The organism is Streptomyces chartreusis (assembly GCF_008704715.1).
Lineage (GTDB): Bacteria > Actinomycetota > Actinomycetes > Streptomycetales > Streptomycetaceae > Streptomyces > Streptomyces chartreusis.
In genome coordinates, this window is sequence record NZ_CP023689.1 from 7,201,195 (window position 1) to 7,257,730 (window position 56,536).

At 71.7% G+C, this 56,536-nt stretch carries 54 protein-coding genes and 1 riboswitch (2 of these 55 running past the window's edge); of the genes, 32 read left to right on the forward strand and 22 right to left on the reverse strand.

The genetic code is table 11. The features are described from left to right. Both CP983_RS31665 and CP983_RS31670 read left to right on the forward strand, forming a co-directional pair. Positions 1–298, forward strand: the final stretch of a protein-coding gene (locus tag CP983_RS31665; RefSeq protein ID WP_150503381.1) for a C40 family peptidase. Its footprint begins 716 nt before the window's first position; the window shows 298 of its 1,014 coding nt (coding positions 717–1,014); its start codon lies off the left edge, out of view; the stop codon is at positions 296–298. A gap of 32 nt (positions 299–330) precedes the next feature. Beyond that, positions 331–1,521 carry a hypothetical protein gene (locus tag CP983_RS31670; RefSeq protein WP_107907012.1) on the forward strand — a complete coding sequence of 397 codons (1,191 nt, stop codon included), beginning with the start codon at positions 331–333 and terminating at the stop codon, positions 1,519–1,521. Between the two features lie 16 nt (positions 1,522–1,537). On the opposite strand, the gene CP983_RS31675 is transcribed toward CP983_RS31670, so the two are convergent. Next, on the reverse strand, positions 1,538–2,773 hold the full coding sequence (locus CP983_RS31675) for a glycosyltransferase 87 family protein (protein WP_107907013.1): 1,236 nt from the start codon (positions 2,771–2,773) through the stop codon (positions 1,538–1,540). A gap of 120 nt (positions 2,774–2,893) precedes the next feature. Between CP983_RS31675 and CP983_RS31680 the strand changes: the two genes are divergently transcribed. Beyond that, a complete protein-coding gene (locus CP983_RS31680; protein WP_150503383.1) occupies positions 2,894–4,036 on the forward strand; it encodes a glycosyltransferase family 4 protein in 1,143 nt (380 codons plus the stop codon). Positions 4,037–4,127: 91 nt separating this feature from the next. Here the strand turns inward: CP983_RS31680 and CP983_RS31685 are convergent, their stop codons facing one another. Next, entirely contained in the window at positions 4,128–5,924 is a 1,797-nt protein-coding gene (locus CP983_RS31685) for an AMP-dependent synthetase/ligase (RefSeq protein ID WP_150503385.1), read from the reverse strand. Between the two features lie 296 nt (positions 5,925–6,220). On the opposite strand from CP983_RS31685, the gene CP983_RS31690 reads away from it, so the two are divergent. The 6 genes from CP983_RS31690 (at position 6,221) to CP983_RS31715 (ending at position 11,381) form a co-directional block, all read left to right on the forward strand. Beyond that, entirely contained in the window at positions 6,221–7,018 is a 798-nt protein-coding gene (locus CP983_RS31690; RefSeq protein ID WP_150503387.1) for a metallophosphoesterase family protein, read from the forward strand. Between the two features lie 144 nt (positions 7,019–7,162). Then, the gene (locus tag CP983_RS31695) at positions 7,163–7,603 is read left to right on the forward strand and encodes an SRPBCC family protein (protein ID WP_030954567.1); all 441 of its coding nucleotides are present in this window, start codon (positions 7,163–7,165) and stop codon (positions 7,601–7,603) included. Between the two features lie 73 nt (positions 7,604–7,676). Further along, positions 7,677–8,852 (forward strand): ArsA family ATPase, encoded by a 1,176-nt coding sequence (locus CP983_RS31700; RefSeq protein WP_150503389.1) that lies wholly within the window; start codon positions 7,677–7,679, stop codon positions 8,850–8,852. Positions 8,853–8,909: 57 nt separating this feature from the next. Continuing rightward, complete coding sequence (locus tag CP983_RS31705; protein WP_107907017.1) at positions 8,910–9,416, forward strand: DUF5304 domain-containing protein; 507 nt, start codon at positions 8,910–8,912, stop codon at positions 9,414–9,416. A 112-nt stretch (positions 9,417–9,528) separates the two neighbouring features. Beyond that, positions 9,529–10,482 (forward strand): ROK family glucokinase, encoded by a 954-nt coding sequence (locus CP983_RS31710; protein ID WP_107907018.1) that lies wholly within the window; start codon positions 9,529–9,531, stop codon positions 10,480–10,482. 137 nt (positions 10,483–10,619) lie between these two features. After that, the gene (locus tag CP983_RS31715; RefSeq protein ID WP_150503391.1) at positions 10,620–11,381 is read left to right on the forward strand and encodes an endonuclease/exonuclease/phosphatase family protein; all 762 of its coding nucleotides are present in this window, start codon (positions 10,620–10,622) and stop codon (positions 11,379–11,381) included. A 1-nt stretch (position 11,382) separates the two neighbouring features. Here the strand turns inward: CP983_RS31715 and CP983_RS31720 are convergent, their stop codons facing one another. Both CP983_RS31720 and CP983_RS31725 read right to left on the reverse strand, forming a co-directional pair. Next, positions 11,383–12,018 (reverse strand): hypothetical protein, encoded by a 636-nt coding sequence (locus tag CP983_RS31720; protein WP_150503393.1) that lies wholly within the window; start codon positions 12,016–12,018, stop codon positions 11,383–11,385. Further along, a complete protein-coding gene (locus CP983_RS31725; protein WP_150503395.1) occupies positions 12,011–12,790 on the reverse strand; it encodes an alpha/beta hydrolase in 780 nt (259 codons plus the stop codon). The genes CP983_RS31720 and CP983_RS31725 overlap by 8 nt, the downstream gene beginning before the upstream one ends. Positions 12,791–12,997: 207 nt before the next feature. Here CP983_RS31725 and CP983_RS31730 point away from each other — a divergent pair, with 207 nt between their 5' ends. From CP983_RS31730 to CP983_RS31750, 5 genes are all read left to right on the forward strand, one after another. Continuing rightward, positions 12,998–13,714 carry a lysophospholipid acyltransferase family protein gene (locus tag CP983_RS31730; RefSeq protein ID WP_229914979.1) on the forward strand — a complete coding sequence of 239 codons (717 nt, stop codon included), beginning with the start codon at positions 12,998–13,000 and terminating at the stop codon, positions 13,712–13,714. A 96-nt stretch (positions 13,715–13,810) separates the two neighbouring features. Next, a complete protein-coding gene (gene macS / locus CP983_RS31735; protein ID WP_150503399.1) occupies positions 13,811–15,040 on the forward strand; it encodes a MacS family sensor histidine kinase in 1,230 nt (409 codons plus the stop codon). After that, positions 15,037–15,726: a response regulator gene (locus CP983_RS31740; protein WP_150503401.1), complete on the forward strand. Its 690-nt coding sequence runs from the start codon at positions 15,037–15,039 to the stop codon at positions 15,724–15,726. Before macS ends, CP983_RS31740 begins: the two co-directional genes overlap by 4 nt. A gap of 138 nt (positions 15,727–15,864) precedes the next feature. After that, positions 15,865–16,893 carry a 6-phosphofructokinase gene (locus tag CP983_RS31745; RefSeq protein WP_030956786.1) on the forward strand — a complete coding sequence of 343 codons (1,029 nt, stop codon included), beginning with the start codon at positions 15,865–15,867 and terminating at the stop codon, positions 16,891–16,893. A 98-nt stretch (positions 16,894–16,991) separates the two neighbouring features. Next, positions 16,992–17,987 (forward strand): 2-hydroxyacid dehydrogenase, encoded by a 996-nt coding sequence (locus tag CP983_RS31750; protein ID WP_107907022.1) that lies wholly within the window; start codon positions 16,992–16,994, stop codon positions 17,985–17,987. Here CP983_RS31750 and CP983_RS31755 read toward each other — a convergent pair. After that, the gene (locus tag CP983_RS31755; RefSeq protein WP_150503403.1) at positions 17,939–19,828 is read right to left on the reverse strand and encodes an anthranilate synthase family protein; all 1,890 of its coding nucleotides are present in this window, start codon (positions 19,826–19,828) and stop codon (positions 17,939–17,941) included. The two genes, CP983_RS31750 and CP983_RS31755, sit on opposite strands and share 49 nt — an antisense overlap. A 105-nt stretch (positions 19,829–19,933) precedes the next feature. Next, positions 19,934–19,990 (reverse strand): trp operon leader peptide, encoded by a 57-nt coding sequence (locus CP983_RS45265; RefSeq protein ID WP_071528813.1) that lies wholly within the window; start codon positions 19,988–19,990, stop codon positions 19,934–19,936. 95 nt (positions 19,991–20,085) lie between these two features. Between CP983_RS45265 and CP983_RS31765 the strand changes: the two genes are divergently transcribed. Both CP983_RS31765 and CP983_RS31770 read left to right on the forward strand, forming a co-directional pair. Next, on the forward strand, positions 20,086–21,438 hold the full coding sequence (locus CP983_RS31765; RefSeq protein ID WP_030945110.1) for a class II 3-deoxy-7-phosphoheptulonate synthase: 1,353 nt from the start codon (positions 20,086–20,088) through the stop codon (positions 21,436–21,438). Positions 21,439–21,581: 143 nt separating this feature from the next. After that, positions 21,582–21,815 carry a (2Fe-2S)-binding protein gene (locus CP983_RS31770; RefSeq protein WP_163017032.1) on the forward strand — a complete coding sequence of 78 codons (234 nt, stop codon included), beginning with the start codon at positions 21,582–21,584 and terminating at the stop codon, positions 21,813–21,815. On the opposite strand, the gene bfr is transcribed toward CP983_RS31770, so the two are convergent. Then, positions 21,812–22,288: a bacterioferritin gene (bfr, locus tag CP983_RS31775; protein WP_030945116.1), complete on the reverse strand. Its 477-nt coding sequence runs from the start codon at positions 22,286–22,288 to the stop codon at positions 21,812–21,814. The two genes, CP983_RS31770 and bfr, sit on opposite strands and share 4 nt — an antisense overlap. Positions 22,289–22,463: 175 nt before the next feature. Between bfr and CP983_RS31780 the strand changes: the two genes are divergently transcribed. Then, complete coding sequence (locus CP983_RS31780) at positions 22,464–23,096, forward strand: sulfite oxidase-like oxidoreductase (protein WP_150503405.1); 633 nt, start codon at positions 22,464–22,466, stop codon at positions 23,094–23,096. Between the two features lie 22 nt (positions 23,097–23,118). Here CP983_RS31780 and CP983_RS31785 read toward each other — a convergent pair whose 3' ends face one another. From CP983_RS31785 to thiO, 6 genes are all read right to left on the reverse strand, one after another. Then, the gene (locus CP983_RS31785; RefSeq protein WP_030945122.1) at positions 23,119–23,604 is read right to left on the reverse strand and encodes a DUF4396 domain-containing protein; all 486 of its coding nucleotides are present in this window, start codon (positions 23,602–23,604) and stop codon (positions 23,119–23,121) included. A 76-nt stretch (positions 23,605–23,680) separates the two neighbouring features. Beyond that, positions 23,681–24,574 (reverse strand): deoxyribonuclease IV, encoded by an 894-nt coding sequence (locus tag CP983_RS31790; protein WP_150503407.1) that lies wholly within the window; start codon positions 24,572–24,574, stop codon positions 23,681–23,683. A 34-nt stretch (positions 24,575–24,608) separates the two neighbouring features. Then, complete coding sequence (pknB, locus tag CP983_RS31795) at positions 24,609–26,546, reverse strand: Stk1 family PASTA domain-containing Ser/Thr kinase (protein WP_167537794.1); 1,938 nt, start codon at positions 26,544–26,546, stop codon at positions 24,609–24,611. A 118-nt stretch (positions 26,547–26,664) separates the two neighbouring features. Next, positions 26,665–27,459, reverse strand: coding sequence for a thiazole synthase (locus CP983_RS31800; RefSeq protein WP_030945128.1), 795 nt, complete (start codon positions 27,457–27,459; stop codon positions 26,665–26,667). A gap of 3 nt (positions 27,460–27,462) precedes the next feature. Beyond that, positions 27,463–27,675 (reverse strand): sulfur carrier protein ThiS, encoded by a 213-nt coding sequence (thiS, locus tag CP983_RS31805; RefSeq protein ID WP_107907029.1) that lies wholly within the window; start codon positions 27,673–27,675, stop codon positions 27,463–27,465. Beyond that, positions 27,672–28,838 (reverse strand): glycine oxidase ThiO, encoded by a 1,167-nt coding sequence (gene thiO / locus CP983_RS31810; protein WP_150503409.1) that lies wholly within the window; start codon positions 28,836–28,838, stop codon positions 27,672–27,674. The genes thiS and thiO overlap by 4 nt, the downstream gene beginning before the upstream one ends. Beyond that, a riboswitch (TPP riboswitch) is annotated at positions 28,836–28,947 on the reverse strand. Its footprint overlaps the gene before it by 3 nt. A 52-nt stretch (positions 28,948–28,999) precedes the next feature. Between thiO and CP983_RS31815 the strand changes: the two genes are divergently transcribed. The 6 genes from CP983_RS31815 (at position 29,000) to CP983_RS31840 (ending at position 34,149) form a co-directional block, all read left to right on the forward strand. Further along, positions 29,000–29,350: an avidin-fold protein gene (locus tag CP983_RS31815; protein WP_107907030.1), complete on the forward strand. Its 351-nt coding sequence runs from the start codon at positions 29,000–29,002 to the stop codon at positions 29,348–29,350. A 32-nt stretch (positions 29,351–29,382) separates the two neighbouring features. After that, on the forward strand, positions 29,383–30,600 hold the full coding sequence (locus CP983_RS31820) for an NAD(P)/FAD-dependent oxidoreductase (RefSeq protein ID WP_189749015.1): 1,218 nt from the start codon (positions 29,383–29,385) through the stop codon (positions 30,598–30,600). A gap of 75 nt (positions 30,601–30,675) precedes the next feature. Then, positions 30,676–31,041 (forward strand): Rv2175c family DNA-binding protein, encoded by a 366-nt coding sequence (locus CP983_RS31825; protein ID WP_107907031.1) that lies wholly within the window; start codon positions 30,676–30,678, stop codon positions 31,039–31,041. Positions 31,042–31,373: 332 nt separating this feature from the next. Then, positions 31,374–32,036, forward strand: a complete 663-nt coding sequence (gene thiE / locus CP983_RS31830; protein ID WP_150503411.1) for a thiamine phosphate synthase — start codon at positions 31,374–31,376, stop codon at positions 32,034–32,036. A 184-nt stretch (positions 32,037–32,220) separates the two neighbouring features. After that, positions 32,221–33,144, forward strand: a complete 924-nt coding sequence (gene metF / locus CP983_RS31835) for a methylenetetrahydrofolate reductase [NAD(P)H] (protein ID WP_125526113.1) — start codon at positions 32,221–32,223, stop codon at positions 33,142–33,144. Between the two features lie 57 nt (positions 33,145–33,201). Continuing rightward, positions 33,202–34,149, forward strand: a complete 948-nt coding sequence (locus tag CP983_RS31840; RefSeq protein ID WP_150503413.1) for an SCO2102 family sporulation regulator — start codon at positions 33,202–33,204, stop codon at positions 34,147–34,149. Between the two features lie 19 nt (positions 34,150–34,168). Here the strand turns inward: CP983_RS31840 and CP983_RS31845 are convergent, their stop codons facing one another. The 5 genes from CP983_RS31845 to CP983_RS31865 form a co-directional block, all read right to left on the reverse strand. Continuing rightward, positions 34,169–35,689 (reverse strand): phytoene desaturase family protein, encoded by a 1,521-nt coding sequence (locus CP983_RS31845; RefSeq protein WP_150503415.1) that lies wholly within the window; start codon positions 35,687–35,689, stop codon positions 34,169–34,171. 54 nt (positions 35,690–35,743) lie between these two features. Beyond that, a complete protein-coding gene (locus tag CP983_RS31850) occupies positions 35,744–36,358 on the reverse strand; it encodes a DUF4126 domain-containing protein (protein WP_150503416.1) in 615 nt (204 codons plus the stop codon). Positions 36,359–36,756: 398 nt separating this feature from the next. Further along, positions 36,757–37,386, reverse strand: a complete 630-nt coding sequence (locus CP983_RS31855) for a TetR/AcrR family transcriptional regulator (protein ID WP_093745706.1) — start codon at positions 37,384–37,386, stop codon at positions 36,757–36,759. A 23-nt stretch (positions 37,387–37,409) separates the two neighbouring features. After that, positions 37,410–39,494: a YhgE/Pip family protein gene (locus tag CP983_RS31860; protein ID WP_150503418.1), complete on the reverse strand. Its 2,085-nt coding sequence runs from the start codon at positions 39,492–39,494 to the stop codon at positions 37,410–37,412. Continuing rightward, on the reverse strand, positions 39,466–40,344 hold the full coding sequence (locus tag CP983_RS31865; RefSeq protein ID WP_150503420.1) for an ATP-binding cassette domain-containing protein: 879 nt from the start codon (positions 40,342–40,344) through the stop codon (positions 39,466–39,468). Before CP983_RS31865 ends, CP983_RS31860 begins: the two co-directional genes overlap by 29 nt. A gap of 166 nt (positions 40,345–40,510) precedes the next feature. Here CP983_RS31865 and CP983_RS31870 point away from each other — a divergent pair, with 166 nt between their 5' ends. The 3 genes from CP983_RS31870 (at position 40,511) to CP983_RS31880 (ending at position 42,906) form a co-directional block, all read left to right on the forward strand. Beyond that, positions 40,511–41,089, forward strand: a complete 579-nt coding sequence (locus CP983_RS31870) for an SAV_6107 family HEPN domain-containing protein (protein ID WP_150503422.1) — start codon at positions 40,511–40,513, stop codon at positions 41,087–41,089. 305 nt (positions 41,090–41,394) lie between these two features. Next, entirely contained in the window at positions 41,395–42,222 is an 828-nt protein-coding gene (locus CP983_RS31875) for a class I SAM-dependent methyltransferase (RefSeq protein WP_167537795.1), read from the forward strand. A 291-nt stretch (positions 42,223–42,513) separates the two neighbouring features. Continuing rightward, a complete protein-coding gene (locus CP983_RS31880) occupies positions 42,514–42,906 on the forward strand; it encodes a DUF3040 domain-containing protein (protein WP_030956416.1) in 393 nt (130 codons plus the stop codon). Between the two features lie 159 nt (positions 42,907–43,065). On the opposite strand, the gene CP983_RS31885 is transcribed toward CP983_RS31880, so the two are convergent. The 4 genes from CP983_RS31885 to CP983_RS31900 form a co-directional block, all read right to left on the reverse strand. Further along, positions 43,066–45,450, reverse strand: coding sequence for a transglutaminase TgpA family protein (locus tag CP983_RS31885; protein ID WP_150503424.1), 2,385 nt, complete (start codon positions 45,448–45,450; stop codon positions 43,066–43,068). Then, entirely contained in the window at positions 45,447–46,820 is a 1,374-nt protein-coding gene (locus CP983_RS31890; protein WP_107907040.1) for a DUF58 domain-containing protein, read from the reverse strand. Before CP983_RS31890 ends, CP983_RS31885 begins: the two co-directional genes overlap by 4 nt. Next, positions 46,817–47,860 carry an AAA family ATPase gene (locus CP983_RS31895; protein ID WP_150503426.1) on the reverse strand — a complete coding sequence of 348 codons (1,044 nt, stop codon included), beginning with the start codon at positions 47,858–47,860 and terminating at the stop codon, positions 46,817–46,819. The genes CP983_RS31890 and CP983_RS31895 overlap by 4 nt, the downstream gene beginning before the upstream one ends. A gap of 316 nt (positions 47,861–48,176) precedes the next feature. Then, positions 48,177–48,725, reverse strand: coding sequence for a beta-class carbonic anhydrase (locus tag CP983_RS31900; protein WP_125529055.1), 549 nt, complete (start codon positions 48,723–48,725; stop codon positions 48,177–48,179). Between the two features lie 430 nt (positions 48,726–49,155). Here CP983_RS31900 and rsmH point away from each other — a divergent pair, with 430 nt between their 5' ends. From rsmH to mraY, 6 genes are all read left to right on the forward strand, one after another. Further along, a complete protein-coding gene (gene rsmH / locus CP983_RS31905; RefSeq protein WP_093745701.1) occupies positions 49,156–50,112 on the forward strand; it encodes a 16S rRNA (cytosine(1402)-N(4))-methyltransferase RsmH in 957 nt (318 codons plus the stop codon). A 78-nt stretch (positions 50,113–50,190) separates the two neighbouring features. After that, positions 50,191–50,787 carry a cell division protein FtsL gene (gene ftsL, locus CP983_RS31910; protein WP_150503428.1) on the forward strand — a complete coding sequence of 199 codons (597 nt, stop codon included), beginning with the start codon at positions 50,191–50,193 and terminating at the stop codon, positions 50,785–50,787. 5 nt (positions 50,788–50,792) lie between these two features. Continuing rightward, positions 50,793–52,754 (forward strand): peptidoglycan D,D-transpeptidase FtsI family protein, encoded by a 1,962-nt coding sequence (locus CP983_RS31915; RefSeq protein WP_373309871.1) that lies wholly within the window; start codon positions 50,793–50,795, stop codon positions 52,752–52,754. Between the two features lie 172 nt (positions 52,755–52,926). After that, a complete protein-coding gene (locus tag CP983_RS31920) occupies positions 52,927–54,456 on the forward strand; it encodes a UDP-N-acetylmuramoyl-L-alanyl-D-glutamate--2,6-diaminopimelate ligase (protein WP_107907043.1) in 1,530 nt (509 codons plus the stop codon). A gap of 4 nt (positions 54,457–54,460) precedes the next feature. Beyond that, complete coding sequence (locus CP983_RS31925; RefSeq protein WP_150503432.1) at positions 54,461–55,882, forward strand: UDP-N-acetylmuramoyl-tripeptide--D-alanyl-D-alanine ligase; 1,422 nt, start codon at positions 54,461–54,463, stop codon at positions 55,880–55,882. Next, positions 55,879–56,536 carry the 5' portion of a phospho-N-acetylmuramoyl-pentapeptide-transferase gene (mraY, locus tag CP983_RS31930; RefSeq protein WP_030956450.1) on the forward strand. Its footprint extends 416 nt past the window's final position, so the window shows 658 of its 1,074 coding nt (coding positions 1–658); the start codon lies at positions 55,879–55,881; its stop codon lies off the right edge, out of view. Before CP983_RS31925 ends, mraY begins: the two co-directional genes overlap by 4 nt.

Genomic DNA, 56,536 nt, shown 5'->3' on the forward strand with positions numbered 1-56,536 from the left:
GCCGTACATCTGGGGCGCCAACGGACCCTCCGGCTTCGACTGCTCGGGCCTGATCCAGTGGTCCTACGCCCAGGCCGGCGTCTCCCTGCCGCGCACCTCGCAGGGCCAGCGGTACGCCGGCCGGCAGGTCCCGCTCTCCGAGGCCCGGCCCGGCGACGTCGTCACCTACCGCTCCGACGCCAGCCATGTCGGGATGTACATGGGCAACGGCCAGGTGGTCCACGCGCCCTACCCCGGCGCGCCCGTGCGCTACGACCCGGTGGGCATGATCCCCGGGGCGACGGTCACCAGGGTCTGACCCCGGCGCCCCCGCCGCCGTACGATCGGGAAGTGGCTGGTCGAAGGCGGGCGTCGGGAACGCGAGTCGTCGTCGCCGTCTGCCTGCTGCTGATCGGGCTGGTGGGCTGCGGCGGGCGGCCCGCCACCGACAGTGCCCGCGCCGAGGTGCAGAGCCTCCTGGACCGGCGGGCCACCGCCGTCCTCGACCGTGACGAGACCGCCTACCTGCGCACCGGCGCACGGGGCTGGTTCGGCAATCTGCGCGCGATGCCCCTCGCCGACTGGTCCTACCGCCTGACCGGGCTGCGCCGCACCGGCGACACCGCCGTCGCCGACGCCGAGCTCCGCTATCGCGTCCGGGGCTACGACCGCGCTCCCGTCCGGGCCGGCCGCACCCTGCGCCTCGCCCTGAGCGGGGGCCACTGGTACGTCCGGTCGGACAAGCCCGCCAAGGGCTCCGCCGAGCAGCTGTGGGACCAGGGCGAGGTCGCGGCCGTACGCGGTCAGGACAGCCTGGTCCTGGGCGTCGGGCAGTCCGAGACTCAGCTGCGGTCCTACGCGCGGCTGGCCGACCACGCGGTGCCGGCGGTCGCCCAGGCGTGGGGCACGGAGTGGGCCCGGCACGTCGTCGTCCTCGTCCCGGGGTCGCTGTCCGACATGGCGGGGCTGCTCGGGGCGCCGGAGTCCTCCTACCGCGGGATCGCCGCGGTCACCACCGGCGAGACCGGTGCCCCGGCCGGCGCCCCCGCCGACCGGATCATCCTGAACCCCGACGCGTACGGCGTCCTCGGCGACACCGGCAAGCAGGTCGTCCTCACCCACGAGACCACGCACGTGGCCACCCGCACCCACACCACCCCCTCCACTCCGCTGTGGCTCTCCGAGGGCTACGCGGACTGGATCGGCTACCTCGGCAGCGGCCGTTCCCCGTCCCAGGCGGCCCCCGAGCTGCGGCGCGCGGTGGCCGAGGGCCGGGTGCCCGGGAGCCTCCCGCTGGACGCGGACTTCGGGTTCGCCGGTGACGCGACCGAGCTGGCCCAGGCGTACGAGGGCGGCTGGATGGCCTGCCGGATGATCGCGGACCGCTGGGGCGAGGTCAGACTCGCCGAGTTCTACCGTGCCGTGGGCGGCCACGAGCGGCGGGCCGGCGCGGTCGAGGGCGCGATGAAGGACGTGCTCGGGACCTCGCTGGAGGACTTCACGGCCCAGTGGGGCGAGTATCTGCGGGCGCAGCTGGGCTGAGGCGGCGGGCCGGGGCTCAGGAGGGCAGAGACGTTTCCCTGGGGCGGGTGGGCTGCGCCGGTACGGCGACGGAGGCGGGGCGGATCACCGTCGAGCGCCAGAGCACGCGGGCCGCGAGGACGGTGGCGAGCACCAGCAGGCCGTTGCGCAGGAACAGGAGCGTGACGCCGAGGCCGTCGCTGGCGACCACGTGCGAGAACCAGACCGGGAACTCCAGGACCGTGGCCAGGCACGCCGCGAGGACCAGCGCGACCGGGAGCCGCATCCGGCTCTCCCGGAAGCACAGGCACACGGCCGCAAGGCCGACCAGCCACACCATGTACTGCGGGCTGATCACCCGGCTCGTCGTCGTGAACATCAGCACCGCCACGAAGGCCGCCTCGGCGACCGTGTGCGCCTCGAACCGCCGCGCCCGCAGCCGCCACAGCAGCAGCCAGGCGAAGGCAAGCCCGCTCAGCACCAGGGCCGCCGTGCTGACGACGTCGACGTACGGGCCGAGGAACTCCACCGAGCCGTAGTTCAGCAGCACCTCGCCGCTCCAGCCGTACTGCCGGGCCACATGGAAGACCAGCGCGCCCAGCGACTCCACCTCGGTGCCGCGGTCGCGCTGGAAGGTCAGGAAGGCGAACGCGCCCGGCATGGCGAGCGCGAACACCGCCGCCAGGGCGCCGGCGGTCACCGCGGCCCAGGCCCAGGCGGCGCGGCTGCGGGCCGCGAGGAGCAGCAGCACCGGCCACACCTTCAGCATCGCCCCGAAGGCCGTCAGGGCCCCCATCAGCCGCGGATGACGGGCGCCCGCGAGCAGTGCGGCCACGGCGACGGCGGTGACCATGACGTCGTAGCGCGCGTACACGGTCGGTCCGAGCAGCGGTACGCCCGCCACCCACACCGCGGCGCCGCGCAGGGTGCGGCCCCGGCGCAGGCCCCCGTTCAGCAGGAGCAGCAGGACGGCCAGGTCGGCGGTGAACGCCAGGACGAAGAACGCGGACGGGTAGTCCAGCCAGAAGACCAGCGCGGGGGAGAGTATGGCGAGGGCGCCGGCGGGCGGGTACTGCCAGGTGACGTCGTCCAGCGGGAAGGTGCCGGTGCGCAGCACGTCGTACCAGCCCTGGTAGATCACCGAGACGTCGCTGGTGACGTCGGGGCCGGGGAAGACGTACACCTTGAACACGAAGAGGAGCAGGACGACCCTGGTCAGGCCCCAGACGCCCAGAAGCCACGCCGAGGACCGCCGCGTGCCCGTCGTCTCCACGAAATCCCCTGCCGTTCGGTGCCCGCCTTGAATGGAACATGATGTCCCCTCCGGCTGTGTGCGGGCCACAGACGTGGCCGGGCCCGGCTGTGAACGGGCCCTTCGGTAAGGTCGGCGGCGATGCACAAGACCCTGATCGTGACGAACGATTTCCCGCCCCGCCCCGGCGGTATCCAGGCGTTCCTGCACAACATGGCGCTGCGGCTCGACCCGGAGCGACTCGTCGTCTACGCCTCGACCTGGAAGCGGGGCCACGAGGGCGCCGAGGCCACGGCCGCCTTCGACGCAGAGCAGCCCTTCACGGTCGTACGGGACCGTACGACGATGCTGCTGCCGACGCCCGGGGCGACCCGGCGGGCGGTCGGGCTGCTGCGCGAGCACGGCTGCACGTCGGTGTGGTTCGGGGCCGCGGCACCGCTCGGCCTGATGGCGCCGGCGCTGCGGAAGGCGGGGGCCGAGCGGCTGGTGGCCACGACCCACGGCCATGAGGCGGGGTGGGCCCAGCTGCCCGCGGCCCGGCAGCTGCTGGGGCGGATCGGGGAGGCGACGGACACGATCACCTACCTCGGCGAGTACACGCGCTCGCGGATCGCGACGGCGCTGACGCCCGAGGCGGCCTCGCGGATGGCGCAGCTGCCGCCGGGGGTCGACGAGAAGACCTTCCATCCCGGGTCGGGCGGCGACGAGGTGCGCGCGCGGCTCGGGCTGACGGACCGGCCCGTCGTGGTGTGCGTGTCCCGGCTGGTGCGGCGCAAGGGGCAGGACACCCTGATCCGGGCCCTGCCGCGGATCCTGGCCGCCGAGCCGGAGACCGTGCTGCTGATCGTCGGCGGCGGGCCGTACGAGAAGGACCTGCGCAGGCTGGCCCACGACACGGGCGTGGCCGGCTCGGTCCACTTCACCGGCCCGGTGCCCTGGGCCGAGCTGCCCGCGCACTACGGCGCCGGTGACGTCTTCGCGATGCCGTGCCGGACCCGGCGGGGCGGCCTGGACGTCGAGGGGCTCGGGATCGTCTACCTGGAGGCCTCCGCGACGGGGCTGCCGGTCGTGGCCGGGGACTCGGGCGGGGCGCCGGACGCCGTGCTCGACGGGGAGACGGGCTGGGTCGTGCGGGGCGGTTCCGCCGAGGACACCGCCGAGCGCGTCCTCGCCCTGCTCGGCGACGCCGAGCTGCGCCGCAGGATGGGGGAGCGGGGCCGGGAGTGGGTCGAGGAGAAGTGGCGCTGGGACCTGCTGGCGGAGAAGCTCAAAGCTCTGCTGTGACAGGGGTCTTCGGCAGCCGGCCGGACGCCGCACGCACGAAGGCGCGGGCCCTCGCCGAGGACCCGCGCCGTGAACTCGTGTGCCGGGGGGACTACTTCTGGTAGATCGCCTCGATCTCGTCCGAGTAGTCCTTCGCGACGACGTTGCGCTTCAGCTTCAGCGACGGCGTCAGATGGCCCGAGTCCTCCGTGAACTGGGCGGGCAGGATACGGAACTTGCGCACCGACTCCGCCTTCGACACCGCGGCGTTGCCGTCGTCGATCGCCGACTGGATCGCGGCCAGCAGGTCGGTGTCCTCGCGCAGGGACGCGGCGGTGGAGCCGGCGGGCTTGCCGTGATCGGCGCACCAGCGCTCCAGGAACTCCTCGTCGATGGTGACGAGCGCGCCCACGAACGGCCGGCCGTCGCCGACCACCATGCACTCCGCGACCAGGGCGTGCGCCCGGATGCGGTCCTCGATCACGGCCGGGGCGACGTTCTTGCCGCCCGCGGTGACGATGATCTCCTTCTTGCGGCCGGTGATGCGGAGGTAGCCGTCCTCGTCGAGGGTGCCGATGTCACCGGTGTGGAACCAGCCGTCGGCCAGCGCCTCCTCGGTCGCGCCCGGGTTGTTCCAGTACTCCTTGAACAGGTGCTCGCCGTGCAGCAGCACCTCCCCGTCGTCCGCGATGCGCACCACGGAACCCGGCAGCGGCTGACCGACCGTGCCGATCTTCTGCCGGTCCCAGGGGTTGAACGCGGTCGCGGCGCAGGACTCGGTCAGGCCGTAGCCCTCCAGGACGGTGAAGCCGATACCGCGGAAGAAGTGCCCGAGCCGCTCGCCCAGCGGGGCGCCGCCGGAGATGGCGTACTCGCCCTTGCCGCCGAGGACCGCGCGCAGCTTGCTGTAGACCAGCTTGTCGAAGACCTTGTGCTTGATCTTCAGACCGACGGGCGGGCCGGACGGGGTGTCCAGCGCCTGGCTGTAGGCGATCGCCGTGTCGGCGGCCTTGTCGAAGATCTTGCCCTTGCCGTCGGCCTGGGCCTTGGCGCGCGCCGAGTTGTAGACCTTCTCGAAGACGCGCGGCACGCCCAGGATCAGCGTCGGGCGGAACGAGGCCAGCTCGTCGGTGAGGTTCTTGATGTCCGGGACGGTGCCCAGCTTGATCGGCGCCATCATCGGCGCCACCTGCACCAGGCGCCCGAAGACGTGCGCCAGCGGCAGGAAGAGCAGGACCGAGCACTCGCCGGTGCGGAACAGCGGGCGCAGCCGCTCGACGATGTTGCCGCACTCCGCGAAGAAGCTGCGGTGGGTCAGCACACAGCCCTTGGGGCGGCCGGTGGTGCCGGAGGTGTACACGATCGTCGCCGGGTCGTCGGCCTTCGCCAGCGAGCTGCGCTCCTCGACCGTCGCGTCGCTGATGTCCTGGCCGAGCCGGCCCAGCTCCTCGACGCCGCCGCCCTCGATCTGCCACACGTTCTTCAGCGCGGGCAGCCGGTCGCGCACCGACTCGACGGCGGCGGTGTGGCCGTCCAGCTCCGTGATCATGGCGGTCGCGCCCGAGTCGCCGAGGATCCACTGCACCTGCTCCGGCGAGCTGGTCTCGTACACCGGCACGGTGACCGCGCCGGCCGACCAGATCGCGAAGTCGAGCAGCGTCCACTCGTAGCGGGTGCGGGACATCAGGCCCACCCGGTCGCCCGGCTGGACACCGGCGGCGATGAGCCCCTTCGCGGCCGCGCGCACCTCGGCGAGGAACGTGGTGGCCGAGACGTCCTGCCAGGCACCGCCCACCTTGCGGGCGATGACGGCCACGTCCGGGTGCTGCGCGGCGTTTCTGCGGACGATGTCGGTCAGATTCCCGTCCGCAGGGACCTCGTACAAAGCCGGAAGGCTGAACTCGCGCAAGACTGCTGCTCCTCATAGGGCGCCGGCGCCACGACGTTGTGTGATGCGACGGTGCGGTCCACGGCTCGGGCAAGTGCTCACGGATTCACAAGTTGAAATCCAGAGCACGACTGGACCGACCGGACGTTACCCGCCGGTATGGCTTCTTCGACAGGGGGTCCCGGCGAGATGTTCGCTGCGTCACACGGATTGGTGTTTCTGCGCGCACAGTAGTCGAGCGCTCTGACGACTGGCCAGTAACCGCCGGTTCGGCTGCCACTGTTCACGTATGCCGCACACGCCTACCCTTGATCGCCATGGCACCGACACCGACCCGAAACAGCAGGACCCGCGTTCATGTGGTCAGCGATGTGCACGGCAACGCCCGCGACCTGGCCCGGGCCGGCACGGGCGCGGACGCCCTGATCTGCCTGGGTGACCTGGTGCTGTTCCTGGACTACGCCGACCACTCGCGCGGCATCTTCCCCGACCTGTTCGGGGTGGAGAACGCCGACCGCATCGTGGAGCTGCGCACCGCCCGGCGCTTCGAGGAGGCACGGGAGTTCGGGGCGCGGCTGTGGGCCGGGATCGGCGCCGACCGGGGCGCGGCGATCGAGAAGGCGGTGCGCAAGCAGTACGCCGAGCTGTTCGCGGCGTTCCCCACCCCGACGTACGTCACCTACGGCAATGTCGACATGCCGCCCCTGTGGCCGGAGTACGCCGGGCCCGGTACGACGGTGCTGGACGGGCAGCGCGTCGAGATCGGCGGGTGGACCTTCGGCTTCGTGGGCGGCGGACTGCGCACCCCGATGCGCACGCCGTACGAGATCAGCGACGAGGAGTACGCGGCGAAGATCGAGGCCGTCGGCGAGGTGGACGTGCTGTGCACGCACATTCCGCCGGAGGTCCCGGAGCTCGTCTACGACACGGTGGCCCGCCGGTTCGAGCGCGGGAGCAAGGCGCTGCTGGCGGCGATCCGCCGCACCCGGCCCCGCTACTCCCTCTTCGGACACGTCCATCAGCCACTGGTGCCGCGGATGCGGATCGGGGCCACGGAGTGCGTGAACGTGGGGCACTTCGCGGCGTCCGGCACCCCATGGGCACTGGAATGGTGAGTGAATTCGGGTGCGGTGGACGCTTTCGCGACAATCGCGCAGGTGGGGGTGAAGTCGGCCGGTCGGGCGCGCGGTAGCCTTCACGCTGCGCACGCGTGCGCACCACGACTTCCTACCCGGCCCGCATCTGGAGGAGCCACGGCGATGGCGGAACACACCAGCTCGAGCATCACGATCGAGGCGGCACCGGCCGACGTGATGGGGGTGATCGCCGACTTCGCCCGCTACCCGGACTGGACCGGCGAGGTGAAGGAGGCGGAGGTCCTCAAGACCGACGCCGAGGGCCGGGCCGAGCAGGTCCGCCTCGTCATGGACGCCGGGGCGATCAAGGACGACCAGGTCCTCGGGTACACCTGGACCGGCGAGAACGAAGTGTCCTGGACGCTGGTGAAGTCCCAGATGCTGCGCTCCCTCGACGGCTCGTACATCCTCAAGCCGGCCGGCGCGGGCTCCACCGAGGTCACCTACCAGCTGACGGTCGACGTCAAGATCCCGATGCTGGGGATGATCAAGCGCAAGGCCGAGAAGGTCATCATCGACCGCGCGCTCGCGGGGCTGAAGAAGCGGGTCGAGTCGGGCAAGTAGGGGTTCGCCGCCGGGACACCGGCAGAGGCACGGCCCCGCGCCGCATGAGGCGTCTCGGTTACCGTTCACCCCCATGCGCACCATCCTGATCACAGGCCCCGGCGGCAGCGGCCGTACCACCGTCGCGGCCGCCACCGCGCTGGCGGCGGCGGCCGAAGGCACCCGAACCCTCGTCCTCAGCGCCGACCGCACCGACACCCTGGGTGCGGCCCTCGGCGTGGCCACGGGCGCGACCCCGACCCGGGTCGCCGAGACGCTCACCGCCTGGCGCCCCGACGCCGCCACCGGATTCCGGGACGACCTCGCCGCCTTCCAGGAACGCGCCACCACCGCCCTCGACCTCCTCGGCGCCTCCCGGCTCGACCCGGAGGAGGTCACCCCCCTCCCCGGCGCCGAGGAACTCGCGCTGCTGCGGGCGCTGCGGGACGCCGCCCTCGCCGAGGCCCACGACCTGCTCGTCGTCGACCTGCCCGCCACCCCGCACGCCCTCGCCCTGCTCTCCCTCCCCGAGGAACTGCGCCGCTACCTGCGCCGCCTCCTGCCGCCCGAGCGGCAGGCGGCCCGGGCACTGCGGCCCGTCCTCGGCCGGCTGGCCGGTGTGCCGATGCCCGCGGAGTGGCTGTACGAGACCACCGCCCGCTGGGACGTCGAGCTCGCCGCCGTCGAGGCCGTCCTCGCCGACCGCGACACCGCCGTACGTCTGGTCGCCGAGCCCGGCCCCGGCGGCGCCGACGCCGTGCGCGCCGCCGGCCTCGCCCTCGCCCTGCGCGGCCTGCGCCCCGACCTGCTGATCGCCAACCGGGTCCTGCCGGAGGCGGAGGCCGCCGCAGGCAGCTGGCTCGCCGGACCCGTCGCCCAGCAGCGCAAGGCCCTGGAGGAGTGGGAGGAGGCGTACGACGTCCACCGCGTCGCCCACCTCGGACACGACCCCCGCGGCGCCGAGGACCTCGCCGCGCTCACGGCGCCCGCCGTCAACGGCACGTCCTCCACCGTCGAGTGGCCCGTCACCGACCGGCTCGCCGACGACGGCGTCCTGGTCTGGCACATCCCGCTGCCGGGCGCCGCCCGCGAGGAGCTCGACCTCGTCCGGCGCGGCGACGAACTCGTCGTCACCGCCGGGCAGTTCCGGCGCATCGTGCCGCTGCCGTCCGCCCTGCGCCGGTGCTCCGTGGACGGGGCCGCGCTGCGCGACGGCGAGCTGCGGATCCGGTTCGCGCCGGATCCGGACCTCTGGCCGCGGTCCCGGTGAAGCAGGTACGCCCGTTCGGGTAACGTCGTAGGGACGAACCGTAGTCAGGAGTCCGTCATGAGCGAAGAGCTCCCCCCGTCCGACGCCGCCGAGCCCGAGGCCGTCGACGAGGCACGGGCGACCGACGCCGACGCCTGGGCGACGGCGTGTGCCGAGGACCTCGCGGAGGAGAAGGCCCGCCGCCGCGCCGAGCACGGTGTGCCGCCCGGCTCCGCCGCCGAGGAACTGCGCAAGCTCGTCGACGCCGTCGCGGACAAGCTCTCGACCATCCAGTCGCCGCTGCTCGGCGCGGTCGCAGGACCCGCCGCCCAGCAGGTGGTCAAGCAGGTCGTGGAGCAGGCCAAGGCCGCCGTCGAGCCCGTCATCGACCGCAACCCGGACGTCTTCGACCACCTGGCGGCCGCCGGCAACGAACTCCTCGCCGCCTACCGCTCCGCCGTCCAGAACCAGGAACAGCGCTGGACGAGCGGTCCGAAGGACGCCCAGGGGCTGGACGAACTCGACGACGACAAGCGCGACCCCGGCGAGGGCACCGGCCCCGGCCAGCGCATCGATCTGGACTGAGCGCGCGCGACTCCCTCTTCACGCCCGGTCCGCCGGGCGGACGCCGGGAACCCGGGGAGAGGGCCTCGGGTACGGTTGGCCGTAGCGGGGCTCGACCGAAACTGAGGGATTCATGGGACTCACCATCGGCGTCGACATCGGCGGTACCAAGATCGCGGCCGGTGTGGTCGACGAGGAAGGCAACATCCTCTCGACCCACAAGGTGCCCACCCCGGGCACGCCCGACGGGATCGTGGACGCCATTGCCTCCGCCGTCGAGGGAGCACGGGCCGGGCACGAGATCGTGGGCGTGGGCATCGGTGCGGCCGGTTACGTCAACCGCCAGCGCTCCGAGGTCTACTTCGCGCCGAACATCGACTGGCGCAACGAGCCGCTGAAGGAGAAGGTCGAGGCCCGCGTCGGCCTCCCGGTCGTCGTGGAGAACGACGCCAACGCGGCCGCATGGGGCGAGTACAAATTCGGCGCCGGCAAGGGCCACCGCAACGTCATCTGCATCACGCTGGGCACCGGCCTCGGCGGCGGCATCATCATCGGCAACAAGCTGCGCCGCGGCCACTACGGCGTCGCCGCCGAGTTCGGCCACATCCGGATGGTCCCGGACGGGCTGCTGTGCGGCTGCGGCTCGCAGGGCTGCTGGGAGCAGTACGCCTCCGGCCGCGCCCTGGTCAGGTACGCCAAGCAGCGCGCCAACGCCACCCCGGAGAACGCCGAGATCCTGCTCGCCCTGGGCGACGGCAGCCCCGACGGCATCGAGGGCAAGCACATCTCCGTGGCCGCCCGCCAGGGCGACCCGGTCGCCGTCGACTCCTACCGCGAGCTCGCCCGCTGGGCCGGCGCCGGCCTCGCCGACCTGGCCTCCCTGTTCGACCCGTCCGCCTTCATCGTCGGCGGTGGCCTCTCCGACGAGGGCGAACTGGTTCTGGACCCCATCCGCAAGTCCTACAAGCGCTGGCTGGTGGGCGGCAACTGGCGCCCGGTCGCCGACGTCATCGCCGCCCAACTCGGCAACGACGCGGGCCTCGTGGGCGCGGCGGACCTGGCCCGGGAGCCGGACCCGATCATGTAGGCAAGGGGCACATCGACGCCCTGAAGGGGCGCGGGGAACTGCGCGACCGGCCACGGACGACCGTCGGTCGCGCACGAAACCTCGCGCCCCGACCTCTTGGGCGCACCGACACCCGGTCCCGGCGTAGATTGACGGGCATGGCAACGTCCCCCTCGGCGCTCCCCACCTCCCGCACCGAACCCGACGGCTCCGCAGTCATCCGCGTCCTCAGCTACAACATCCGCTCCATGCGCGACGACACCGACGCCCTCGCCCGCGTCATCCGCGCCTGCGCCCCCGACCTGGTCCTGATCCAGGAAGCCCCCCGCTTCTTCCGCTGGCGCAAGAAGCTCGCCCGCCTGGCCCGCGCCTCGGACCTCGTCGTCCTCACCGGCGGCGCCACCGCCGCCGGCCCCGCGATCCTGTGCAACCTGAGGGCGACCGTGGAGCGGACGGAGGACATGCTCCTCCCGCTCACCCCCGGACTCCACCGGCGCGGCTTCGCCACCGCCGTGGTCCGCTTCGGTGGCGCCCGCCTCGGGGTGCTCAGCTGCCATCTCTCGCTGCAGAAGGACGAGCGCCTCGAACAGGGCGGCATGCTCCTGGACCGCCTCGCCGGCCTGGGCACGGAGCACGCGATCGCCGGCGGCGACCTCAACGACCGCCCCGCCGGCCGCACCTTCGGCCTGCTCGCCGACAGCCTTCAGGACTGCTGGGCCACCGCCCCCTGGGGCGGCGAGTACTCCTCGACCCCGGCCGATCCGCACCAGCGCATCGACGCGATCTTCGCCACGAAGGGCGTCGAGGTGCTCGGCTGCGGTGTCCCGACCGGCCGGCCGGGGGTGACGCAGACGGACCTGAGGGCGGCCACGGACCACCTTCCGGTCCTGGCCGCCCTCAGAGTCCCCGCAGCGCTGTAGGTCAGACGACGGCGCCCCGGCCGGGGTCGTCGTCGCCCTCGTCATCCGTCTTCATCCGCATCACCAGGGTGGCGAACCCGCCCAGGAACCCGCCGATGCCGAGGGTGGCCAGCCACCACGTCATCTCCCAGCCGAACAGCACGGCGAGCAGCAGCAGGAGCGGTCCGCCGACCACCGCGAGCCAGGCGAACTTCGCCGTCGCGTCGGCGGCGGGCAGCGGCGGCGGCTCCGGCGGCACGAAGTGACCCTCGTCGTCGGGTTCGAAGTCGTCCTCGGACGGCTCGGCCACGCTGTAGTCCCGCGGTCCGACACCGGGCGCGAAGGACACCGAGCTGCCCAGCGGCCCGGCCGGCTTCTCCTCGCCGGGCTCCTCGGCCGGCTGGGCCGCCGGGGCCGTCTCGCCCTTGTCGCCCTTGGGCTCCGGGGCCGAGACACCGCTCGTCTCGCCGTTCGCCTCGGTCTCCAGCAGCGCCAGGTCCTCGACCGACTTGAAGGGCTTCGAGCCCGGCGGGTCCTTCGGCTCCTCGCCGAACCCGGCGACGATCGCGGCCCAGGCGGCGTCCTCGTCGAACGGAACGTTCTGCTCCTCGGGATCGCTGTCCTCGCGCCTCTCGCGATCGGAGTCGTGCTCAGCCACGTGTGGTCGTCCCTTCCTTGCCGACGCCGGTCGCGAGCCGGTCGATGAATCCGAGGCTCTCCTCGAAGATCCGGTCCGCATCATGGTCCAACGTCGCCACGTGATAGCTCTGTTCCAGCACGATCTCCGTTACGTCCGTGGAGGACACCCGGCTCAGGATCCGGGCGGTGTCCACGGCGGGCACGGTGTGGTCCTGCCTGCTGCGCAGCACCAGCAGCGGCTGGGTGACCTGCGGCAACTCGCCGTCGACCAGCCGGAAGAAGTTCCGCAGGGAGTGCGCCGAGTGCAGCGGCACCCGGTCGTACCCGAGCTCGGTAGCGCCCTCCTTGGCGATGTCGCTGGCGATCCCCGGCACCGTGCGGACCAGGTGCCGGGAGACCGGAAGGGTGTACGCGAACAGGCCGTGCACCTTGTTCGCCGGGTTGACGACGACGACCCCCGCCACGTCGTCCCCGTGCTTCGCGGCGAGCCGCAGGGCCAGGGCGCCGCCCATGGAAAGGCCGGCCACGAAGACCCGCGCGCACCGGTCGCGCAGGGCGCGCAGCTCGCGGTCCACCTCGGCGTACCAGTCCTGCCAGCCGGTGAGCCGCATGTCCTCCCAGCGGGTGCCGTGCCCCGGCAGCAACGGCAGCGAGACGGTGAGCCCGCGCTCCGCGAGGTGCTCCGCCCAGGGGCGCAGCGACTGCGGGGAACCGGTGAAACCGTGGCAGAGGAGAACCCCGACCTCCCCGCCGTCTCGGCGGTACGGCTCGGCTCCAGGAAGGACCGGCACCTTACGGTCTCCTGTTCGTGAGAAGGACGACATGGACGACAGCAATGACATCAACCCACGCGGCGGAGCCGCGTGCCGACAGAGCCAGGTGTGCTTCACCGTACGCGACCGCACTGACACCGACCAGGGCCGTCGGGCTCATTGACGGCGCTCCGGGTTAAGGTCTGACCGACAGACACAGGAGGCACTCGGTTGTTGTACGGCACGATGAAGGTGGCCATCGGGGGACCGTTGAAGGTCGCTTTCCGGCCATGGGTGGAAGGGCTGGAGAACATTCCGGCCGAGGGTGCCGCGATCCTGGCGAGCAATCACCTGTCGTTCTCCGACTCGTTCTTCCTGCCCGCGGTCCTGGACCGCAAGGTGACCTTCATCGCGAAGGCCGAGTACTTCACCACCCCCGGCGTCAAGGGCCGATTGACGGCCGCCTTCTTCAAGGGCGTCGGCCAGCTGCCCGTGGACCGCTCCGGGGCGCGCGGCGCGGGTGAGGCCGCCATCAAGAGCGGCATAGAGGTCCTGGAGCGCGGCGAGCTGTTCGGCATCTACCCCGAGGGCACGCGCTCGCCCGACGGCCGGCTCTACCGGGGCAAGCCCGGCGGCCTCGCGCGCGTGGCGCTCGCCACCGGCGCGCCGGTCATCCCGGTCGCCATGATCGACACGGAGAAGATCCAGCCGCCGGGCAAGGTCATGCCCAAGCTCATGCGGCCCGGCATCCGGATCGGCAAGCCCCTCGACTTCAGCCGGTACCAGGGCATGGAGCACGACCGCTTCGTGCTCCGCGCGGTGACCGACGAGGTCATGTACGAGATCATGAAGCTCTCCGGCCAGGAGTACGTCGACATGTACGCGACCGCCGCCAAGCGGCAGATCGCGGACGCGGCGAAGGCCGAGAAGGAACAGGCGAAGAAGGCCCAGCAGGAGAAGTAGCGGGCCGTCACGAGAAGCGGGCGGACGAGGCGGAGCGGTCCGGGCCGGGACAGGGCAGTCTTGGCCGGGGCGTTCCGACAACAAGGGGGTGGGGGCATGGCCAAGCGCGAGCGGGTCATGCGGATGTCCGTCGAGCAGCCGCTGTGGCGCGCGCTCACCGGATACCGGGTACTGACGATGGTGTACGCCATCGGGCTGTTCGTGAGCGCCTACGACGAGGTCGCCCACCCCTGGGTGGCCATCTCCTACTTCGCCGTCCTGGCCGTGTGGACGCTGGCCACCCTGCCGAGGGTCGCGAACGCCGCGAGCTGCACCAAGCGCTTCCTCGCCGCCGACCTCACCATCGCCCTGACCGGCATCCTCCTCACGCGGATCGCCGAGACGCACGAGCGGATCGAGGCCGGCGCCCCGACCCTGCCGTCGATATGGACGGCGGGCGCCGTGCTGGCGTTCGCCATCAAGGGCGGCTGGCGCTGGGCCGCGTTCGCCTCCACGCTGGTCGCCGCCGCCAATCTGATCCACCGCTCCGGAGTACCGACCCGCGACACCGTCCACATGGTGCTGCTCGTCTGGATCGCCTCCATCGCCATCGGCTACGTCGTCGAGGTCGCCCGCGCCTCCGAGCGCACTCTCGCCCGCGCCCTGGAGATCGAGGCGGCGACCCGGGAGCGGGAGCGGCTCGCCCGGGACATCCACGACGGCGTGCTCCAGGTGCTCGCGATGGTGCAGCGGCGCGGCGCCGTCATCGGCGGCGAGGCGGCCGAGCTGGGCCGGCTGGCCGGCGAGCAGGAGGTGGCGCTGCGCACCCTGGTCTCCGGCGGCCTGGTGCCCGTGTCCCGGGTGTCGGAGGACGCCGCCGAGGGCGCCGTCGTACGGGCCGTGGACGAGCCCGACGACTCCGACGGTGCCGTCGACCTGCGGGTGCTGCTCGCCAGGTACGCCGGTGCGAAGGTCAGCCTCGCCGAGCCGGGGGCGCCGGTGCCGCTGGCGCCGGCCGCCGCTCGGGAACTGGCCGCGGCCGTCGGCGCCGCCCTGGACAACGTCCGCAGGCACGCCGGCGAGCAGGCACGCGCGTGGATCCTCGTCGAGGACGAGCCCGGCGAGGTGATCGTCACCGTCCGGGACGACGGACCCGGCATCCCCGAGGGCCGGCTCGCGCAGGCCGAGGGCGAGGGGCGGCTCGGCGTCGCCCTGTCGATCCGGGGGCGTCTGCGGGAGCTCGGCGGCAGCGCCGAACTGATCTCGGTGCCGGGCCAGGGCACCGAGGTGGAACTGAAGGTACCCAAGGCCACCAGCGCTTCACGGGGGAAGGCGGAGCAGCGATGACGGACACCGGCGAGCAGCGGGACCCGATCAGGGTCATGGTGGTCGACGACCATCCCATGTGGCGCGACGCGGTCGCCCGCGACCTGAGCGAGTCCGGCTTCGACGTGGTCGCCACGGCGGGCGACGGCGACCAGGCGGTACGCCGCGCCAAGGCCGCCGCCCCCGACGTCCTGGTCCTCGACCTCAACCTGCCGGCCAAGCCCGGCGTCCAGGTCTGCAAGGAACTCGTCGGCCACAACCCCGCCCTGCGCGTCCTCGTCCTGTCCGCGAGCGGTGAGCACGCCGATGTGCTGGAGGCGGTGAAGTCCGGCGCCACCGGCTATCTGCTGAAGTCGGCCTCGACCGAGGAACTCCTCGACGCGGTGCGCCGCACGGCGGTGGGCGACCCGGTGTTCACGCCGGGCCTGGCCGGTCTGGTCCTCGGCGAGTACCGCCGGCTCGCCTCCGAACCGGTGCCCGCCGCCCAGGACGCCGACCAGCCCGGTGCCCCGCAGCTCACCGACCGCGAGACCGAGGTGCTGCGGCTCGTCGCCAAGGGCCTGAGCTACAAGCAGATCGCCGAACGCCTCGTGATCTCCCACCGCACCGTGCAGAACCACGTCCAGAACACCCTCGGCAAGCTCCAGCTCCACAACCGTGTCGAGCTGGTGCGATACGCGATCGAGCGTGGCCTCGACGACGAGTGATCCGGCGGCGCCGGCTTGACGGCGCGTAAACCGGCCACCCGGCCATTCACCGGAATTGCCGTTCCGACCCATCCCGCTGTGACCTGGCTCACCATTAGCGTGGCCCTCACCAGGCAACCGCGGCGAAGGGACATTTCCATGCGGGTCGGAGTACTGACCGGAGGCGGCGACTGCCCCGGTCTCAACGCCGTCATCCGGGCCGTCGTCCGCAAGGGCGTGCAGGAGTACGGCTACGACTTCGTCGGCTTCCGGGACGGCTGGCGAGGTCCGCTCGAGAACGACACCGTCCGTCTCGACATCCCCGCCGTGCGCGGCATCCTGCCCCGCGGCGGCACCATCCTCGGCTCCTCGCGCACCAACCCCCTCAAGCAGGACGACGGCATCCGCCGTATCAAGGAGAACCTCGCCAAGCAGGAGGTCGAGGCGCTCATCGCCATCGGCGGCGAGGACACCCTCGGCGTCGCCACCCGACTCTCCGACGACTACGGCGTGCCCTGCGTCGGCGTGCCCAAGACCATCGACAACGACCTGTCCGCCACCGACTACACCTTCGGCTTCGACACCGCCGTCGGCATCGCGACGGAGGCCATCGACCGGCTGCACACCACCGCCGAGTCCCATATGCGCGTCCTCGTCTGCGAGGTGATGGGACGTCACGCCGGCTGGATCGCCATCCACTCCGGGCTGGCCGGCGGCGCCAACGTCATCCTCATCCCGGAACAGCGCTTCGACGTCGACAAGGTCTGCGCGTGGATCACCTCGCGCTTCAAGGCGTCGTACGCTCCGATCGTGGTCGTCGCCGAGGGCGCCATGCCCAAGGACGGCGACATGGTGCTCAAGGACGAGTCGCTGGACTCCTTCGGACACGTCCGGCTGTCCGGGGTCGGCGAGTGGCTGGCCAAGGAGATCGAGCGGCGGACCGGCAAGGAGGCCCGTACGACGGTCCTCGGGCACATCCAGCGCGGCGGCACCCCGAGTGCCTTCGACCGCTGGCTGGCCACCCGCTTCGGACTGCACGCCATCGAGGCCGTCCGCGACGGCGACTTCGGCAAGATGGTCGCCCTGCGCGGCACGGACATCGTCCGCGTCCCGATCGCGCACGCCACCGCCAAGCTGAAGACGGTGGATCCGAAGCTGTACGAAGAGGTCGGGGTCTTTTTCGGCTGACCCCTCCGGCGACCCGTCCGGGCTGACCGCTTTCCGCCCGGCGGCACTGGGTCGTGGGCCGTATATTCGGCCCACGGCCCAGTGCGACGGGAGCAGCCTTGGAGATTCTCGCCTTCGGAGTGCAGGCGGACGAGAAACCCCTGATCGAACAGGCCTTCCGGGGCCATCACGAGGTCCGCTGCCTGGACGTCTTCCTCAACGAGGACACCGCCCCCATCGCGGCCGGCTACGAGGTCGTCTGCACCAGCGTCAACTGCGACCTCGGCAACCACGTCCTGCAGACCCTCGCGGCCGGCGGCACCCGGATGGTCGCCCAGCGCTCCACCGGCTTCAACAACATCGACCTCAAGGTCGCCGAGCGCCTGGCCATGACCGTCTCGCGGGTCTCCTACTACTCGCCCTACTCCGTGGCCGAGTTCGCCTGGACCCTCGCCATGGCGGTCAACCGCCGTATCGTGCGCGCCTCCACGCGCACGCGTGACTTCGACTTCCGCCTCGACGGCCTGATGGGCCGCGACATGCACGGCCGCACCGCCGGCGTCCTCGGCACCGGGAAGATCGGCGAGGCCTTCGCCCGCATCGCCCACGGCTTCGGCATGAACCTGCTCGGCTGGGACGTCGCCGAGAACCCCGCCTGTATGCAGCTGGGCATGCGTTACGTCGCCAAGGAACGCCTTCTCGCCGAGTCCGACCTGGTCAGCCTGCACGTACCGCTGATGCCGGAGACCAGCCGGCTGATCGACGCCGACGCCCTGAAGGCGATGAAGGACGACGCGATCCTGGTCAACTCCAGCCGCGGCGGCCTCATCGACACCGCGGCCCTCGTCGCCGAACTGCGCGAGGGCCGCTTCACCGGTGTCGGCCTCGACGTCTACGAGGCGGAGGCCGGGCTCTTCTTCCTCGACAAGTCGCTCCAGGCCGTCGAGGACGACACCCTGGCCCGGCTCGTCACCTTCCCGAACGTCCTGGTCACCTCGCACCAGGCGTACTACACCGAGGACGCCGTCGGCCAGATCGTCGAGACCACCCTGAGGAACGTCCTCGACTACAAGGCCGGCCGCCGCTCGGAGAACGTGCTCGTGCCCCGCAGCTGACCCACCAGATCACGGACGACGGCGGCGCCGTTCAGCGTCAGGACCGACTCCGGGTGGAACTGCACCCCCGCGAAGCCGGGCCCGCGCACGGCATGCACCTCGCCGTTGCCGGCCCGGCTGACCTCGATGCCGTGCTCGGCGAGCTCCGCGTGCACCTCGTCGTCGCAGTGCGCCACGAAGCTGTTGTAGAAGCCGACCGTCTCCGGCCGCCCGAACAGGTCGATCGTCGTCTGCGCGCCCTGGTACGGCACCTCCTTGCGCACGATGTCCAGCCCCAGCTCGGCGGCGATCAGCTCATGGCCGAGGCAGACGCCGAGCACACCGTGCCGGTGCTCCGTGACGACCTCGGCCGCGAGGTCCCGCAGGAAGCGCATCTTCGGGTCGTCCAGGTCGGAGGGGTCACCGGGTCCGGGACCCAGCACGAGCGGCCCCTCGTGCGCGAGCACCGCCTCCCGCAGCCCCGGCTCGTCGTAGCGCCGCACGGTCACCTCCAGGCCGCTCGACCGCAGCACATGGCCGAGCATCGCCGTGAAGGTGTCCTCGCCGTCGACGACCAGGGCGTGCCCGGAGAGCTCCCCGGACCGCTCCTGCATCCGCAGCCAGAACGGCGCCAGCGAGGCCCGGCGCCCGTCGAGCGCGGCACGCACGCGTGGGTCGTCGGCGAGACGCACGCGCGTGTGCTCCTCCCGCGGCCGGCCCGGCCGTACACCGAGGGCCGCAAGGACACCCGCCGCCTTCGCGTGCGTCTCGGCGACCTCGCTCGCCGGGTCCGAGCCGCGTACGAGGGTCGCGCCGACCGGCACCCGCAGCCCGCCGTCGGCGTCGATGTCGGCGGTGCGGATGAGGATGGGGGAGTCGAGGGTCTGGGCGCCGCCGGAGTCCCGCCCGATCAGGGCCAGCGCCCCCGCGTAGTACCCGCGTCCGCCGACCTCGTGCCGCTCGATGACCCGGCACGCGTTCTGCACGGGCGAGCCGGTCACGGTGGCCGCGAACATGGTCTCCTTCAGGACCTCGCGCACATCCAGCGAGGACTTCCCGCGCAGCTCGTACTCGGTGTGCGCGAGATGCGCCATCTCCTTCAGCCGCGGCCCGACGACGACCCCGCCCATGTCGCCGACCGTGCACATCATCTTGAGCTCCTCGTCGACGACCATCGACAGCTCCTCGATCTCCTTGCCGTCGGCGAGGAAGTCGAGCAGGTGCTCCGGCGTCGGGCCCTCGGCGGGGTAGCGGTACGTCCCGCTGATCGGGTTCATGACGACCGTGCCGCCGGACATCCGGACGTGCACCTCGGGGCTGGCGCCCACCAATGTCCGCTCCCCGGTGTGCACCACGAACGTCCAGTAAGCGCCCCGCTCGCCCTCCAGCAGCCGCCGGAACAGCGCGAGCGCGTCGGCGCGTCCGAACCCCGGGATCGCCCCCTCGTAGGTCCGCCGGATCACGAAGTTGGCGCCCTCGCCCTGCCCGATCTCGTCCCGCAGCACCCGCCCGACGATCTCCGAGTACTCCTCGTCGGCCACGTCGAAGCCGCCGCCCTCGACGCGCACGTCGTGCGACGGGAGCTGCTCGAGCGCCTCGGCGAGCGGGATGGCGTACGACTCCTCGGGGATGAGCACCGTCAGGGGCGTGCCGTCGTCGCGGACGTCGAAGCCGCGCTCGCGGATCTGCCGGAAGGGGATCAGCGCCAGGCCCTCGTCGGGGACGTCGGCGAGGCGGTCGCGGGTGGACACCGGGCCGATCAGGACCTCGACCGTCTCGCCTTCTTCGACGGCGCGGCCGGGTGTGCGGCGGCGCAGCAGGGCGAACGGGCGGGGATCGTCCGGCAAGCCGAGCAGGTTCATGCGTCCGTGCTCCTTCTCCGTGGATGCGGTGGGAGAGGAACGGACCCCGGGAAACACCGAAGGCCGCCCCTCGGGCGGCCTTCGCGAAGTCTTTCGTACGCGCAGTCAGTGGGCCGCCGGATGAGCGGTCCACCACCAGTTCTGGGTCGAGTGCGCGAACATGCCAGGCACAGTACCTCATGTCCGAGTCGTGTACGCGGTGTCTCAATTGCTGGGCATGGGGCTGGACCCCCGACACGACCCCGTAATGTTGAGGCGTGACCGTGAACGCTAAGACCAGCGCGAGCGCTGGCAACACCTGGCGAGACCTGCCCGCGGCGCAGCAGCCCGAGTACCCCGACACCGAGGCTCTGCGCGCAGTGATCGCGGACCTCGAGTCGTATCCGCCGCTCGTCTTCGCGGGCGAGTGCGACCAGCTGCGCGCCCGGATGGCGGCCGTCGCCAAGGGAGAGGCGTTCCTCCTCCAGGGCGGCGACTGCGCCGAGGCCTTCGACGCGGTGTCCGCCGACCACATCCGCAACAAGCTGAAGACCCTCCTGCAGATGGGCGCCGTGCTGACGTACGCCGCCTCGGTGCCGGTCGTGAAGGTCGGCCGCATCGCCGGCCAGTACTCCAAGCCGCGCTCCAAGGGCACCGAGACCCGTGACGGCGTCACGCTGCCCACCTACCGCGGCGACTCGGTCAACGGCTTCGACTTCAACGAGGCCGCCCGCGTCCCGGACCCCGAGCGCCTGAAGCGGATGTACAACGCCTCCGCCTCCACGCTCAACCTGGTGCGCGCCTTCACCACCGGCGGCTACGCCGACCTGCGCCAGGTGCACGCCTGGAACCAGGACTTCGTACGGTCGTCCCCGTCCGGCCAGCGCTACGAGCAGCTGGCCCGCGAGATCGACAACGCGCTGAACTTCATGCACGCCTGCGGGGCCGACCCGGAGGAGTTCAAGACGGTCGAGTTCTACGCCTCGCACGAGGCGCTGCTGCTCGACTACGAGTCCGCGCTGACCAGGGTCGACTCCCGCACGGGTCAGCTGTACGACGTCTCCGGCCACATGGTGTGGATCGGTGAGCGCACCCGGCAGCTGGACCACGCGCACATCGAGTTCGCCTCGAAGATCCGCAACCCCATCGGCATCAAGCTCGGCCCGACGACGACGGCCGAGGACGCGCTCCAGTACATCGACCGGCTGGACCCCGAGCGTGAGCCGGGCCGGCTGACGTTCATCGTCCGCATGGGCGCGGACAAGGTCCGCGACAAGCTCCCCGAGCTGGTCGAGAAGGTCACGGCGTCCGGCGCCACGGTGGCCTGGGTGACCGACCCGATGCACGGCAACACCTTCGAGGCGGCCTCCGGTCACAAGACCCGCCGCTTCGACGACGTGCTCGACGAGGTCAAGGGCTTCTTCGAGGTCCACAAGGGCCTCGGCACCCACCCGGGCGGCATCCACGTGGAGCTCACGGGCGACGACGTCACGGAGTGCGTGGGCGGCGGCGACGAGATCTTCGTCGACGACCTGCACCAGCGCTACGAGACGGCCTGCGACCCCCGGCTGAACCGCAGCCAGTCGCTTGACCTGGCCTTCCTCGTCGCGGAGATGTACAGGGACCAGTGACGGGGTCGCCTGTTACAGGGACATGAGTGGGGCGCGGATCACATTCGATCCGCGCCCCACAGCACTTTTGCGGTTCCCATGAGCCGGGTAAGGTTAGGTTAGCCTCACCGATCAAGGGGATGGCACTTCGATCCCGCCGGGAGGTGAACCGCGTGTACGTCTGCAGTTGCTTCGGTGTCACCGAGCAGCAGGTCAAGAAGCACGCGGAGGACGGCGCCTGCACTCCCCGCCAGATAGCCTCGGCCTGCAAGGCCGGCACGGACTGCGGGTCCTGTGTACGCCGCATCCAGGCGATCCTGGGACGGGGCGCGTGCCCTCGTCGTGAGCTGGCCGACCAGGGTCAGCCGATTCTCACCGACCTGGCGGACGCGGCCTAGCTGGGCTGCTCGATCTGCTGCGCGAGGTAGAGCGCCTCACCGAGCTTCTCGATCAGTTCGAGCTGGGTGTCCAGATAGTCGATGTGGTGCTCCTCGTCCTCGAGGATCGACTCGAAGATGTTCGCCGACGTGATGTCGCCCTTGTTGCGCATCACCTCGATACCGCGCTTGAGGCGGTCGATCGCCTCCACCTCGACCTGCCGGTCGGCCTGGAACATCTCCGTCACCGTCTGGCCGACCCGGACGTGGAACAGCCGCTGGTAGTTGGGCAGGCCGTCCAGCATGAGGATGCGCTCGGTGAGCTTGTCCGCGTGCTTCATCTCATCGATGGACTCTTCACGCGTGTACTTGGCGAGCTTGGTCCAGCCTTTGTTGTCCTGGATCCGGTAGTGCAGCCAGTACTGGTTGATCGCGGTGAGCTCGCCGGTCAGCTGCTCGTTCAGGAATTCGAGGACCTCGGGGTCGCCCTGCATCGCAGAGGCTCCTTCCAAGCGGGGGAACTGGCAGGTTGCGCCGCATGATTGCACCGGCGGGAAAGATCGTCCAGTAAGTCTTCACTTAGTAAGTAAGTGCATGCTTAGTCCGGTTTGAACTGATTTACGGAGGGTGGGGTCAGGTGCACCCCTTCGGGTCTGTCAGGATGGAGTCATGGGTCAGCCGGAGGAGCGCGAAACTGGAGCAGCAGCACACTCCGAGCTCCCGCCGGGGCAACGGATGCAGCGCGGCTGGCCGGTCACGCACTACGGCCCGGTCCCGAAGTTCCGGCCCGAACGCTGGGAGTTCAGGGTGTTCGGGGCGACCGCCGACGGCGAGAAGCACTGCTGGACCCATGAGGAGTTCGCGGGCCTGCCGTACACCACCGTCGTGGCCGATCTGCACTGCGTCACGAAGTTCAGCATGCTCGGTGCGGAGTGGGGCGGCATCCCGGCGCGGACGATCCTGGAGCTCGCCCCGCCCGCGCCCGCGGTCACTCATGTGATGGTGTGGGCCGAATACGGCTTCAGCTCCAACCTCCGCCTCGCCGACTTCGCCTCCGAGCGCACCATCTTCGCCACCCACAAGGACGGCGAACTGCTCACGGCGGAGCACGGTTTCCCGCTCCGTCTGGTCGTCCCCCATCTGTACGCCTGGAAGGGGCCCAAGTGGGTCCGTGGCGTGGAGTACATGACCGCCGATCGCCGCGGCTTCTGGGAGGAGCGCGGCTATCACAACATCGGCGACCCCTGGCGGGAGCAGCGCTACTCGTACCAGGAAGAGCCCGGGGACGGCCCCGAGCTCTGACTCCTGGCCCCCGTGCCGGGGTTCAGTGGAGTTGGTGGACCACCGCGTGGCCCTTGCCGCGGCCGATCATCCACTTGTTGACCGGCGTGGTGAGGACGAAGGCGACGGCCAGCGCGATCGCCAGCACCCACCAGAACAGCGGGTCGGCCAGCCCGGCGTCCATGGCACCAGGCCACAGCACGATCACGCCGTTGTCGACCAGCTCCATCACGGCGATGGACAGGGTGTCCGCCGCCAGCGCCACCTTGAGCGCGGCCCCGAGACTCAGGCCCGCCTTCAGTACGCCGCGCAGGGTGAGCGCGTAGCCGAAGAAGAACGCCAGGACGATCGCCAGGATCAGCGTCGGCACGTTGCCCCAGCCGAACGCGGTGCCGATCACCATGCCGAGCACCTCGCCGATCGCACAGCCGGTGAGGCAGTGCAGGGTGGCCTGGACGGCCATCGCCCAGCTGCCGGCGGCGACCGCCTGCTGATGGTGATCGTGTGCCGTGTGTGCTTCGTGCTGCATCACTGCCCCCAATGTCAGGTCACGGTTCCTGCATCGAGCAAGAACCGTATACCCCCCTGGGGTATTCCGTAACGGGCTACGAATCGCGAAGTTTCTTCAGTCGCTCCACGTCCGCCGCGTGCCCTTCCTTCCCGCCGGGCGTCTCGATGATCAGCGGTACGCCCTCGGTGGCCGGGTGCGTCATCAGCGCCCGGAACGGGTCCTCACCGATGTGACCTGCGCCGATGTTCTCGTGCCTGTCCTTGTGGGCGCCGACGACATCCTTGGAGTCATTGGCGTGGATCAGCTTCAGCCGGCCCTCGCCGACGGTGTCCACCAGCAGGTCCAGGGTCTGGTGCATGCCGGACGGGCCGGTCAGGTCGTGGCCGGCGGCGAAGATGTGGCAGGTGTCCAGGCACACGCCCAGCTTCGGGTGGGCGTCCAGCGCCTCGAAGTACGGCCCGAATTCCCAGGTCCGGGAGCAGAGCGAGAAGCCCTGGCCCGCCGTCGACTCCAGCAGCAGGAACGGGGCGTCGTCGTGGGTCAGCTCGTCCAGCAGCGGCAGCATGTGCTCCCGCACCTGCTTCAGCGCCACCGAGCGCTCCCGGCCGCCGGTCGCGCTGCCCGTGTGCACGACCACGCCCAGCGCGCCGATCTCCCGCCCGCGCCGCAGCGAGTGCCGCAGCGACTCCACCGACTTCTCGACGGTCGCCTCCGTGTGCGAACCGAAGTTGATCAGATACGGCGCGTGCACATACGCCGGGATCGACTCGGCCTCGCACACCGCACGGAACTCCTCGTCCTGCCGCGGGTTTCCGGCGGGGGTGGCCCAGCCGCGCGGGTTGGCGACGAAGACCTGGACGGTCTCGGCCTCGAGCTCGCGGGCGTAGCCGATCCCGACGGAGTGAAGACCACCGGCGACCGGGACGTGGCCGCCGACTGGGTTGCGGGAGGGGCCCGTGAGGGCGGTTCCGGACTGCTGACTTCTCACCCGTTCAGGGTGTCATGCGGTCCGGACCGCCCGGCTACCGGATGGTGATCGTGATCGTCGAGCCCTTGGGTGCCGTCTCGCCGCCCTCGACCGACTGCTTCTTGACAGTGTCGCCGAACAGGCCGAGCAGACCGCGGTCCTCGTCGACCTCGAAGCCGGCCGCCTTCAGCTCGGTCGTCGCGTCGTCGACGTTGTCGCCGACCACGTCCGGGACCTCGATCATCTCGGGACCCTTGGACAGCGTCAGCGTCACGGTGTCGCCCTCGGCGGCCTGCTTGCCCTCCGCCGGCGACTGCTGCGCGACCTGGCCCGCGTCGAACTCGGAGTTGACCCGCGCGGAGGCGATCTTCACCTTCAGGCCGGCCTCCTCCAGCTCGGCCCTGGCGTCGGCCGGGTCCTCGCCGGTGACGTCCGGGACGTCCACCGGGCTGCCCTTGCTGACGATCAGCTTGATCGCGGAGCCGGAGCGGACCTCGGTGCCGGTCCCGGGGTCCGCCGAGAGCACGTAGCCCCTGGTGACGTCGTCGTTGAACTCCCGCTTCACCATGCCCGGTTGCAGGCCGCTCTCCTTGAGCTCGGTCCTCGCCTTGGCCAGCGGATAGCCCTCGATGTCGGGCACCTTCACCGTCTCCGGGCCCTGCGAGATGACCAGCTTCACGGAGTCGTTGTGCCGTATGCGGGCGCCCGTGCCCGGGTCCGTGCTGATGACGGTGCCGCGCTTGACGGTGTCGCTGTAGGCGCGCTCCACCTTGCCGACGTCGAGCCCGGCGTCCTCCAGCCGGTCCCGGGCCTGCGCCTCCGTCTTCGACAGCAGCGGCGGGACCTGGGTGAACTGGCCGGAGTTGATGTACCAGATGCCGACACCGAGGCCGAGGACCAGCAGCACGGCGGCGACGATCATCATCGGGCCGCGCGGCCGGCGCGAGGTGCGCGGCCGGTGCGAGGGCGGCGGAGGCGGCGGGCTCTCCAGCCGGCTCGTCCGGTTGAAGTCGGCCTGCGGCTCGTCGCCGTTCACCGGCAGCGGGCGCTGGATGTTCAGTGAGCGCGGGATGACGCTCGTACGGTCGTCGGAGTTGCTGTGCTCCGCCGAGAGCGCCTGCGGCGGCATCGCGTCCAGCTGGTCCGGGCTCAGCCCGGCGCGCGTCTCACGGGCCTGCGCGAGGAGCGCCACGGCGTCGTACGGCCGGATCTGCGGGGAGCGCGCCGTCGCCGACGCGACCAGCTCGTCGAGCTCGTACGCAAGCCCCGGGACGACCGCCGACGGCGGCGGGACGTCCTCGTGCAGGTGCTTGTAGAGCACCACGGCGGGGGAGTCCCCGTCATGCGGCTTCTCGCCGGTGAGCATCTCGTACAGGACGACACCGCAGGCGTACACGTCGACCCGGGCGTCCGCGGTGCCGGGCTGCTCTATCTGTTCGGGCGCGAGATAGGAGACGGTGCCGAGCACGGCGCCGGTCGTGCTGGTCACGGTGTCCACGGACCGCACGAGGCCGAAGTCGGCGACCTTGACCCGCCCGTCGTCCCCTATCAGGACGTTCTCCGGCTTCATGTCCCGGTGCACGAACCCGGCGCGGTGCGCGGCGCCGAGCGCGGCGAGCACCGGTTCCAGGATGTCGAGGGCGGCCCGGGGCTGGAGCGCCCCGCGGTCACGCAGGACGTCGCGCAGGGTGCAGCCGGCGACGTACTCCATGGCGAGATAGACGTACGACCCGTCGGTGCCCTGGTCGAAGACCTGCACCACATTGGGGTGCGCGAGCCGGGCGACGGACTTCGCCTCCCGGATGAACCGCTCGACGAACGCCCCGTCGACCGCCAGCGCGGGGTGCATCACCTTGAGCGCGAGCACGCGGTCCAGGCGGGTGTCCAGGGCCCGGTAGACCGTGGCCATCCCGCCGACCGCGATCCGCGCGTCCACGCGATACCGGCCGTCGAGCACCTGCCCGACCAATGGGTCCTGAAGGGTCGTATCCACGCAGGTGAGTGTACGAGCCGACACCGACAGCCCCGCCCGTTCGGGCTGGATCGGGGCGGGACTGCAGCTGAGCTGTGACGGATGCCTCACCGGCCGAAGGGCTTCGTCGAACGGACGTTCAGAACGCGGGGCGCTCCGGGTCCAGCCGCGCCATGCCCTCGACCGGCGACGACGCCTCGGCGAAGTGCCGCCTCGGGATCCGTCCCGCGAGCCGTGCCAGCCGCCCCGCCTCCACCGCGTGCCGCATCGCATCCGCCATCAGCACCGGCTCCTGCGCCCGCGTCACCGCCGAGGCGAGCATCACGCCCGCGCACCCCAGCTCCATCGCGAGCGCCGCGTCCGACGCCGTACCGGCACCCGCGTCCAGGATCACCGGCACCTGCGCGTGCTCCACGATCAGCTGGAAGTTGTGCGGGTTGCGGATGCCGAGCCCGGACCCGATCGGGGAGCCCAGCGGCATGATCGCGGCGCAGCCGGCGTCCTGGAGCTTGCGCGCCAGCACCGGGTCGTCGTTCGTGTACGGCAGCACCGTGAAACCGTCGTCCACCAGTGTCTCCGCCGCGTCCAGCAGCTCGATCGGATCCGGCAGCAGCGTCCGCTCGTCGGCGATGACCTCCAGCTTGATCAGATCCGTGCCGAGCGCCTCGCGCGCGAGGCGGGCCGTCAGCACAGCCTCTCCGGCGGTGAAGCACCCCGCGGTGTTCGGCAGCACCCGGATCCCGAGCTTCTCCAGCACGGACAGCACCGAGCCGTGCACCGAGGCGTCGACCCGCCGCATCGCGACGGTCGTCAGCTCCGTCCCGGACGCCACGAGAGCCCGCTCCAGGACGTCCAGGCTGGGTGCGCCACCGGTGCCCATGATCAGGCGGGACGTGAAGGACGTACCGCCGATGACAAAGGGATCGTCGGCCATGGTTCAGCCTCCTTGGACGGCGGTGAGGACCTCGACGCGGTCGCCCTCGGAGAGGGGCGTCGACGGCCACTGCGCACGCGGGACGACGGTTTCGTTGAGGGCGGCGGCCACTCCGGAGGGCGCCGTGGTGACGGACGAGACGAGCGTGTCGAGAGCCGTGCCCGGCTCGATGTGGCGGCGCTCGCCGTTGACCGAGATGCTGACCTGGACGCTCATGCGGGCTGCTCCGTGAGTGCGGCGGGACTGAAGCGCCTCGGCGTGAACGCGCGGGCCTCCTCGGGAAGTTCACCGGTGGCCAGGACGTGCGCCATGGCGTCCCCGGTGACGGGCGTGAGCAGCACGCCGTTGCGGTAGTGCCCGGTGGCCAGCGACAGCCCGGCCAGCTCCGTCGGGCCGAGCAGCGGCGCGTTGTCGGGGGAGCCGGGGCGCAGACCCGCCCGCGTCTCGGTCAGCGGGAGTTCGGTGATGCCCGGCACCAACTCGTGGGCGTCGCGCAGCAGCTCGTAGACGCCGCCCGCGGTCACCGTCGTGTCCCAGCCCAGCTCCTCGCTCGTCGCGCCCACGACCAGCTCGCCGTTCTCGCGCGGCACCAGGTACACCTGGCTGCCGCGCACCACGGCCCGCACGGTCCGGCTCAGGAACGGCGCGTACCGCTGCGGCACGGTCAGCCGCAGCACCTGCCCCTTCACCGGCCGCACGGGCGGCAGTACGGCGTCGGGGACGCCCGCGAGCCGCCCGCTGAGGCTGCCGGCCGCGAGGACCACCTGGTCCGCGGTCAGAGCGGTGCCGTCCGTCGTGGTGACCCCGGTGGCGCGGTCCCGTACCACGTCGACGCGCTCGGCCCAGTCGCGGTGGAGGACCACGCCGGCCCGCTCGCAGGCGGCGAGCAGCGCACCGGTGAGCCGCCGCGGGTCGATCTGGTGGTCGCCGTCCACCCGCAGCCCGCCGCGCACGCCCGGCGCGAGCATCGGCTCCAGGCGCCGGCACTCGCGCCCGGACAACCACTCGGAGTCCAGCCCCGACTGGCGCTGCAAGGCGTGCAGTTCGCGCAGATGGGCGCGGTCGTCGGCGTCCAGCGCGACGGCGAGGGTGCCGCAGCGGCGGTAGCCGAGGTCGTGGCCGGTGACGTCGGTGAGCTCGGCCGCGAAGTCCGGGTAGCGGCGGGCCGAGGCGAGGTTCAGGCCGAGCAGGGTCTGCTCGCCGTAGTGCAGTTCCGTGACGGCGGCCAGCATTCCCGCGGCCACCTGGGCGGCCCCGCCGCCCGGCTCGGGGTCCACCACCGCAGTGGTGAACCCGCGTTGCGCGGCCCGCCACGCCGTGACCAGGCCGATGATTCCGCCCCCGATGACGAGGACGTCTGACGTACGCGTACGCGACATGGGCGTCCAGCCCCTCCCTTCGCCGGCATGACCCGGATCAGGTTCGTACGGTCGGAGGCCGCCAGCCTCCCTCTCAGCCCGGTGCGTCCGGGCTCCCGCGAGTGCTCTACGTTGGCCACCCTAGCCCGCCTCGTTAAGTCTCAGTAAGGGAGCCTCACCCCATGGCCCGCTCGCTCGACGGTCTCGTCCTGGCGCCCGTCGCCGACCAAGCGCCAGGTCAGGTGGGTACCCGCACCCGGTTCGCGTACCACGAGAAGGACGGCGAGATCTGGGCCGAGTACGCCGGCGGGGACGTCGTGCGCGGGCACCTCGTGGGCACCCGGGACGGCGACCGGCTGGACTTCCGGTACGTGCAGCTGAAGCGGGACGGGTCGACGTCCTCGGGGCACTGCGTGTCGACCGTGGCCGAGCTCGCCGACGGGCGGGTGCGGCTGGAGGAGACCTGGGAGTGGGAGTCGCAGACCGGCAGCGGCACCAGCGTTGTGGAGCAGGTCACTGAGCACGACTCCTGACTGACAAATTGTCAGTTGTCTATGGTGATCAGGTGAGCGAGCAGACGACGCAGTCGCAGCGGTCAGTGGTCGTCGCCGGCGCCGGCATGGCCGGTGTGCAGACGGCGGTGGCCCTGCGCGAACAGGGCTTCACCGGAACCGTCACACTGATCGGCGCCGAGCCCCATCAACCGTACGACCGGCCGCCCCTGTCCAAGGCGGTGCTGCTCGGCAAGGCCGAGGGCTCCGCCTTCGACGTCGACTTCGAGTCGCTCGGCATCGACCTGCGCCTGGGGCGCGAGGTGCTGGGCGTGCGCGTCGCCGACCGCGAACTGGACACCGAGGCCGGGCCCGTCCCGTACGACGTCCTGGTGCTGGCCACCGGCGCCGAACCGATCCGGCTGCCGGGCGTGCAGGGCGTGCCCGGCGTGCATCTGCTGCGCACCCTGGACGACGCCGAGCGGCTGCGCCCGGTGCTCGCCCGGCAGCACGACATCGTGGTCGTCGGCGCGGGCTGGATCGGCGCGGAGTTCGCGACGGCCGCGCGCGAGGCGGGCTGCGCGGTGACGGTCGTGGAGGCCGCCGACCGGCCGCTGGCGGGGGCACTGCCCGCGGAGGTGGCCGCGCCGATGGCCGCCTGGTACGCGGACAGCGGGGCGGTCCTGCGCACGAACACGCGCGTGGCGGGCGTCGAGCCCGGCGCGGTGATCCTCGACGACGGCTCACGGGTGCCCGCGGGCGCCGTCGTGGTCGGCATCGGGGCGCGGCCCGCCACGGCCTGGCTGGCCGGCTCGGGCATCGAGCTCGGCGCGCACGGCGAGGTCGTCGCCGACGACCGGCTGCGCACCTCGGTGCCGGACGTCTACGCGGTCGGCGACTGCGCGTCCTTCCCCTCCGGACGCTACGGCGAGCGGCTGCTGGTCCACCACTGGGACAACGCCCTCCAGGGCCCGCGCACGGTCGCCGCCGACATCCTCGGCCAGACCCCCGCGGTCTACGACCCGGTGCCGTACTTCTGGTCCGAGCAGTTCGGCCGCTTCGTCCAGTACGCCGGCCACCACGCCGCCGCCGACACGACCCTGTGGCGCGGCGACCCGTCGGGCCCGGCGTGGTCGGTCTGCTGGCTGCGGGACGACCGCCTCGTCGCCCTGTTGGCGGTGGGCCGGCCGAGGGATCTCGCACAGGGGCGGCGACTGATCGAATCGGGCACGCCGATGAACACGGAGCTGATGACGGACCCGGCACGCCCTTTGAAGGCCGCGGCGGCGTAGCGCGGCGGGGCGACGCCCGTACCGGGTGGACCGGCCTGACTTCCGACTGTCAGTGGCAGATGGCAGGCTTGTTCCGTGACCGAGATTGACGCAAAGACTGATGCTCTCGTCCCCGCCTGGCTCAACCTGCCCGACATCGCCGAACAGCTCGGCGTCGAGGTGACGCGCGTCCGGCAGCTGGTCAAGGAGGGCCAGCTCATCGCCGTACGCCGTGGTGAGAACCGCGCGCTGCACGTCCCCGCCGCCTTCATCGACGGAGACAAGGTCGTCAAGGGCCTGTCCGGGACCCTGACGCTCCTGCGGGACGACGGCTTCACGGACGAAGAGATGCTGGAGTGGCTCTTCACGCCCGACGAGAGCCTGCCGGGCACCCCCGCGCAGGCCCTCAGTGAGAACCGCGGCACGGAGGTGAAGCGGCGCGCCCAGGCGCTCGCCGTCTGATCCGAAGCACGCCACACGCGCGAAGGGCGCGAATCCGAATACCGTCCGGCGTACTGGCCGGGGCCCAGGGCCGCGGTCGCGGGTGACTGCGGCCGCGGCCGGGGCTCCGGCCGACTGCGACCGTGCGAGGCGCGCGGCGGGCAGCACCTGCCGCGCGCACCCGCCGCGCCTCCGGGGTCTCCGGCCGGAAGGGCACGGCATCCGTGGCGGGTGCCCCGAGGGCCGGGTCCGCCGCACCGTCGGCTGCGGCTACCGTGTGCCACCGTCCGGCAACAGCCCGACCTCACCGGCCGGTCCCACCCGCCCGGCAACCCGATCACAGGGGGCACCGCATGTCCGACACCGTCACCGCCGGCAGCGTCCGCAGTCAGCTCGCCGACGCCCGGCTCTACCTCTGCACCGACGCCCGCAAGCGGCAGGGCGACCTCGCGGAGTTCCTGGACGCCGCCCTGGACGGTGGCGTCGACATCGTGCAGCTGCGCGACAAGGGCATGGAGGCCGCCGAGGAACTGGAGCACCTGAAGGTCTTCGCCGACGCCTGCGCCCGGCACGGCAAGCTCCTCGCGGTCAACGACCGGGCCGACGTGGCCCACGCCGCCGGCGCCGACGTCCTGCACCTCGGCCAGGGCGACCTTCCGGTCCCCGCCGCCCGCGCGATCCTCGGGGACGACGTCCTGATCGGCCGCTCCACGCACGCCGACCCGGAGGCCGACGCCGCCGCCGGCGAGGAGGGCGTGGACTACTTCTGCACCGGTCCCTGCTGGCCCACCCCCACCAAGCCCGGCCGTCACGCACCCGGCCTCGACCTGGTCCGGCACACCGCCGCGCTCGGCACCGACCGCCCCTGGTTCGCCATCGGCGGCATCGACCTGGGCAACCTCGACCAGGTGCTGGAGGCGGGCGCCCGCCGTGTCGTCGTCGTACGGGCGATCACGGAGGCCGGCGACCCGGCGGCCGCGGCGGCGGAGTTCGCCAAGCGACTGCGGCAGGCGTAGGCGTAGACGGCCGATGGGGTGTGTCTCAGCCAGTGGGCACCCTGGCCGGTTCCCGGCGGGACGATCCCCGTATTCGGCCGCTGTTCGGCCCTTGTTTGTCCAAGGCGTGGACAACCACCAGACAATTCGGGCAAATGTCCGGCGTGCGGTTGGGGGACCGGTGCCCCCTGGCTAACCTGCGAGTATGGCCCTCGGCACCGCATCCATCAGATCGGACCACGCTCGTACCGTGCGCGAGATGCTCGCGACCGGCAAAACGACGTATTCCTTCGAGTTCTACGCGCCCAAGACCCCGAAGGGCGAGCGGAACCTGTGGAACGCGCTGCGCCGGGTCGAGGCCGTCGGACCCGACTTCGTCTCCGTGACCTACGGCGCGGGCGGTTCCACCCGCGCCGGCACCGTCAAGGCGACCGAGGCCATCGCCTCGGACACCACGCTCACCCCGATCGCCCACCTCACAGCCGTCGACCACTCGGTGGCCGACCTGCGCAACATCATCGGCCAGTACGCCGACGCCGGGATCCGCAACATGCTGGCGCTGCGCGGCGACCCGCCCGGCGACCCGCTGGGCGACTGGGTGTGCCACCCCCAGGGCCTCACCTACGCCGCCGAGCTCGTCGAGCTGATCAAGGCGTCCGGCGACTTCTGCGTGGGCGTCGCGGCGTTCCCGGCGATGCACCCGCGCTCCGTCGACTGGGATGCCGACGTACGTCACTTTGTCGACAAGTGCCGTGCGGGTGCGGACTATGCGATCACGCAAATGTTCTTCGAACCCGAGGATTACCTGCGGTTGCGCGATCGTGTCTCGGCCGCCGGCTGCGACACCCCGATCATCCCCGAGATCATGCCGATCGCCAGCGCGAAGACGCTGGAGCGGATCCCCTCGCTCACCAACGCCGGCTTCCCGGCCGCCCTGAAAGAGCGGATCCTCACAGCAAAGGACGATCCGGCGGCTGTACGCTCCATTGGCATCGAGTTCGCCACGGAGTTCTGCGCGCGGCTTTTGGCCGAGGGAGTGCCCGGACTGCACTTCATCACGCTCAACAACTCCACGGCGACACTGGAAATCTACGAGAACCTGGGCTTGCACCATCCCCCGCAGGCCTAGACCGGCCGTCCTGACATACGTCACACTGCGTAGGCGGCCACTGGGAGAGGGGCGTACATGGGCTGGACGGTCCTCTACATCGCGTTCGGCATCGTCGCGCTGTGGCTGCTCGGCGAGGTGCTGCTGCAGTACAAGGCGCGGCTGCGCTGGCGGCTGCTGGCGTTCGTCGGGTTCCTCGGCGTCGTCGTCGGGGTGCTGATCCCGTCGGTCGTCGTCATCGGTCTGGGCGCGGCCGCCTTCGCGATCGGCCAGACCTACGTCACGCTGTCGTTCCGCCGCGGCTTCTCGGCGGGCTGGGCGGTCTCCGCGCCGGCCCTGGGCCCCCTCGGCAACAAGCGCCGCCGCGACGAGCCGGACCGCCAGGACCCGACCCTGGAGGTCTCCGACCTGGAGCCGTCCGAGGGCGGCTTCGCGGGCCACGACGCCTACGGCCCGGACGGCGCCGGATACGGCGACGACTACGACCGCGACGACGTCTTCACGCCCACCCGGGGCGGGCAGCCCACGGCGGCGGAGTCGAACGCCGTCTACGAACCGCAGCCCATGCCGGAGGACACCGGCTCGTACGGCATATACAGCGACGCCGCCTACGCCGCCGCGGGCCAGCAGAACTACGCCGCCGCCGGCCAGTCCCAGGACCAGTACGCGACGGCCGACCAGGGCTACGGGTACGACGCCTACGCCGGCTACGACCAGCAGCAGTACGGCTACGACCCCAATGCCCAGCAGCAGTACGCCGCCTACTCCGACCCGTACGTCGGCAACCAGAACTACGACGGCGCCTCCTATGACGCCTACGGCCAGCAGCAGTACGGCCAGCAGGGCTACGGCCAGGACCAGTACGCGACCGGAACCTACGGGGAGACCCCGTCCAGCGGCGTCTGGGTCCCCCAGCAGCGCACCGACGAGGCCTACGGCGGCGAACTCCCGCCGGAGCAGCAGTACCCCTACCAGGGCAACGGTCAGCAGCAGGGCCAGGGGTACGACGAGCAGTACCGTTTCTGACGGTTTGTGCGGCCGGGGATCACTGTGAGCCCTGGAACTCCGGCCCCTCCACGATCAGTCCCGCCACCAGCGCGCCCGACATGCCGGCGTGCGGAAGTCCGCCGCCGGGGTGGGACCAGCCGCCAACGGTGAACAGGCCCGCCAGGCTCGTGCTGTTGGACGGGCGCAGGAAGCTCCCCTCCGCCGCGGCGAGCGCGGGTGCGGGTACGGCGCCTCCCTCGGCGCCGGTCTCCAGCCGGGTGTGCACCGGAGTGCGGACCTCGCGCCACAGGACGCGCTCACGCAGGCCGGGCAGGGCCCGTTCGGCGGCGGCGACCATCCCGTCGGCGAACGCGTCGGCCGCACCCGCCGCTTCCCAGTCGTACCGCGCCTGCGACGGCACCGTCGCCGTCAGCACCATGGACTCGTGGGCGTCGTCGGGGCGCAGGGCCGGGTCGTCCGGGCGGTCCATCACGACGGTGGGACGTACGGCGGGCTCGCCGCGCCCGAACGCCTCCAGCTCGCCCTGCCGGTCCGGGGTGTGCACCACCGTGCGGTGAGCGGCGTCCGCGTCCCGTGCGCCGGACAGCGCCAGGCAGACCACGACCCGACCCGGGGACACGCCCTCGCGGGTGGGCCCGATCCCCTCCGGCGCGTACAGCTCGCGGCCGTGCGCCAGCTCGCCCAGGCGCCACGGCCCGGTGCCGACGACCAGGTCCGCCTCGGCCACCGACGGTCCCTCGGCACCGGCCAGTTCCAGCCCCGCAGCGCGCCCGTCCTTCTCCAGGATCCCGGTGACCTCGACGCCGAAGTGGAACTCGACCTTTCTGGCCAGGCACCGCTCGTACACGGCCCGCGCCAACTCCCGTATGCCGCCGCGGACATACCAGGTCCCGAAGGCGTGCTCCATGTACGGCAGCACGGCCGCGTTGGCCGGGGCGGTGCCGGGATCCAGGCCGTACGCCAGCGCGTGGCTCTCCAGCAGGGCGACCAGCCGGGGGTCGCGCAGCTCCCAGGCGCCGACCTCGGCGAGCGTGCCCGCCCGGCGGGTGCGCAGCAGGCGCTTGTGCGGGACCGCGGGGTAGGGCTCGCGCTCCGCCAGCACCTGCCAGTTGGGCCACAGGGGCTCCTCCAGCAGCGGCCTGCGGGTGCGGTCCCAGGTCTCACGGGCACGGATCAGGAAGTCGCCCCAGCGGCCGCCCGCACCGGCGCCCAGTGCCTCGTCGAGGGCGGCCACCACGCCCGCGCGCGATGCGTTCGGCAGGGACGCCTCGGTGCCGTCCGCGAAGACGTGCCGCGCGGACGGGTCGACCTGGACCAGCCCGACGCACGCCTCCAGCGGCTCCTTGCCGGTCTTGATGAACAGATCGCGGTACACGGCGGGGACCGCGAGCAGTCCGGGGCCCGTGTCGAAGCCGAAGCCGTCCCGCTCGAAGCGGCGCACCGCTCCGCCGTACGTCTCCGTGCGCTCGTACACCGCCACCCGGTGGCCCGCGACGGCCAGTCGGGCGGCGGCCGCCATCGCGCCCATCCCCGCGCCGATCACCGCAATCCTCGCCATGCCAGGGACTTTATCGGCCGGCACCGACAACGGCTCACCGACCTGCACGAAGGCTCAGCCGGGCCGTTGCGTCACCGCCTGCGCGAGCCGCTTCTCCGCCCGCCGCTCGGCCCTGCGCCGCAGGAAGCGACGGATCCGGGAGACCAGGAAGTAGAGCAGGAACACCCCGGCGAGCAGCAGGGCGCCCGCGACGGTGGCCGCCGCGACGGGGTGGAAGATCGCGAACGTGATGATCGCGGCGACCCCGAGGTCCTCGGCGAGGCTCACGATGACGTTGCTGAACGGCTCGGGCGAGGAGTTGACCGCCATCCGCGTCCCGGCCTTGACCAGGTGGCTGACCAACGCCGTGGAACCGCCGACCGCGCCCGCCGCCAGCTCCGGCACCGACCCGCTCTGCCCGGCGAGCAGCGCCGCGACGACCGCGCCCGACACCGGCCGGATCACGGTGTGCACCGAGTCCCACGCCGTGTCGACGTACGGGATCTTGTCGGCGACGGCCTCGATGAGGAACAGCACGCCGGCCGCTATCAGGACGTCGGGCCGCTGCAGTGCCTCGGGCACCTCGTCGCTCAGCCCCGTCGCGCCGAATATGCCGAGCAGCAGGACGACGGCGTAGGCGTTGATTCCGCTGGCCCAGCCGCTTGTGAACACCAATGGGAGTACAGACACGGGGGCGATCGTAACCACTGGGCAACACAGGGTCTTGGGGATGAGCACGCAGCTCTGAGTACGCGTACCTAGCCGACGAGATGAGTACGCGCGCGGATGGGGCGCGACCTGCGTGAACGAGAGAGTGGAGACACGGAGAAGGGGATCGGCTCCGGCACCGACGACACGGGGCGCCGGAACGGAGCATCCCCGGATCCGCTCCTTCCGCCGGCCTGGTGTCGGCGGGAGTGAGACCGGGGGACCCGGGGGAACGACCGCACGGGGGTCCAGGGGGACACGGGGGAAAACGGGGGGCGTACGGGGGAACGGGGGAGCACGAGAGGGCGCCGGTTCGAAGTGGCCCGCGGGGGACGCGGCCACTTCGGACCGGCGCTTTCGTGTGTGCGCTCCGGCCGGCCTCAGCGGTGGCCGCTCACCCGGCCCTGCAGCAGCCGGGACAGCGCCGCGTGCACATCGTCCAGGGAGCGCTCCGGCTGGAAGGACTTCCAGTCCAGCGCGGCCACCAGGACCATGCCGACCAGGGCCGCGGCCGTCAGCGGTACATCGATCTCGTCGCTGAACTCGCCGCTCTCCACGCCCTCGCGCAGCACGCCCTCGACGACCGCCACGGCCTGCTGACGGACCACCATCAGCGTGGACTGCCAGGCCCGGTTCGTCCGCCACAGCTCGGCGACGTACAGCTGTGTGAAGGACGGGTACCGGTCGATGAAGACCAGCCCCGCGCGGACCATCGCGTCCAGGGCGTCCACCTTGCCGCCGCCCTCCCGCGCGGTCCGCTCGGCGGCCTCGCGCAGGGAGGCGGTCAGGAGGCCCACTCCGTGCCGCAGCAGCTCCTCGAAGAGGACCGACTTGCTGGCGAAGTTGTAGTAGACCGTGCCCTTCGCCACCCCGGCCCGCTCGGCGATCTCGTCGACGGTGGTGGCGGAGAAGCCCTGCTCGGCGATGAGCGTGACGGCCGCTTCGTAGAGCTTCTGCCGGGTGGCCTCACGGCGCGTGCTGCCGCCCGACGCGGCGCTGCTGCTTTCCATGTGGCTGATTGTCCCGCGCGCGCTCACAGGCTCAGCTCCGGGTGCAGCCGGTCGAGCGTCCACACCTGGCGGCGCCGGGCCGACAGCGCGGTCAGCGCGAGGGCGCCCGCGGTGAAGGCGACGAGCACCACGCACGCGTGCCACACCGGTCCCAGACCGCCGCCCGTGATGAGCCTCCTGAGAGCCTCCACGACGTAGCTCATGGGCAGGAAGGGGTGCAGCGCGTTGAAGAAGCCCGGACTGGTCTGTACGGGGTAGGTGCCGCCCGCGGACGTCAACTGGAGCATCAGCAGGGCCAGGACGAGGATCCGGCCGGCCGCCCCGAAGCGTGCGTTCAGCCACTGCACGATCGCCGCGAAGCACGCCGTCACCAGGAACAGGAAGCCCACCGTGCCCGCCGCGCGCGCCATCTGGAGCCCGACGGCCCAGTGCAGCACCGACATCAGGGCCACCGTCTGGAGCACCCCGATCGCCACCACGGGCAGCCATCCGGCCAGCGCGATCCGCCACGCGGGGGCGCCCGCGGCGAGCGCACGCCGGTTCATCGGGGAGATCAGCATGTACGCCACCATCGCGCCCACCCACAGGGACAGCGGGATGAAGTACGGGGCGAATCCGGTGCCGTAGTTGGGCGCCTTGTGCAGGTCCCGGGAGAGCAGCTGGACCGGGTCGGCCATGACCTCGGTGCGCTGGTCGCGGTCCTTCTTGTCGTAGTCGGGGATCTGCTTGGCGCCGTCGTGCAGTCCGTCCGAGAGCTTCCCGGAGCCGTCGACGAGCTTGTAGATGCCGCCGTTCAGGTCGTGGGCACCGGTCTTCAACTCGCCCACGCCGGTGTCCAGATCGGCCGCGCCGCCCTTGGCGTCGCCGAGCCCGGAGTGCAGCTTCTTGGCGCCCGCCGCGACCTTCGCGGCGCCCTGGTTCAGCTTGTTGATCCGCCCGACGGCGTCGTCGAGGTCCTCGGAGAGGCGGGGCGCGCGGTCGGCGAGACCCTGGGCCTGCTTCTGGAGGGTGGCGAGGTGCTTGTCGAGCTTCTTCAGGTCGCCGTCCTGGTCGGCGATCAGGGTGTTGAGGTCGTCGGCGATCAGCGCCACGTCGGCCGCCGACTGCTTGGCCTTCTTCAGGTCTGAGCAGGCCGGATCGGGCAGTACGGGGTCCTCGCAGCGCGCCTTGTAGATGAGGTCCAGCGCGTCGGAGGCCGTGTGGGCGCCCTTGGCGGCGGCAGGGGCGCGCTCGACCAGGTCGTCGAGGTTGTTGCGGATCGCGCCCGAGGAGTCGGCGACCAGCTTGGCCGTGTCGCCGATGGTCTTCTCGTTGTCCTTCAGGAACGGGCCGATCTTCTTGTCGATGCCGTTGACCTTGTCGGCCAGCGTCTGCGTGCCCTCCGCGACCCGCCGGGAGCCGTTCTCCAGGTCGCCCGCGCCCTTGTTGAGCTTCTTCAGGCCGGTGGACAGCTTGCCGCTGCCGTCCTTGGCGTCCTTCAGGCCGTCGGCGAGGTCCTTGGAGCCCTTCTCCGCCTTGCCGATGCCGCCTTCGAGCCGGTCGGCGCCGTTGGCCGCGTCGACCGTCGCCCCGTGGATGTCGGAGAACGACACGAAGATCCGGTCCAGGAACGACCGCGACGCCTTCGTGGAAGCCGCCTCGCGCACCTCGCTGAAGACCGTCCGCGAGATCTGCCCGACGATGTAGTTGTTCGCGTCGTTCGTACGGACCTGAAGGGCGCCCGTCTCCGGTGCGTCGCCCGCGCTGGATGCGATCCGCTCACTGAAGTCGGACGGCATGGTCAGCGACAGGTAGTAAGTGCCGTTCTCGACGCCCTTCTCGGCCTCGGCCGAGCTCACCTCGCGCCAGTCGAAGACGTCGCTCTCGCGCAGGCCCTTGGTGATGTCGTCGCCGGCCGTCAGCTTCTTCTCGCCGACGGCCGCCCCCTTGTCGTCGTTCACGAGCGCCACGGGGATCTTGTCGAGACGGCCGTACGGGTCCCAGAACGACCACAGGTACAGGGCTCCGTACAGCAGGGGCAGCACCAGCAGCGCGACCAGGGCGGCGCGCGGCAGCTTCCCCCGGCCGAAGCGCCTCAGCTCAAGCGCGGCCAGCCTCGGCGATCGCATCGGCGGCCTCCTTTCCGTCGGATTCCTGCACGTTTTCCTGCGCGTCTTCCTGCGCGTCCCGGGAGGCCGGCGCCTCGTCCGTCGCGTGGGTGGGCTCGGTCGGTGCGGTCGGTGCGGTCGGTGCGGTCGGTGCGCCGGGCTCGGCGGGCTCGGTCGGCCCGGTGGAGACCACGACCGTGCCTGCGGGGGCCTCGCTGCATACCGCGACGACCGTGGTCCCGTTCTCGGCGACGGACCTCAACAGCGCCCAGATCTCGGCCCGTTCGGCGTCCGAGAGCTTCAGGTCGGTGTCGTCGACGCCGAGCAGCTGCGGACGCCCGATCAGGGCCAGCGCCAGCGACAGCCGCAGCGCCTCCGGACGCTCCAGATCCCGTACGGCCGTACGGGAGCCCTTGGGCAGCGACGCCAGGTCCAGGCCGGCCGCCTTCAGCGCGGCGTCGATCCGGAGCCGTTCCTCCGACTTCCGCTCGGCACGCGGGCGCAGCAGCCCGCGCAGCGAGTCCCCGAACCGCCGCTGGAGCAGCGCGCGTTCGTGGAGGTGCTCGGCGACGGTCAGGGCCGGCTCCAGGTCGGTCACACCCGGAACATGGGCCACGGCACTGACGTGCCGCACCGCCGCCATGCGCTTGGGCAGCGCCGAACCGCCCACGGTCGCGGTCCCCTCCGTGGACTTCATCCGCCCGGTGAGCGCGAGCAACAGGCACGTACGGCCGGTGCCCGACGGCCCCTCGATCGTGATCAGCGAGCCGGGCTCCGCCTCGAACGAGACCCCGCGGAACGCCCATCCGCGGGGCCCCTCGAGCCCGAGCCCCAGGGCCGTGACGCCGACTCCGGCCACGGTTCCCCCCATCCCTGCCCCCTCGATTTGAACTGACTGGTCAGTGCAAAAACTAGTCCGAACTTGCGATCGAAGCAAAACCGCAGGTCAGAACGGATTGTCAGTGCCATACCTCACGATGGGCACATACGGCATCCCGTATCGGGCATGCCGTCACACAGACGACAGGAGGTTCGTCATGGCCAGCTACCACGCAGCCGCCGCCCGTCGGCGCCGCGCCACCGGCCCTGCCCCCTCACTGACCGGCCCGGCGAGCGACGTGCACCCCGTGCTCCGCCGGGCCACGGCCCCGCCCGCCGCCCTCGACCTGCTCGCCCAGGCCCGTGCCGGACTCGACGAGGCCGCCGTTCTGGAAACACCCAACGAGAGGTACGCGACCGCGCACCTCGCCGCCCTGCGCACCGCCGCCGCCGTACTGGCCGCGCGCGGGCGCCCGGAGCCCGCATCCAGGCGCCGGGCCCGCATCCGGAGCGCCTGGGAAGTGCTCCCCGAGATCGTGCCCGAACTCACGGAGTGGAGCGCCCTGTTCGCCTCGGGTGCCCGGCGCCGCGCCCGGGCCGAGGCCGGCATCCAGGGCGCGGCCAGCCGCCGGGACGCCGACGACCTCATACGCGACGTGGCGATGTTCCTGCGCCTCGTCGAGCGGATGCTGGTGCTCCAGCCGGTCCTGCCCCAGCCACGCACGGACGCGGACGCCGGCCCGGGAGAGCCTGGCGGCACGCAACGGGAGAGGGACGAGATGCCGGACGCGGGGTGAGGGGAACCGGCTGACAGGGGACCCGGCTGACGGATTGAAGGCGGTCGGGGTGAGGGGGTCGGGTCGTGGAGGGGAGGGCGATCCAGCCGGTGGGGCGGAAGGGGCCCGGGTCACGGCCCTGCCGCGCGGCAGGTGTCCGCCGTGCGAGACGTACGGCGTCGCGCGGCACCGCGATGGCCGAGTGGGCTGCCGCAGGCAATAGGGTGGAGGGCGCCTGAAGCCTTCCCGCCCGTGACCCGGCCGGGGGAGGCAGCCCGCTCGCCCCGCCGTGCAGTCGGCGGTGCCCCGCCGAGGAGTCAATCGCCGTGTCGGACCCGATGCGCCCGCCCGTCTCCCACCAGCACCCTCAGACGGCGTCGCTGCGCTCCGACCCCCCTCGCCCCCGTGCCTCCCTGCGTACCGCCGTGGTCTGGGAGGTCCTCCAGGACGCCCTGGACCGCCGGGTGAAGGCCACGGGCCGCCAGGCGCTGGACGTCCTGGACGCCGGCGGCGGCAGCGGCAACTTCGCCGTGCCCCTGGCCCGCCTCGGCCACCGCGTCACCGTGGTCGACCCCAGCCCGAACGCGCTCTTCGCCCTGGAGCGCCGCGCCGCCGAGGCCGAGGTCGCCGACCGGGTGAAGGGCGTGCAGGGAGACGCCCACGGCCTGTTCGACGTGGCCGAGCGCGGCGGGTACGACGTCGTGCTGTGCCACGGCGTCCTGGAGTACGTCGACGACCCCGCCGAGGGCATCCGCAACGCGGTGGCCGCCCTGCGCTCCGAGGGCGTCCTCAGCCTGCTCGCCGCAGGTCTGGGCGGTGCCGTGCTGGCGCGTGCCCTCGCCGGGCACTTCAAGGAGGCCAAGCAGGCCCTTCAGGACCCGGACGGCCGCTGGGGCCAGGGTGACCCCATGCCGCGCCGTTTCACCGCCGAGCAGCTCACCGAGCTCGTCGAGGGAGCCGGGCTCAGGGTCGGTGCCGTGCACGGTGTGCGGGTCTTCGCCGACCTGGTTCCCGGCGTGCTCGTGGACACCGAGCCGGGGGCGCTGGAAGCGCTGCTGAAGCTGGAGGAGGCGGCGGCCGAGCTGTCCGCCTTCCACTCGGTGGCCACCCAGCTCCATGTGCTGGGCGAGACGGGGGAGACCTCCGGGACCTGAGCCGCCCACTGCGCCCGGACCCCCAGGGTGCGCCTTGATCAGGGACTTGGCTGCACATGGAGTACGCCACAGGCCCCCCGATCCAGCGCGCGGCGCCGTATGATCGAGGGAGACCGTTCCGGCATGACGGGTCGGCCGCTGGGGAATGAAGATCTCAGCGAGCCGGGGCGTCCATGCCGGAGCCCGGTTGGCCAATTGGCGTAGAGGGGCGGGTTTCACGGGGGCGATTCCCTGCCTATCCTGAAGGGACCCCCCGGGTCGCCCCGGCGACTGCACGATGAGGAGGACTCCGTGCCGCTCTCGGAGCACGAGCAGCGAATGCTCGAGCAAATGGAGCGAGCGCTGTACGCCGAAGATCCCAAGTTCGCGACAGCGCTTGAGGGAAGCGGGCTGCGTACGTACACCCGGCGACGGGTCTACCAGGCGGTCGCGGGCTTCCTCGTAGGTATCGCGCTCCTCATGGCTGGAATGGTCGCCAAGCAGGTGTGGCTCAGCGTGGTGGGCTTCCTCGTCATGCTGGGCTGTGCGGTACTCGCGGTGACCGGCTGGCGCAAGGCCCCCAAGCCGGGCGAACAGCCCTCCGGCGGCCAGCAGGCCCGCCGTCAGCCACGCCAGAAGCGCTCCATGATGGACCGCATCGAACAGCGCTGGCAGCGCCGCCGTGACGAGCAGGGCGGCCATTAATTCGAAGAGCTCCCCAACAGCTCCACGACATACGTCAGGGGGGTGACCACCGACCGGTGGTCACCCCCTGACGTATGCCCTGTGACGGCCACCGCGGGCGAGGACGCGAGCCGGTTCGCCGGGCCCTCCGAGCCCGGCGAACCGCAACCGCAGTCGCCACTACCCCTGTCGGCCGGACGTCGACGGCCTCCGCAGCGTCGGACGGGCCGCTGCCGCGCGGCGCTTGAAGGCGATCCACCAGTCCGATACCGCCCAGGCCACGCGCACGCTGGACCGGGGCAGCAGCAGGGCGCGCAGTTCGGCCGTCCAGGCCGCCCGGGACCGGAGGTCGGACCGCACCCGCCGGACGTCGTCCGCGAGACCCGCCGTCGAGTGGGGGACGGGGGCGTAGAGGACCTGCTCCACCGCGTCGGCCACCCGGTGGACCGAAGCCGCTGCCGGCGGGTCGAGGTGACCCAGACGGATGATGCGGGCGGCCGTCTTGCGGGGGGTCTGGGAGTCGTCCGGCGGAATGCCGAAGTCCCAGGCCGTGTCCGTCAGTTCCTGCCACACCGACAGGGTGTGCAGCGGGATGTCCGCCTCGGCGCGGCCGTGCGCCCCCAGCCGTACCGATCTCGTCCTCAGTCGCCACAGCATCGGAGCCGACGGGATCAGCAGTGCCGCGGCCCCGCCGAGCGCCCATGCCAGCAGGACGTACCACTTCGGGCCGTCACCGCCGACGGCCACCGCGGCCTCCGGCGACTCGCTCGCGCACAGCTCCGGGTTCTGCCCCGCGCAGCTCTCGCTGGTCGACGGAGTGGCGGACGGGCCCGTGCTCGTCGACTGCGAGGGCCGCGCCACGTCCGGGAGCGTGGAGCCGGGCGTGTCCGCCTGGGTGTACGAGGGCACCGAGCCACGGGTCGGCGTCGGCTCGAAGCGGGTCCAGCCCACGCCCTCGAAGTACAGCTCGGGCCAGGCGTGCGCGTCCCTCAGCCCCACCGAGACGGAGCCGTCGCCCTGCGGGGTGCCGGGCGCGAAGCCCACCGCGACCCGGGCCGGTATGTCCAGCGAGCGGGCCATCGCCGCCATCGCGAAGGAGAAGTGGACGCAGAAGCCTTCCTTGTCCCGCAGGAAGCGGGCGATGGCCTCGGGACCGCTGCCGACCTTCACGTCGGTGTCGTACTGGAAGCCGCCCGTGATGGAGAAGTACTCCTGGAGCTTGACCGCCTGCTCGTAGTGGCTGGTCGCGCCGTCGGTGACCTCGCGCGCGGTCCGGCCGACCACGTCGGGCAGCGAATCCGGCAGCCTGGTGAACTCGCGCTTCAGCGCGGCCGGCGGCTCCGGGGCGCCCGCGAGCTGGTCCGCCGTCGGCTGCACGTCGAGGCTGCGCACGGTGTACGTCGCCCCGCGCGTGGTCTGGCGGCGGTCGCCGACGACCGTCATGCCCAGCGGCTCGTACCGCCAGTTGCCCCTGATGTCCACGGCGCTCGGCGGGTACGGCATCGGCAGCCAGTTCTGGGCGTACCAGTCGGCCGCCGAGACGGTCGTCTCCACTTCGGCGCGCTTGACGTCGGCGCCCAGGCCGAACGGGGTGGGGAACTTGTCCGGCACCGCCTCGATGCTGCGCTTGGACGGCTGCCAGGTGGTGCCGTCGAAGTCGTCCAGCGACACTATGCGCAGGTAGAGATTGGAGACGTCGGCCGAGTTGGTCTTCAGGGACAGGACCTCACGGTCCTCGTCCACGTTCAGGCTGTCGCGCAGTGACACCAGCGGGTTCACCGCGGATATCGTGCCGCCGTTCCCACTGCCGGAGCCCACGCCCGCGCCCGCGGCGTCCAGCAGGCCGCCGTTCATCGAGGGCAGCGCCAGCGGAACCGCGAGAGCGATGCCCAGCGCGACCACACCGATGCGCCGGCCGGTGCGGACCGGCGCCACCGCGCCGCTCGGCTCCCCGCCCGGCGTCCGCGGCGCCCCGCCGAAGACCCGGCCCCACTGCGAGAGCCGGTCGCGGCCCTCGGCCAGGAGCAGCATCAGATAGCCCATGGCGGCGACCAGGAACCACAGCCAGTCCGCGCCGCCGTCGGACAGCCCGGCAGCCACGGAGTACAGCGCCAGCAGGGGCAGCCCGGCCGGCGCGGCGCTGCGGAACGTCACCGCGAGGGTGTCCACCGCGAGCCCGATGATCAGGACGCCGCCGATGAGCATCAGCCGGATGCCGTCGGACAGCGGCGCCGGGATCGAGTACCGGCTGACGTCGTCCGCGCCGGACTGCAGCAGGTCGGCGAAGTGGGTGAAGGCCTCCGGTCCCGGGATCACTCCGGCGATCGCCTGCTGGTTGGCGAAGGTCAGGGTCAGCAGCATCAGCGCGACCAGGGCCTGCGCGGCCACCGTCAGCGGCCGGGCCAGCGGCACCCGCCGGGTCGCCATGCCCACGCCCGTCTGGATCGCGAGCAGGAAGATCGCCTGGAGCAGCCAGGTGACCGGAGAGACCAGCGGCAGCAGGGCGCACGAGGCCATCAGCGTGGCCGCCGCGGCGCACAGCGCCATCCGTGTCCGCCCGCTCATGCCGCTCCCCCCTCGCCCAGCACACCGCCGGTCGCCACGGCGTCCGTGCGCGCTCGGTCCGCCTGGCGCCACAGGTCGTTCAGCGAGGCGCCCCGCGGCACGCTCAGGGCCGTCCAGCCCGCCTCCCGCAGCATCCGCAGCCGCTCCTCGCCCCTGTCCAACGCGCCGGGCACATCGGTGGGTTCCCGCCCCCAGGTCCCGCTGTCCAGCACGAACGCCACCGCGCCCCCGCTGCGCTGACGCATCTTTGCGGCCACCGTGGCCTGCTCCTCGTCCAGGTCGCCGAAGAAGGCGACCAGCAGCCCCTCGTTGCCGCCGCGCAGCAAGTCGTAGGCCCGCGACAGCCCCGTGCCGTCGGAGTGGTCGATCACCGCGAGGGTGTCCATCATCAGGCCCGCCGCGTCCGCCGACTCCTGGCTCGCGCCCGCGAACCCGTCGGCGCCCTCGCCGGGCACCGAGCTGCCGGTGTCGGTCAGCAGCCGGACGGAGAAGCCCCGCTCCAGCATGTGGACCAGCACGGACGCCGTGCCCGACACGGCCCACTCGAAGGCCGAGTCCGGGCCCGCGCCCTGGAAGGCCGGGCCACGGGTGTCCAGCAGCACGGTGCAGCGGGCGCGCTGCGGCTGCTCCTCGCGGCGCACCATCAGCTCGCCGTAGCGGGCGGTGGAGCGCCAGTGGACGCGGCGCAGGTCGTCGCCGTAGCGGTAACCGCGCGGGATCACGTCGTCCTCGCCGGCCAGCGCGAGCGAGCGCTGCCGGCCGTCGCCGTACCCCTTGGCCTCGCCGCTGAAGCGCACCGGCGGCAGCGGCTCCACGCGCGGGATGACGGTGAGGGTGTCGTACGTCGAGAAGGAGCGGGTCAGCTCGCACATCCCGAACGGGTCGCTCAGGCGCAGCTGCAACGGGCCCAGCGGATACCGGCCGCGCAGGTCGGAGCGGACCCGGTAGGACACCTCGCGGCGGCCGCCCGGCTCGACCCGGTCCAGCACGAAGCGGGGACGCGGGCCGAGGACGTAGGGCACCCGGTCCTGGAGCATGAGCAGGCCGGTGGGCAGCCGGGAGACGTTGTCCATGCGCAGGTGCACCCGGGCCTCGCTGCCTGCGGGCACGCGCGCGGGGGAGAGCCTGCGGCTGCCGGAGACGCGGTAGCGGGTGCGGTACAGCACCGTCGCGCAGACCAGCGGGAGCACCGAGAGCAGCAGTCCGACGCGCAGCAGGTCGCTCTGGCCGAGGACGTAGGCGCAGACGGCGGCGGCGACACCGGCCGCCAGGAAGGAGCGACCGCGCGTGGTCAGACCGGCCAGTGCCGTGCGGATCCCGCCCTTCTCGTCGCGGTCCGCCTCGGCCTGGCCCGTACTGCCGGAGGTCATCCGAGCCTCCGCGGCGGCTGCTGGCCGTACGACTGAGTGCCGCGGCCCAGGCCACCGAAGCCGTGCTGCTGTTGCTGCGCGGCGGGCACGGGGGTGCGCTGGAGGATCTCCTGGACGACCTGCTCCGACGTACGCCGGTTGAGCTGGGCCTGCGCGGTGGGCAGCAGGCGGTGGGCCAGGACGGCCACGGCGAGAGCCTGCACGTCGTCCGGCAGCGCGTACTCCCGGCCGCTGAGGGCCGCGGACGCCTTCGCGGCGCGCAGCAGGTGCAGCGTCGCGCGCGGGGAGGCGCCGAGTCTCAGGTCGGGGTGGTTGCGGGTGGCCCCGACCAGGTCGACCGCGTAGCGGCGGACCGGGTCGGCGACGTGCACCCCGCGCACCGCGTCGATCAGCTTCACGATGTCGTGGGCGTGCGCCACCGGCTGCATGTCCTCCAGCGGTGAGACGCCGCCGTGGACGTCCAGCATCTGGAGCTCGGCCTCCACGCTGGGGTAGCCGACCGAGACGCGGGCCATGAAGCGGTCGCGCTGGGCCTCGGGCAGCGGGTAGGTGCCCTCCATCTCGACCGGGTTCTGCGTGGCCACCACCATGAAGGGGCTCGGCAGCTCGTAGGTCTGGCCGTCGATCGTGACCTGGCGCTCCTCCATGGACTCCAGGAGCGCGGACTGCGTCTTCGGCGAGGCGCGGTTGATCTCGTCGCCGATCACGATCTGGGCGAAGATCGCGCCCGGCTTGAACTCGAAGTCCTTGCGCTGCTGATCCCAGATCGACACACCGGTGATGTCCGACGGCAGCAGATCCGGCGTGAACTGGATGCGGCGCACCGAACAGTCGATGGACCGCGCCAGCGTCTTGGCCAGCATGGTCTTGCCCACGCCGGGAACATCCTCGATCAGAAGATGTCCCTCGGCGAGCAGTACGGTCAGCGAAAGCCGTACGACCTCGGGCTTGCCCTCGATCACTCCCTCCACCGCGTCGCGGACTCGCTCCACAGTGGCGGTCAGATCAGTGAGGCTCGCTCGATCGTCATAGGTCGTCACCCGGCCCTCCTCGGCCCGTTCTTTCCGGGCCGACGCGATGCGCGGACCGGCCCACCCCTTGAACACGGACACCACGCGTGAAGTGTTCCGCGTGTTGCCACACCCGCATTCTTGCTGCCGTTACCGATTCGTGTCACTCGCCTGTGGACAACTGCCTGCGATATGTCGGGTCTTACGGCCTTTTGGGCACGCCCGAGCGCAAATTGACAGCGAAACGACAGGTGCCACGCATGGTCACGCGACTCCCGCGCAACGGTCACACGGAGTCCACCGCACGGCATCCGGGCCGACCGTCGCACGGAGCGCGCTCCGGCGGTTACGCGGGGTCGATCTCGCGCAGCAGCCCCGTCTTCACGTCGAAGACAAAGCCCCGCACCTCGTCGGTGTGCAGCAGGAACGGCGAGGTGCGCACGCGCTGCATCGACTGCCGGACGTCCTGGTCGACGTCACGGAACGCCTCCACCGCCCAGGCCGGACGCTGGCCCACCTCGAGCTCCAGCTCGTTGCGGAAGTCCTCGGTGATGCTCTCCAGACCGCACCCGGTGTGGTGGATCAGGACGATGCTGCGGGTGCCGAGCTTGCGCTGGCTGATGGTGAGCGAGCGGATCACGTCGTCCGTGACCACGCCGCCCGCGTTGCGGATGGTGTGACAGTCGCCGAGCTCCAGACCCAGTGCGGCGTGCAGGTCGAGACGGGCGTCCATGCAGGCCACGACGGCGACGTGCAGGACGGGGCGGGCGTCCATGCCCGGGTCGGTGAAGGCGTCGGCGTAGCGCTCGTTCGCGTCGACGAGACGGTCGGTGACCGTGCCGCGGCGGTCTATCGCACTGTCGGGGCCGGTGGGAACCGATGCAGAAGTCGTCATACCCATGACGTTACTGGTCACGTCCAGAGCGGTCCTGTTGTGAGAGGGGACAAAGAACGTCATCGAGGCTTGTTGTGAGCTAACCCACAAGGGTGGTGTGAGTGCCCCCATACGAGCCTTTTTCCCGGCCGTACGACTTCTGCCGAACCCGAAGCGGCGACGCGCAGGCCGGTTGATTGACCGTGCCACACGGTGGACTAAAGTGACGCGGAGCGGGAGGCGTGACTCCCTGCTGGACTGTTTTTCCCGGAGACACCGGCGATTCTTCCGGAGATCTCCCCGCGTGCGCGGCGCGTACGTACGGCTCGGCCTCCTCCCGCTCCCGGTCGGCTGACGCTTCCGGCGCCCGTTCGCTGGGGGTCCCCCAGTCTGTCGGGGGAGGGTGGGGACCCGGCGGTGCGTACCGTCCCGCCGGATCTGAGAGGGCCCCTTGAGTTCCAGTCGACACGTCCCGGTGATGCTCCAGCGGTGCCTGGACCTGTTGGCCCCCGCCCTGCAGCGGCCGGGAGCGGTCGTCGTCGACTGCACGCTCGGGCTCGGCGGCCACAGCGAGGCCCTTCTGACGCAGTTCCCCGAGGCCCGGCTCGTCGCCCTCGACCGCGACAAGGAGGCGCTGCGCCTGTCCGGCGAGCGGCTCGCCCCGTACGGCGAGCGCGCCACCCTCGTGCACGCCGTCTACGACGAGCTCCCGGACGTCCTGGCCAGGCTCGGCATCGCGCGCGTGCAGGGCGTCCTGTTCGACCTCGGCGTCTCCTCCATGCAGCTGGACGAGGCCGACCGCGGCTTCGCCTACGCCCAGGACGCGCCCCTCGACATGCGCATGGACCAGACGACCGGCATCAGCGCCGCGGAGGTCCTCAACACCTACCCGCCCGGCGAGCTCGTCCGGATCCTGCGCGCCTACGGCGAGGAGAAGCAGGCCAAGCGGATCGTGGCCGCCGTCGTGCGCGAGCGCGCCAAGGAGCCGTTCAGCAACAGCGCCCGGCTCGTGGAGCTGATCCGGGACGCGCTGCCGCAGGCCGCCAAGCGCACCGGCGGCAACCCGGCCAAGCGGACCTTCCAGGCGCTGCGCATCGAGGTCAACGGCGAGCTCTCCGTCCTGGAGCGGGCGATCCCGGGCGCCGTGGCGGCCCTCGCCGTCGGCGGGCGGATCGCGGTGCTGTCGTACCACTCGCTGGAGGACCGCCTGGTCAAGCAGGTGTTCGCGGCCGGCGCCGCCAACACCGCCCCGCCCGGGCTGCCCGTCGTCCCCGAGCAGTACCAGCCCCGGCTCAAGCTGCTGACGCGCGGTGCCGAACTTCCCACCGAGGAAGAGATCGCCGAGAACCGGCGCGCGGCACCGGCGCGGCTGCGCGGGGCCGAGCGCATCAGGGAGTCCATCGAATGAAGGCCGTGAGGCAGGGGCGGGAGTCCGGGTCCACGACGCGAACGCGTCGGTCGGAGAACCGGACCCGGGGGAGGGCGAGTGAGTAGGAAACCCGAACTGAGGGGGCGGGCCGCCCGGCTCGCACGGCTCCTGCCCCCGGGCGCGGGGCAGGCCGCCCGTGCCCCGTTCGTCCTCCTGGTCGTCCTTCTCCTCGGCGGCGGCCTCATCGGCCTCCTCGTGCTGAACTCCGCCCTCAGCGAGGGCGCCTTCCAGAAGGACGACCTCCAGAAGGAGACCAAGGCCCTCACCGACGAGGAGCAGTCCCTCCAGCGGGACATCGACGCCTACTCCGCCCCCGACGCGCTCCAGCGCCGGGCCCGTGAACTCGGCATGGTCCCCGGCGGCGACCCCGCCTTCCTCGCCCCGGACGGCACCGTCAAGGGCGTCCCCAGCGCCGCGCCCGCCGGGCAGACCGCCGCCCGCGACGCCCTCTTCCTCGCCCCCGAGGCCATCCCCGGCTCGCCCGCGACGCCCTCGACGTCCGGCCCGGACACCACCTCGACGACCTCCGCGACGACACCATCCGCGCCGGGCCCCGGCCAGGCCACCCCGCAGACCGTGCCCGACTACACGGCCCCCCTCCAGCAGTCCGCCCCGTCCGCCCAGTCCTCCACGTACCCGACCCCCGGCAGGTGACGGAAGTGTCCGACAGGGAACCGCCGCGCCGCCGCGTGCCCGGACCCGCCAAGCCCGCCCGCCCCGGCGGCGCCCAGCGACGCCCGGGTCCCGGCGCCCGCCCGGCCCGCCGCCCGGCACGCCCACGTCCCGGGGCGTCCGCCGCCATCCGGCTCGGCAGCCCCCGCCCCCGGCTGCGCATGGTCAGCCTGGCCCTGACGCTCGTCCTGCTCGCCTTCGTCGTACGACTGCTGCAGGTGCAGGGCGTCGACGCGAGCACCTATGCCGCCAAGGCCGAGAAGAACCGCTACGTCGGCTACACCCTGGCCGCCGAGCGCGGCGGCATCACCGACCGCAACGGCGTGGCGCTGGCGACCAGCGTGGACGCGTACGACATCACGGCCGACCCCACGCTGTTCTCCCGTGACCAGTTGAAGATCGACGACGGTCCCGAGCAGGCGGCAGCCCTGCTCGCCCCGATCCTCGGCCAGGACCAGGAGAAGATCGCCAACAAGCTCCGGCCGGCGAACCGGAACCTGCGCTACACGCTGCTGGCCAGCCGCCAGACCCCCCAGGTCTGGAAGCAGATCAAGGACCTCAAGACCGCGCTGGCCACCAAGGCCGAGACCGACAAGAGCGCGGTCAACGTCCTCGCGGGCGTCCTCTCCGTCGCCAGCAGCAAGCGGGTGTACCCGAACGGCGACCTCGCCGCCGGGATACTGGGCTGGGTCAACGCCGACGGCAAGGGCGGCGGCGGTGTCGAGCAGCAGCTGAACAAGGCGCTGTCCGGCAAGGACGGCGAGATCCGCTACGCCCAGTCCGGCGGCCGGCAGGTCCCCACCGTGAACGCCACCGAGACGCCCGCCGTGCCCGGCAGCGACGTCGAGCTCACCATCGACCGCGACATCCAGTGGGCGGCGCAGAACGCGATCACCAAGCAGGTGGAGGAGTCCAGGGCGGACCGCGGCTATGTGATCGTCCAGGACACCCGCACCGGCGAGATCCTCGCCATGGCCAACTCGCCCGGCTTCGACCCGAACGACCTCTCCGAGGCCTCCAGCGCGAACATGGGCAACGCCGCCCTCCAGGACGCCTACGAGCCCGGCTCCACCGCGAAGGTCATGTCGATGGCCGCCGTACTGGAGGAGAACGTGGCCACGCCCGGCACGCATGTCATCGTGCCCAACCGGCTGCACCGCGGCGACCGGCTCTTCAAGGACGACATCGACCACGAGACCTGGTACCTCACGCTCAACGGCGTGCTCGCCAAGTCCAGCAACATCGGCACCATCCTCGCCACCGGCCAGCTCGGCAAGACCCAGCGGCAGTCCAACAAGGTCCTCTACGACTACCTGCGCAGGTTCGGCCTCGGCAGCTACACCGGACTCGGCTTCCCCGGCGAGACCCCCGGCATCCTGGCCGCCCCCGACAAGTGGTCGACCTCGCAGCAGTACACGATTCCTTTCGGCCAAGGTCTGTCCCTGAACGCGATGCAGGCGGCGTCGATCTACTCGACCATCGCCAACGGCGGCGTACGCGTCGAACCGACGCTGGTACGCGGCACCGAGGGACCCGACGGGCAGTTCACCGAGGCGGCGAAGCCCAAGAAGACGCGGGTCGTGAGCGCGAAGACGGCGAGGACCCTCGCCCAGATGCTGGAGTCCGTCGTGGACGATCGGGAGGGCACCGGTACCAAGGCGCGCATCCCCGGCTACCGGGTCGCGGGCAAGACCGGTACGGCGAACCGCGTGGATCCGGCCACCGGGAAGTACCACGGCTACACGTCCTCCTTCGCCGGCTTCGCGCCCGCCGACAACCCCCGGGTCACGGTCTACTGCGCCATCCAGAACGCCACCCAGGGCAACTACTTCGGCGGCCAGATCTGCGGCCCCATCTACAAGCAGGTGATGGAGTTCGCGCTGAAGACCCTCCAGGTCCCGCCGACCGGGGCCAAGTCCGCCAAGCTCCCGGTCTCCTACAAACCCTGACCACCCTGATCAGCACCGAGCAGCCAGGAACCACCTCGTGACAACGATCACCCCCGACTCCGGGAACCAGGGCACGCCCCGCCCCTCACTTCGCCCTGACGCCGGTACGCCCGGTACGCTCACCGCCGTGCCACACGCTGATCAGTCCCAAACCACCCAGAAGGGGCATCCTGTGACATATCCGGGACCGCCCAGGCCGGCGCAGGTCTCCGCCACACCCCTCGCGGAACTTGCCGACCAGCTGGGTGTTCCCGCGCCGGAACAGCAGGACGGCTCCGCCGAGGTCACGGGCATCACCCATGACTCGCGAGCCGTCCGCCCCGGCGATCTGTACGCCGCCCTCCCGGGTGCCCGTATGCACGGCGCCGACTTCGTCGCGCAGGCCGCGGGCCTCGGCGCGGTCGCCGTGCTGACCGACCCGACCGGCGCCGAACGCGCCGCGGAGACGGGGCTGCCGGTCCTTGTCGTCGAGGATCCGCGCGGGCGGATGGGTGAACTGGCGGCCACGATCTACGGCCACCCCGGCCGCGATCTGCTCCAGATCGGCATCACCGGCACCTCCGGCAAGACCACCACCGCCTATCTCGTCGAGGGCGGCCTGAAGACGCTCAGGTCGACCGGCCTCATCGGCACGGTCGAGATGCGCATCGGCGACGAGCGCATCAAGTCCGAGCGGACCACCCCCGAAGCCACCGACCTCCAGGCGCTGTTCGCCGTCATGCGCGAGCGCGGCGTCGACGCGGTCGCCATGGAGGTCTCCAGCCATGCCCTGGTCCTCGGCCGGGTCGACGGCTGCGTCTTCGACATCGCGGTGTTCACCAACCTCAGCCCGGAGCACATGGAGTTCCACTCCGACATGGAGGACTACTTCGGGGCGAAGGCGCAGCTGTTCACCCCGAAGCGCAGCAGGCTCGGCGTGGTCAACCTCGACGACGAGTACGGCCGCCGGCTGGCCGAGGAGGCCACCGTCCCGGTCGTCACCTTCTCCGCCGAGGGCCACCCCGACGCCGACTGGCGCGCCGAGGACGTCCAGGTCGGCCCGATGGACGCCACGTTCACCGTGATCGGCCCCAAGGGCGAGCGCATCGCCGCCACTTCGCCGCTGCCGGGCCCCTTCAACGTGGCGAACACCCTCGCCGCCATCGTCGCCCTGGCCGCCGCCGGCCTCGACGCGCAGACCGCGGCCGACGGCGTGGCCGCCGTACCGGGTGTGCCGGGCCGCCTGGAGCGGGTGGACGCCGGACAGCCGTATCTCGCGGTCGTGGACTACGCCCACAAGACCGACGCCGTCGAGTCGGTCCTCAAGGCGCTGCGCAAGGTCACCGAGGGCCGGGTGCACGTCGTGCTCGGCTGCGGCGGGGACCGTGACAAAACCAAGCGGGAGCCGATGGGCGCGGCCGCGGCCAGGCTCGCCGACACCGCCGTACTGACCTCCGACAACCCCCGCTCTGAGGACCCCCTCGCGATCCTTGCAACCATGCTGCAGGGCGCGGCGTCCGTGCCGGTACACGAGCGTGGCGAGGTCCAGGTCTTCGAGGACCGGGCAGCCGCGATCGCCGCGGCCGTCGCGCGCGCCCAGCCCGGCGACACGGTGCTGGTCGCGGGCAAGGGCCATGAGCAGGGCCAGGACATCGCCGGAGTGGTCCGTCCCTTCGACGACCGCCAGGTGCTTCGCGAAGCTATCCAGAAGACCCAGGGATGAACTTGTGATCGCCCTCTCTCTCGCCGAGATCGCAGAAGTCGTCGGCGGGCAGACGCACGACATACCGGATCCGTCGGTCCATGTCACCGGATCCGTCGTCCGGGACTCCCGTGAAGTGGAGCCCGGCAGCCTCTTCGTCGCCTTCGTCGGCGAGCGCGTGGACGGGCACGACTACGCGGAGGCCGTCGTCGCGGCCGGCGCGGTCGCCGTCCTCGGCTCGCGGCCGGTGGGTGTGCCCGCGATCGTCGTGGCGGACGTGCAGAAGGCGCTCGGCGCCCTCGCCCGCCATGTCGTCCGGCGGCTCGGCGCGACCCTCGTGGCGCTGACCGGCTCGGCCGGCAAGACCAGCACCAAGGACCTGATCGCCCAGGTGCTCCAGAGCAAGGCGCCCACCGTGTTCACGCCGGGCTCGCTCAACAACGAGATCGGGCTGCCGCTGACCGCCCTCAGCGCCACCAAGGAGACGAAGTTCCTCGTGCTGGAGATGGGCGCGCGGGGCATCGGCCACATCCGCTACCTCGCCGGTCTGACACCGCCGAGGATCGGCCTCGTCCTCAACGTCGGGACCGCCCACATCGGTGAGTTCGGCGGCCGCGAGCAGATCGCACAGGCCAAGGGCGAACTCGTGGAGAGCCTGCCGGAGGACGGCGCCGCGATCCTCAACGCCGACGATCCCCTCGTACGGGCCATGGCGTCCCGTACGAAGGCGAAGGTGCTTCTTTTCGGAGAGTCCGGCGAAGCGGACGTACGCGCCGAGAACGTGCGACTCACGGACAGCGGACAGCCTTCCTTCATGCTTCACACACCCTCCGGGTGCAGCGATGTGACCATGCGCCTGTACGGTGAGCACCACGTGTCGAACGCGCTCGCCGCGGCCGCCGTCGCCCATGAGCTGGGCATGTCCGCGGAAGAGATCGCCACCGCGCTCTCCGAGGCGGGCTCCCTCTCCCGCTGGCGTATGGAGGTCACCGAGCGCCCGGACGGCGTGACCATCGTCAACGACGCCTACAACGCGAACCCCGAGTCCATGCGGGCCGCCCTCAGGGCGCTGGCTGCCATGGGCGGCGCCTCACGGGCAAAGGGGGGTCGTACGTGGGCGGTGCTCGGCAAGATGGCCGAGCTCGGGGACGAGGCGCTCGCCGAGCACGACGCGGTCGGACGGCTCGCCGTCCGGCTCAACGTCAGCAAGCTCGTCGCGGTCGGGGGCAGGGAAGCGTCCTGGCTGCAACTGGGCGCATATAACGAGGGTTCGTGGGGTGAGGAGTCGGTGCACGTGTCCGACGCACAGGCGGCGGTCGACCTGTTGCGCAGCGAGTTGCGCCCAGGGGACGTCGTGCTCGTGAAGGCGTCCCGTTCGGTGGGTCTTGAGAGCATCGCCGAAGCGCTGCTCGCGGGCGGCGCCCAGGGTGAGGTCGACGCCCGATGATGAATCAGATCCTGTTCGCGGGTGTCATCGGGCTCTTCCTGACACTGATCGGCACCCCGCTGCTGATCAAGCTCCTCGCCCGCAAGGGCTACGGCCAGTACATCCGCGACGACGGCCCGCGCGAGCACGCCAGCAAGCGCGGTACGCCGACCATGGGTGGTATCGCCTTCATCCTCGCCACGATCGTGGCGTACTTCCTGTCGAAGGTGATCACCGGAAAGCCGGTGACCTACTCGGGCCTGCTGGTGCTCGGCCTGATGGGCGGCATGGGCCTGGTCGGCTTCCTGGACGACTACATCAAGATCGTCAAGCGTCGTTCGCTGGGTCTGCGGGCCAAGGCCAAGATGGCCGGCCAGCTGCTCGGCGGTATCGCCTTCGCGGTGCTCTCGCTCCAGTTCGCGGACAACCGCGGCAACACCCCGGCCTCCACCAAGCTCTCTTTCGTGCAGGACTTCGGCTGGTCCATCGGCCCGGTGCTGTTCGTGGTCTGGGCGCTGTTCATGATCCTCGCCATGTCGAACGGCGTGAATCTGACGGACGGTCTGGACGGCCTCGCCACCGGCGCCTCCGTGCTGGTCTTCGGCGCCTACACCTTCATCGGCGTATGGCAGTTCCAGGAGTCCTGCGCCAACGCGCAGACCCTGACCAACCCGG

Excerpts from the sequence above, each read along its gene's own strand:
- CP983_RS31695 (WP_030954567.1), top strand. The coding sequence starts at position 7,163 with ATGGCGGAACACACCAGCTCGAGCATCACGATCGAGGCGGCACCGGCC.
- CP983_RS31730 (WP_229914979.1), top strand. The coding sequence starts at position 12,998 with ATGAAGGTGGCCATCGGGGGACCGTTGAAGGTCGCTTTCCGGCCATGG.
- CP983_RS31845 (WP_150503415.1), bottom strand. The coding sequence starts at position 35,689 with ATGGCGAGGATTGCGGTGATCGGCGCGGGGATGGGCGCGATGGCGGCC.
- metF (WP_125526113.1), top strand. The coding sequence starts at position 32,221 with ATGGCCCTCGGCACCGCATCCATCAGATCGGACCACGCTCGTACCGTG.
- CP983_RS31885 (WP_150503424.1), bottom strand. The coding sequence starts at position 45,450 with ATGAGCGGGCGGACACGGATGGCGCTGTGCGCCGCGGCGGCCACGCTG.
- CP983_RS31780 (WP_150503405.1), top strand. The coding sequence starts at position 22,464 with ATGGGTCAGCCGGAGGAGCGCGAAACTGGAGCAGCAGCACACTCCGAG.
- CP983_RS31900 (WP_125529055.1), bottom strand. The coding sequence starts at position 48,725 with ATGACGACTTCTGCATCGGTTCCCACCGGCCCCGACAGTGCGATAGAC.
- CP983_RS31740 (WP_150503401.1), top strand. The coding sequence starts at position 15,037 with ATGACGGACACCGGCGAGCAGCGGGACCCGATCAGGGTCATGGTGGTC.
- bfr (WP_030945116.1), bottom strand. The coding sequence starts at position 22,288 with ATGCAGGGCGACCCCGAGGTCCTCGAATTCCTGAACGAGCAGCTGACC.
- CP983_RS31815 (WP_107907030.1), top strand. The coding sequence starts at position 29,000 with ATGGCCCGCTCGCTCGACGGTCTCGTCCTGGCGCCCGTCGCCGACCAA.
- CP983_RS31800 (WP_030945128.1), bottom strand. The coding sequence starts at position 27,459 with ATGGCCGACGATCCCTTTGTCATCGGCGGTACGTCCTTCACGTCCCGC.
- CP983_RS31840 (WP_150503413.1), top strand. The coding sequence starts at position 33,202 with ATGGGCTGGACGGTCCTCTACATCGCGTTCGGCATCGTCGCGCTGTGG.
- CP983_RS31755 (WP_150503403.1), bottom strand. The coding sequence starts at position 19,828 with ATGAACCTGCTCGGCTTGCCGGACGATCCCCGCCCGTTCGCCCTGCTG.
- CP983_RS31865 (WP_150503420.1), bottom strand. The coding sequence starts at position 40,344 with ATGGGGGGAACCGTGGCCGGAGTCGGCGTCACGGCCCTGGGGCTCGGG.
- CP983_RS31680 (WP_150503383.1), top strand. The coding sequence starts at position 2,894 with ATGCACAAGACCCTGATCGTGACGAACGATTTCCCGCCCCGCCCCGGC.
- thiS (WP_107907029.1), bottom strand. The coding sequence starts at position 27,675 with ATGAGCGTCCAGGTCAGCATCTCGGTCAACGGCGAGCGCCGCCACATC.
- CP983_RS31690 (WP_150503387.1), top strand. The coding sequence starts at position 6,221 with ATGGCACCGACACCGACCCGAAACAGCAGGACCCGCGTTCATGTGGTC.
- thiO (WP_150503409.1), bottom strand. The coding sequence starts at position 28,838 with ATGTCGCGTACGCGTACGTCAGACGTCCTCGTCATCGGGGGCGGAATC.
- CP983_RS31700 (WP_150503389.1), top strand. The coding sequence starts at position 7,677 with ATGCGCACCATCCTGATCACAGGCCCCGGCGGCAGCGGCCGTACCACC.
- CP983_RS31715 (WP_150503391.1), top strand. The coding sequence starts at position 10,620 with ATGGCAACGTCCCCCTCGGCGCTCCCCACCTCCCGCACCGAACCCGAC.
- macS (WP_150503399.1), top strand. The coding sequence starts at position 13,811 with ATGGCCAAGCGCGAGCGGGTCATGCGGATGTCCGTCGAGCAGCCGCTG.
- CP983_RS31705 (WP_107907017.1), top strand. The coding sequence starts at position 8,910 with ATGAGCGAAGAGCTCCCCCCGTCCGACGCCGCCGAGCCCGAGGCCGTC.
- CP983_RS31860 (WP_150503418.1), bottom strand. The coding sequence starts at position 39,494 with ATGCGATCGCCGAGGCTGGCCGCGCTTGAGCTGAGGCGCTTCGGCCGG.
- thiE (WP_150503411.1), top strand. The coding sequence starts at position 31,374 with ATGTCCGACACCGTCACCGCCGGCAGCGTCCGCAGTCAGCTCGCCGAC.
- CP983_RS31710 (WP_107907018.1), top strand. The coding sequence starts at position 9,529 with ATGGGACTCACCATCGGCGTCGACATCGGCGGTACCAAGATCGCGGCC.
- CP983_RS31890 (WP_107907040.1), bottom strand. The coding sequence starts at position 46,820 with ATGACCTCCGGCAGTACGGGCCAGGCCGAGGCGGACCGCGACGAGAAG.
- CP983_RS31855 (WP_093745706.1), bottom strand. The coding sequence starts at position 37,386 with ATGGAAAGCAGCAGCGCCGCGTCGGGCGGCAGCACGCGCCGTGAGGCC.
- CP983_RS31785 (WP_030945122.1), bottom strand. The coding sequence starts at position 23,604 with ATGCAGCACGAAGCACACACGGCACACGATCACCATCAGCAGGCGGTC.
- CP983_RS31745 (WP_030956786.1), top strand. The coding sequence starts at position 15,865 with ATGCGGGTCGGAGTACTGACCGGAGGCGGCGACTGCCCCGGTCTCAAC.
- CP983_RS31870 (WP_150503422.1), top strand. The coding sequence starts at position 40,511 with ATGGCCAGCTACCACGCAGCCGCCGCCCGTCGGCGCCGCGCCACCGGC.